The following is a 57,671-nucleotide window of genomic DNA, read 5'->3' on the forward strand; positions in this document are numbered from 1 at the left end:
CACGGCGGTGGAGCCGGTAAAGGCGATCTTGGCGATTCGGTTGCTGCTCGCCAGCGCCTGGCCGGCTTCTTCGCCGATGCCATTGACGATGTTCAATACTCCCGCGGGCAGCAGGTCGCCGATCAGTTCTATCAGCACCAGGATGGAGGCCGGGGTTTGTTCTGCGGGTTTCAGTACCACACAGTTGCCCGCGGCCAGTGCCGGTCCCAGTTTCCACGCGGCCATCAGCAGCGGGAAATTCCACGGGATGATCTGGCCCACCACGCCCAGCGGTTCGTGCAGGTGGTATGACACCGTGTGCTCATCCAGCTCCGCCATGCTGCCCTCCTGTGAGCGCAGGCAACCGGCGAAATAACGAAAATGATCCACGCACAGGGGGATGTCGGCGGCGATGGTCTCGCGCACGGCCTTGCCGTTGTCCCAGGTCTCTGCCACCGCGAGCAACTCGAGGTTCTGCTCCATGCGATCGGCAATCCGCAACAGAACATTGGCGCGCTCCGCGGCTGCGGTCTTGCCCCACGCGGTCTTGGCGGCGTGTGCGGCATCCAGCGCCAGCTCGATGTCTGCGGCGCCGGAGCGCGGCACCTCGCAGAAGGCCTCGCCGGTGACCGGGGAGATGTTTTCCATATAGTCGCCTTCCACCGGGGCCACCCATTCACCGCCGATAAAGTTTTCGTAGCGCGGCTTGAAGTTCACCAGCGCGCCGTCCTTTCCGGGTTGTGCATAGATCATCGCTTTTTTCCTCTTGGGAATAGTTATTTTGTTGTTCTGCTCCCTCGGGCGTTGTTATCTGCCAGTACCGGGAGTAGTCTTTCAAGTCGGGTCAACGCCCGGCTTTTTTGGTTTGAGCAATGAAAAAATAGGGCTTTCGGGCAGTGCAGGCTTTCCTCTGAGTACAGATCACTTGATCCTGAATCCAGAGACCCGCCACAGCACGAAAGAATCAGAGCAACAATAACTAAAAAGAAATCCATGACTGGAATGGCTATCCGCGGTCGAGAAAATCCGCGGGAGCTGGTGGAAAATCGCGTCTCGTTCGCAGGCCCCAGCTCCGAACTCAGTATCTACGATACCTACCTGCCCGCAGAGCGGGTCGGGCTGTCCTCCGGCGAGCTGCTGTATTGCGGCATGATTAGCGGTCGCAAGATCATGCACGCGGCGAAAAATTACCGCGCCGAATTTCTTCCCCAGGAATCTTTTGTGATGGCGCCCGGGGAACAGGTACATATCGATTTTCCCGACGCCCGTCTGGAAAACCCCACCTCCTGCCTCACCATCGAAATCGCCCGCGAACGGGTGGAAAGTATCTGCGAGAAACTGAACGGCACGCAGACGGTACAGACGGAATTCGAGGACTGGCGTTTTCGTCCGGATAACCTGATCCATACCCAGCACAGCCAGGCAACCCAGGCGCTATTGCAGCGGCTGGTGACCACCTTTACAGAGAACTCCAGTGACCGGGATTTCTTGGTGGATCTCGGGGTGAGTGAATTGGTGGTGCGTATGTTGCGCGAGCAGATGCGCACCTTCCTGTTGAAGGTCTGTGAAAATAATCCGGAAGTAAATGGCCTGGGCGCGGCGCTACACCAGGTTCAGTCGAGGCTGGATCAGCCGCTGGATATCGATCATTTAAGCCGTATCGCCTGCATGAGTCGCAGCCGTTTTTACAGCGAGTTTAAAAAACACTTGGGGTGTACCCCGGCGGAGTTCCAACAGCACCTGCGTATGCAGACGGCGAAGGAACGGCTGAAGCGAGGGGAGACCGTGACGCGAGTATGCTTTGACCTCGGTTACCGCCATCTGAGCCATTTCAGCCGTCGCTTTCATCAGCAGTTTGGTATCAGTCCGAAGCAATTTCGCGAGTCGGTAACCAGTGTCCGACCTGATGAGTCTTAATGTGCGAAAAAAACAGAGGCAAAACTTTATCCAATTCACGTCTTCTAAAATTCGAAAATCTTTACGGAAATATCTCGCCTTATTTCTGATGGTTCCGGTGATTGGATATGGAAGTACACTAGAAGAAACCTCGTGGCGCTTGTCTGAATTTCGCTCGATGAGTGACAAGATCGGTACGCTGAAGCCTGAGACGCCACGCAGTGTCCAGATTCGATTCGGCGCCGATGGCACTGTGAGCATGCTCCTCGATTGCAACCGTGGTAGCGCAACCTGGAAGGTCAAACCTTCGACGGACTCTTCCAGTGGCCAAATCCAGTTGGGCCCTGTGGCTGCAACACTTGCGCTTTGCCCCGGTAATAATCTGGGTGGCAAGTTTGCGAAAGAGGCTCCGATGTTACGGGGATATGTGATCCGCGATGGCCGACTCTCGTTGAGCCTGATGGCAGATGCGGGAATCTACATATTTGACCCGATTCCCCCCAAAGCGAGTGTCGAGAATGGCGGACCGCGAGTATGGGAGGTGACAGGTGCTCCCTCCGGGCTGAATCTGCGATCAGAGGCCTCTACCTCTGCCAGTATTTTGGGCCGCTTCGCCAATGGCGAGCGTCTCGATAATCTCGGCTGTGAAACGAATGATGGACAGCTCTGGTGTCAAACACAGCGGTTTGGCGGTGGTCCCGTTGGCTACGTAGCCGCAGATTACCTGACGCCCGCGATAGCCCCCAATGGATCCATGCCCGCAGGTACTGATAACTCTGCACTGCGTGCGGGTAAAGGGGAGTTCGATGCCACAGGCAAGGTCCCCTGCGGCGATCAGTGGTGTGATTTTGGTGTGGCGCGAGCGGGTGGTGGGTTTGCCACGGTGGTGATCACTCGTCCGGACGGCCAGAAGAGGGCGCTTTTTTTCAGGATGGGGGTCGCGATGGGCGCCGATACTGCGGAAGCGGAGGGGGATCGAAAATTCAATGTGGAACGGGTGGAAGATAATTATCTGATTCGCGTCGGGCCGGAGCGCTACAAGATTCCGGACGCGGTGATCTTTGGGGGATAAAAGGAGTCGTGTTTAGTGTCCGCAGCCACGGGCAGTGGCTGCGGCACTTGATAACCTGGCCGTAGGGTCAGCCGGCGGGAACCCAGCTGCCATCCGCGCGGCGGCAGGCAAAGCTCTGGGTGCTCTGGTTGTCGGCAGAACCGTACACCTCGGTGGTGAATGAACGGCAGTACTGATCGCCGCGACGCTCGAAGGCACCGGGGGTTACCGCGTAGTTCACGTTGTTCTGGGAATTCTGCCAGGTAACGCGTTCGCCCTCGGGGGCAAACTCCAGTACCTGTCCTACACACGCCTGGTTGCGCTGGTCCATCTGGCGACCGATCTTGCCACCCACCAGAACGCCGGCGATGGCGCCACCAATCGTGGCTGCGGTGTTGCCGCGGCCGTCGCCAATCTGGTGTCCGATCACACCGCCAATCAGGCCGCCCAGTACGCTACCGACCTTGTCGCTGTTACAGCGGGACACGGTGGTGTGCTGGGGCGGCGGTGCTGGACGCCACTCCGGGCGGTATTCCGGTTCCGGGGCCCGCTGGTCAAACCAGGGCGGCAGTACCACCACGCGGGTGCCGTGGTCGTGGTGACGGTGGCCGTAGTCGCGGGGCGCCCGGCATTTACGCTCTTCCTCATAGTCGCCATTGCGCTTCCACTTGCGCTCCACCTTGCAGTTGCCGTCCCAGTATTCTTCCTTGTGCTCATACCGGTGATGCTTCTTGTGCTTCTTCCAGCCGCGGCCTTCGGGCGGTTCGGCGAAGACGCTGGTGGAGAGAGCGCCGCACAAAAGGGCGGCGACGGCGGTTGTGAGGTATTTCATGGCTGGGTATCCCCGCTCATTCATTGTTCAGTGTTTGATGAATGGCATGAATCCTAACAAGTGTCGTCTGAACGGACAGTGAATGCGTCTACGTTTTCGTGGCGCGGGCCCTCGCCATCTAAGCTGCGTGTATCGGCCGAGGGTATGGGAAAGGAAGGGGTGGCGGGATGCCGGAATACAGACTCTACTACTGGGACCTGCCATTTCGCGGGGTCTTCATCGAGATGCTCCTGCACGAGGTGGGGGCCAGCTACCAGCGGCGCGATGCCGCTGAGCTCTACCCGGACAAGTGTCTGAAGATGCAGAACCCGGGCATGGCGCCGCCCTTCCTGTACGACTGCGCGACCAAGAAGACCATTGCGCAGATGCCCGCGATCCTGATGCATCTGGCGCGGAAGTATGACTATCTGCCCAAGCGCACTGAGACCCAAACCCTCGGGCTGAAAACCATCCTCGATTGCAACGACGTGCTGATGGAGATCACCAACTACAACGGCATGCAGATGTGGGAAAAAGAGGCCTGGGAGCAGTTCCGCTACGCCCGCCTGCCGGACTGGATGCAGGTATTCGAACAGACCGGCCGCGCGCACGGGCTCAAGGACGACAAGGGGTTTCTGCTCGGCTCGAGAATCTCCGTTGCCGATATCGCAATCACCGCGCTGTTCGGCACCATGATCCATGCATTCCCGTCACTGGAAACTGATCTCGGAGAACATGCACCGAAGATCGCTGCGCTTTGCCGCCGTATCGAGAAGCGGACAAGGATTGCCGGGTTCCTGGCACAGCAGCGGGAGCACTGGGGACGCGGTTACTGTGGCGGCCAGATCGAGCGCTCCCTGCGCAAGATGTTTGATTGATGGCGCTCTTCTATCAGCGCGAACTTGGCGATACCTGCTCGAGCGCTTGCAGTATTAAACCGAGGGCATCGTTAAAGCACCCGTCGCCATGAAGGTGATTGTTTTCCCGAGCAGATTTATGGCGATCAACAGAACCCCGCAACGTGAGACCGAACATGGCGGGTGATGGCGCTGCTGCGGATTGTTCGCCGCGCCGGTATACCAGTATGCCTTCCTTGTAGGTTTCCAGTATCTCCAGATCGTCCAGCTGTTCCTCCGGGACCGTTAACGGGTTTTCCGAGAGTACGATCAGGTCCGCCAGTTTCCCCACTTCTATCGAGCCTTTGCGGTCTTCTTCAAAGTGCTGCCAAGCTGGCCACAATGTCATGGCTTTGAGCGCGGTGGCGACGGGAACGCGATGCTTTGCCCCAAGAATCTTTCCGCTGCGGGTGCGGCGGGTAACGGTGGCCGAGAGAACGCGCATAGAGTCCGGTAGTGCCACCGGCGCATCGTGGTGGGTACCAAACATCATGTTCTGTTCAAGGACCCAGCCGGTGGGGGAGATGTTTTCTGCACGCTCCGGGCCCAGCACCGATTCCCGATGGTAGTCGCCCCAGTAAAAGGTGTGCATCGGAAACAGGGAGGGAAAGATTCCCAGCGCCTTGATTTTGTCCACTTGATCCCGGCGCAGGGTTTGTCCGTGAATCATCACGGGGCGATTTTTCACCTTGGGGTATTTGGCCTCGGCCGCTTTTACGGCCTTGATCAAGAGATCAATGGCTGCATCGCCATTTGTGTGAACGATAATTTGCCAGTCGTGGGCATAGGCTTTGGCCACGGCGTCCATCGCCTGCTGATCGGTAATCGCCGCATAACCTCGGTAATCCTTGTCTTGCCCCGGTGGCGGTTTGAAGTAGGGCCTGGTTAACCATGCGGTTTTACCCTGCGGTGATCCGTCAATCGTTAGCTTGGCGCCACCGACTCGCAGCCGGTGGCGGTATTCCCGTTCCGGGTGTATGTCCGCGACCTCGAGGATATCGGGGTATACGACCACATCAATTTTCAACGCTCCGTTTTCTGCGACCCGTTTTAACGCATTGAGGGATGCTTGGGTGGCACGCCCCTCCTGCGCGGTCGTGTATCCAAAGGAGGCGAGCAGCTTGGTACCTTCTATGGCAAACAGATCATTTACATCCTTGTTCAGCGATTTTCCAAAGGCGCCGATAAGTTGAAAGAATGCATATTCTTCGGCAACGCCACTGGGCGTCTTGCCGTCAGCTTCGCGCTGGAACACTCCACCGTCCGGATTTTCCGTGTCGGGCGAGATACCGGCGATTTCCAGCGCTTTTGAATTGGCCACTCCAAGGTGCCCCGACTGGTGCACGATCAGAATGGGGATATCCGTGGAGACCTTGTCGAGATCCCGGCGCGTCGGGTGACGCTGTTCCGCGAGTTGTGAGTTGTCATAGCCGAAGCCGACGATCCAGCCGAGCTGCTTGACTGCTTTCTGGTTGGCGGCCGCCCAGTCCTGCAACAGCTTGATGAGCGAGGCCATATTCTTGCCATTGCCATCTGGAGGTGGCAGCAGATTGGCGGTAAGCGACTGGAAGCCGATCATCCAGGCGTGGCCGTGAGAATCGAAAAAACCGGGCAACATGGTTTTACCGGCCAGATCGACTTTCTGAGTGTCGGAACTCGCGCTCTTGAAAACCTCCGCACGTTTACCCACCGCGATAATTTTGCCATCCCTGATAGCGATCGCCTCTGCTTCGGGCTGTGTGTCATTGATGGTGATGATGGTGCCATTGTGGAATATGGTGTCCGCGGTTTCCGCAGCGGATGCTAACAGTGAATGCACTAAAAACAGAAAGCTGAGCGCCAGTTTCAGAAGATTATTCATTGGATTTCCCGGCCCGGTGTACTTCAATTTCCTCCAGTCTAGACCTGCGCTGGCACCATCAGAGTTTTCCCATCGCAAATGGCGGCTGTACAGGACCGATCAGCGGGGTTTTCACGGGTGCGGCGAGACCAAAAAAGACCACGGCGCCGTTACCGCCGAAGCGGGTGGACAGGGCTTCATCCGGTGTCTGCTTGAAGCCCTCATCGGGCCTGTCCCAGTTGTTCGCAACCCATACATTGCCTGCCGGATCCACCGCCACATCGGTGACGATCTGCAGGCCGCCGATATACCCGGACTTGGGTGAAATTGCCTGCCCGGTTGTAAACCCGGGTGGGCAGGTATCCGTGCGCACGCCGCACAACTGGCTGATGGACCTGCCGGTTGAATTCGCCACCCACACGTTGTCGTTGCCGTCGATGGCAATCCCCCAGGCGCCGATGAGGCTCTTGTTGCCGTCGAAGGTTCCCAGGGTTTTGCCATCGGGACCCAGCCATGAAACCGTGCCGCCCGGAAAGCGGGTAATGATTTCGTAAAGATCGATCCACTCCCTGGCGGCCTTCTGTTCTTCAGAGATCCCTTTCTTGTGGCTTTCCGCTTTGGCTTTGAGTTTTGCCTCGATAAACGCCAGCTTCTCTCTGCTTGTCGGGTGGCCGACGGTGTTCGCAACCCAGGCATTGCCGCGGCTGTCGATGGCAATGGCGCGGGGGGCGAAGCCTACTTTGAACTGCTCGGCCTTGCCCGGATCGCCGGTGGGGAAGCGCGTCACGGTGTCGCTGCCGCTGTTGGTAACCCAGATGCGATCCTGCTGGTCGACCGCCAGGTGAAATGGCGCCTTGAGCTCGAGTGCGTTATCCGTCGACTTGCCGGCACCGCCGAGAATGCGCCCCTTGCTGGCGTCGCCACCGGGCAGGTGTACGATCTGGTCGCGGCCGTTATCCAGCGCCCATATATCGCCAGCGGGTGTGGCGATAATGCCCTGCATGGCCCCCAGTTTGCCGTCGAAGTCATAACCGCTTTCCGGGGACAGGGGCTTACCGGTCAAATCGAATACCGAAATATTTTTACCCGCGAGACTGGTGGCCCAGACCTTGTTGTCAGCGGAAAGCGCAATACCGAATCCCGGTCCGTCGATACCACCACCGCGATAGCCTGTGGTCATGGGTGAGAGTGGTTTTCCATTCGGTGCGAGCTTGGAGAGGCCGCCGCCAAAGCCGGCAAAAATCGTCGATTGTGCCCCCACCAGAAAATTGTCGTCTGCCCACATATTGCCTTCGCGATCGATGGCAATCCCGCCCAGGGAATTGAGCCCGCCACCGGAATACACCAGCGAAAGTGTCCATGCACTGGGGGCGAAATTGAGATAGGGGATGATCGGTGTGTCGCGCCAGCGCTTGCCGGCGGGTACCGGGTAAAAACTGTCGAGCAACGCGAACAGTGGCTTTGCGTTGTGCCACGGGTAGCGGGCGATATTCTGCGCCGCGCTCAGGGTGTTGTCGGGTGCCGCACCACCCGGCGGTGTCGCCGCCGCAAACAGCTTCTGGCAGTTGCTTCGCGACTGCGCGCAGCCCGACAGCAGAATACTCAGGGTATTGAGCCGGGCTAGGGTGGGAGTCTGGGAGCTGTTCAGTGGATCCTGGATCACCGGCCCCAGCCCGCCGGTTTCCAGATTTACCAGGTTGGGAACATTGCCCGCGGCGATTTTCAAGCCGAGCGCGTGGCCCGCGAGTTGCTGTTGCTTGAGGAATTGCGCAGCGGTCCACACTGAGGCGATGGTGGTGCGTTCGTTGATAGTCACCCGCGAGGGTGGTTCGGTACCGAGAATCGCCATTAGCTGGAGCGCATCCCCGGGTGATTGCTGCGCAGTGGTTTGGCCTTCGCCGCCCACGGAGGTCACGTAGAAAACTCCCTTGTCGCTGTTGGCTGTGTCAGCGCGGAGCGTAAACCGGCCGTCGTTATCGGTTTTTGTCTGGGCGAGTTGCTTCGCGGGGCCCGGGCCTGCCCACCACAAGGTGACTGCCGCCGCAGACACGGGCTTTGCGAGCGCCTCCACTTTGCCTTCGATAGCTACCGCCGCAGAAACTCCGTTCGCAGTCAGTGTCGATACCATGGCGCATACCACGGTGAATACCAGAAGGCTGCGTTTTAGCAGCGCGAAACCAATACGCGTCATTATCCGTTCACCACCCCAACAGTGTATTGCCAAGTTATAGCTGTGTTGGGGTGCGAACGGGGAGGGGAGCGGAAATAGGGCGACAGTTTGTCGTTTAACCGTCGCCGTCGATAGTCTTACGGATCTTGCCGAACACATCGCGAATCAGTTTTTTCGCGGCGGGCATTTTAGCGTCGATTTCCGTACGCAGTTCCAGCAGCTCGGTGTTGTCCGGCTGGATGCCGAGGCCGGTATTGGTGTCGCGGTGGGCGCGGTCGAGGTCACCTTCCAGCACGTGGGCGCGGGCGCGCCGGGCGTATTCTGTCGCCAGCTGCTCGATACCCGCCAGCGCTTGCGGGTTGTCTTCATCCAGGACCAGTGCGGTGCGGTAGTAGTGCAGGGCGTTTTTGTCCCGCGGCTTGGTGAGGTTGCCGCGCTCCAGAGCTTCCGCACCACGGGTTACATAGTCCTGTACCTGAATCTCCGTGACCCGCTCCAGGCCTTCGTGCGCCTCGCGGTTGTCCTGCTCCAGCAACAGCACCTGGCGGTAGTAGTAGCGCGCGTTGTCCTGCTCCGGGGCGATCAGGCGGCCCTCTTCGAGCCCGAGTTCCGCCTGTTGCAGTAAACGATTGATCTCGCGTTCGGTTTCACTCTGGTAGGTGAGCGCGAAGACCGTAGCGATCACCGCCACCAGGCCGAGCGCAGGCAGCAGCAGGCGCGGCAGTTTCCTCGGCAGTAGGGATTGAAGCGGGCGCGCGGCCGCGGGGCGGGTCACGGTGGCTTCGGGATCGAGCAGCGGGTCGATAGCTGCCACGAGTTCCTCGCAGGACTGGAAGCGATCCTGCGGGCGTTTGGCGAGCATGCGATCCAGCAGCGGTTTCAGGTAGGCGAACTCTGCGGGCAGCGCCGGCAGTGCCTGCTGGATATGGTTGATCGCGGTGCTGGTATGGGTGTTGCCCTTGAACGGGTTGTGACCCAGCAGCAGCTCCAGCAGGATGACGCCGAGGCCGTAGATATCCGTGGTGACGTCCAGCGACTGGCCCTGGGCCTGCTCCGGACTGCTGTAGGAGGGGCTGCCCAGGCTGTGCCCGGCCATGGTCAGGTCGGAATTGTTGTCCACATCCTTGGCGATACCAAAATCGGTCAGCACCGCCGTGCCGTCCTTGCGCATCAGGATATTTGCCGGCTTCACGTCCCGGTGGATGATCCCCTTTGCGTGTACTACCGCCAGCCCCTGGGCGATCTGCCGGATCAGCTTCAGGATTGCGGCGGGTTCGCTGAAGTGCTCGCGGTTTTCGCTCAGGTCGCCGCCGTCGAGAAATTCCATGGCGATGTAGTAGTCGCCGTTGGCCAGTGTCGAGATATCGTGGATGGTGATGATGTGCGGGTTGTTGAGGCTGGCAATGAAATGCGCTTCGTTGATGAAGCGTTCATTGAACTGAGCGTCGTTGCTGTTACGCAGTACCTTGATGGCTACCTTGCGATTCAGGGATTCCTGCGTCGCCAGGTAGACCGAAGCCATGCCACCCTGGCCGATGGGGCCGTGTACCTGGTAGCCGGGAATTTGGAGGTTGGAGTGCGTCATAACAGCCAGCTTTGCCAACGCCGGCGCCCGCCTCGGGGAGAGGGGCTGGCAACCGGAGGGTCAATAGAAAGGCGCAAGGATACCGCCGCCATCTGGCGAAATAAACCGAAGGCACCACAGAGTGGGCTGTGCCTGGGGGTGGCTAAAATGCGTCCGGGTTGCGAATAATCTGCCTGGCCCGCGCAGAAAGCGCCTCCAGCTCATCGCCATCCATTTTATCCAGCAAGCTCAACATCATCGCCATACGCGGGTTGCCGTCGAAGTGCGCGCGCTTTTCCGCCAGAAAGTGCCAGTAAAGGCTGTTGAACGGACAGGCCTCGTCTCCGGTTTTCTCCTTGACCTTGTAGTGGCAGTCGGCGCAGTAATTGCTCATTTTCTGGATGTAGCTGCCACTGGAAATATACGGCTTGGTCGCCACCAGGCCGCCGTCGGCGAACTGGCTCATGCCGCGGGTGTTGGTGATTTCCACCCACTCGATGGCGTCGATGTAGATCCCCAGGTACCAGGCATCCACCTGATCCGGGTGCACCTGGGTAAGCAGGGCAAAATTTCCGGTGATCATCAGGCGCTGGATGTGGTGGGCGTAGGCGTGCTCGAGACTGTTGCGGATGGCGTGGTGCAGGCAGTTCATCCGCGTGTCGGCGGTCCAGTAGAAGTCCGGCAGGTCGTTGCGGTTCTGCAGGCGGTTGCAGCGGGCGTAGCCGGGCATCTCGCGCCAGTAAACCCCGCGCATATACTCCCGCCAGCCAAGAATCTGCCGTACGAAACCTTCCACCTCGTTGATGGATATGCTGGAGCGGTTGGCCTGCCAGTGCGCGATCACTGCCTGGATCACTTCCATGGGGTGCAGCAGCTTGCTGTTCATGGCAAAGCTAAGCCGGCTGTGGAACAGGTAAGCCTGCTGCGGGTCCATCGCATCCTGGTAATCGCCGAAGTGCACCAGCAGGTGCTCGCAGAAATAGCGCAAGACCTTCAGGCTGTCTTCCCGGGTAGTGGGCCAGTTGAATTGTTGCGGGTCGATATTGCCGAAGGTTTTTACCCCGCCCTGTTCAATACGCGCCAGGGTTTCGCGCACATCCTTGCGGAATCCCTTTTCGTGGGGTATCACCGGTTGGCCCTTCCACTTCTTGCGGTTGCTCTCATCGAAGTTCCACTTGCCCCCGCTGGGCTTTTCGCCCTCCATCAGCACGTCGTGCTTGCGCCGCATGTGACGATAGAAGCTCTCCATCAACAGGGTGTTTTTATCTTTGAAGAATTCCGCAAGTTCGTTGCGGGTAGTGAGGAAGTGCTCACTGTCAAAGGCCTCGCTGTCGATACTCAGGTCGTCTGCCAGTTGTTGCAGTTGCTGGTCGAGGCGGTATTCATCGGGCAGCTGGTATTCGAATTTCTCAATTCCGTACTTTTTGATCAGCGCGGCAATATTGGTACCCAGTTTCTGGGTATTTTGTTTGTCGTCCAGACGGTAGTAGACCACCTGCTTGCCGCGCGCGCGCAGCCAGTCGGCAAAGGCTTCCATGGCCTCAAAGAATGCCACTATTTTCTGGATATGGTGTTTGACGTAGTCGGTCTCCTGCCGCATCTCGGCGATAAAGTACAGGGTGTCTTTATCATCGTTGTGGTACCAGGAGTGTTTGTGATTCAGCTGATCGCCAAGGATCAGTCTCAGGGTTTTCAACGGAATCTCTCGCTCTCTTTGAACATCCGGTTACTGTTTGGTGGCATCCGCCAGCCATAGTCGACGGTATGCGCCATCCGGATCGTATTTCTCTGCCTGCAGCGGGATGTTGAAGTGACGGTCGCGGGGATCGTTGCCGACGCCACTGTTGTAGATCCAGTTGCCGTAGTTGCTATGTACGTCGAAATCGATCAATTGGCTCTCAAACCAGGCCGCGCCGGCACGCCAGTCCTGCTGCAGCTCGCGCGCCCAGTAGCTCGCCACATTCTGACGGCCGCGATTGCTCATCCAGCCGGTGGCCGCGAATTCCCGCATATTGGCGTTAACGAAGTCATAGGGTGTGCGCCCCTCAATCCACTCCTTGAGTTTTTCCCTATCCAGATGCCACGGGTACGCCCGATTGCGGATGCCGCTCAGGGCGAATATGCGATCGCCGTGCTTGAGCGAGATATATTTGAAATAGTCGCGCCACAGCAGCTCGAACAGTAGCCAGTAGGTGTCTTCATTGGCTTTGACATCCCGCTCAAAGGCTTTCAGCTGCCTGAAGACTTCGCGCGCCGACAGGCTGCCGTTGGCGAGCCACGGAGACAGCTTGCTGCTGTACTCGGTGCCTAGCAGGCCGTTACGGGTGTGTTTGTAGCGGGTGATATTTTCGCTGTGCCAGAAATAGTCGCGAATTCGCTGGTGTCCGGAGGTGCTGCCCCCGGCAAACGGGAAAGCGCTGCGCGGGTCGGGCACCGGTGGCGCCAGCCCGAGTGCCTCGATACTAGGGAAGTCGGTGGTGTCTCTAATGGCGGTGAGATTCGCTGCGGGGCGCGGGGCGGGTGTTGGCAGGGGCTCGCGGACCGGTAGTGTCTCCTCCGTGGTTTTGCGGAATTCGGTGAACACCTCGGGAACATCGCTCAGCTCGGCAAAAGGGAGATCGTCGGGATGAATCAGAAACTGATCGTAGGATGCGTGTATGGCAACCGAATCCAGTGCTGGCGTAGCGCGCAGTGACTGCAACGCGTTGCGCTCATCGCGGGTCCACTCCTGTTGCAGGTAAATATCGGTAATACCGCGCTCGGCGACCAGCGGCGGTATGGTGTCCACCGGCGCGCCGTGCACAACCAGCAGAGGGATGTTGACGTTTGCCAGCTGTTGCCTCAGGTCTTCCAGGCTCTGCAGGAGAAAGTGTGCGCGGAATTTACCGGTGCGCGGAAATCCGTAGGGATCAGGGACGTAAAACTGGGGATCAAAGCAGTAGAGCGCGACCACGGGTGAGTCGCTGCTCTCTGCACAGGCGCGCGTTAATGCTTCATTGTCGTGGCTTCGAAGATTGTTGAGAAACCAGATCAGTTTCACTGCGCCTCCGCAGTTATCTTCCGGCGCTGCCGACGGCAGCGCTCACTGCAGTAGCGCACGTTGTGCCAGCAGTGTTTCCACTTGCGCCGCCAGGTAAAGGGGCGCCCGCAAACCGGGCATATTTTCGAGGGCAGTTCCTGCTTGTGTTTCATTGACTGCCCCCGGTTTGAAAGGATGAATTATTCCTTCAGCAGGTCTCGGGAAATAATCAGCTTCATGATCTCATTGGTGCCTGCGTAGATCCGTTGTACCCGCGCATCTGCCCAGGCGCGGGCGATGGGGTATTCCCACATATAGCCGAAGCCGCCGTGCAGTTGCATACATTCATCCAGCAGTTTGCACTGGAAGTCCGTGGCGAGGAGCTTGGCCTTGGCCGCGGTAGAGACATCCAGTTTCCTGTCGTAGTGAAGTTCCAGGCAGCGGTCGACGAACACCCGCAGGGCGGTGAGTTCGCTGTCCAGCTCGGCAAGCTTGAACTGGGTATTCTGGAAGGCGGCGATGGGCTTGCCGAAGGCTTTGCGATCCTTGACGTATTCAATGGTCCAGCCGATGGCGGCCTCGCAGTTGGCGATGGCATTCACTGCGACGCTCAAGCGTTCCTGGGGCAGTTCCTGCATCAGGTAAATAAAGCCCTGGCCCTCACCCCCCAGCAGGTTTTCGGCCGGAACTTTGACGTCGTCGAAAAACAGCTCGGAAGTATCCTGGGCTTTCATACCCACCTTTTCCAGGTTGGTACCTTTCTTGAATCCGGGCAGGTCTGCTTCCACCAGGAACAGGCTGACACCCGCGGCGCCGGCGCTGGGATCGGTTTTCGCAACCACCACCACCAGGTCAGCGTGCTGGCCGTTGGTGATAAAGGTTTTGGAGCCGTTCAGTAGGTAGTGATCGCCATTTTTGATCGCAGTGGTACGCACACCCTGCAGATCTGAGCCGGCGCCGGGTTCGGTCATGGCGATGGCGGTAACAATATCGCCGCTGATACAACCAGGTAGGTATTTCTGTTTCTGCTCTTCGGTGGCGTAATTGACGATGTAGGGTACGGCGATATCCGAGTGCAGGCCCCAGCCTATTCCGGTGAGTCCGAGGCGAGAAATCTCTTCATCCACAATGGCGTTGTAGCCAAAGTCCAGTTCCAGGCCGCCGTAAGCCTCCGGAACCTGCGGACAGAGAAAGCCCATGGCGCCGGCCTTGCGCCACAACTCGCGGTCTACCTGGCCATCCTTTTCCCACTGGTGGTGATAAGGGGCAGCCTCCTGCTCGAGGAATTTCTGCACGCTGTCGCGGAATTGCTCGTGTTCGGCAGAGTAAACGGTTCTCGGAATCATGGATTTCTCTCGCTGAATTTATTGTTGGTTGATTAATTAGCTGTCAGGCAATCGCTGCACCTGACATCTCCTTAAGTTAGCCCAACAGCGAGAAGATGGAATGCCGTTACGCGCCAGTCGCAATTGCCATTCCGTTAATCCAGCCGTATTTACAAATGCGTGTTGGCGGCATTAGCGGGCAGGTCGTCCCCTTTGCGTTCCGGCACCGCATAGGCAACGCCGCGGCACTCCATATAGCTGAGGCAGCCACTGAATTCGGTCGTCCCACAGGCCTCCACTACCAGCCCGTTGCCCCCCATTTTCTGGGTGCGCACCTTGAGGTCACGGACCAGTGTGGTTTTGCTGGCCTTGCGTTCGTTCAGCTTGTCCTGGCAATAGGATGCTTCCACAAAGCCCAGGGTTGTGGCGTCGTACTGGCTGATTTCCGAGATTGTGTATTCCCGCACCAGTGTGCTGCTGAGCCGGTCAGAGACGTAGGGGCCGGCGTTGGTATTGAACTGGATTCCATTGCAACCAGCCAGAAAAAGGGCGGTGATGGCGAGTGTGCAGGGGGTTAATTTGTGGTGCATCTGGTCTCCATTATTAGTGATTATTTGCGGTTTCAGATCAAGTTGGATGGTAACGCCTGTGACCGCGTTGTGATATGCAAGTTTCCAGCCCACGGTTCTGGACACCCGGAAACGGGGCCGCTTCGCAGGATTCCACATTCTGATGCATGCTGACACGGTTATTCTGAAATGACCTAACCGGTGGATTTTGCTGCCGTACACTGTTGAGAGTGGTTCCATCGAACACAATCGCGAGGTACGCAAATGGCTGACAATCTTTTGGAAATGGCTGTGCGCCATTTGGGCTCTTCGGGTCTGAGCGCACTGGGTAATGCGCTGGGACTTGGGGAAGACAAGGCTGAATCCGCATTCAGCACCGGTGCGGCATCCGTGCTTGCGGGCATGCTGAACAAGGCGGGCAGCGAGAGCGGTCTGGGCGCACTGCTGAACATGGCGACCAAGAGCACCGGTATGGACCTGTCGTCACCCGGAGATATTTTCGCCAGCCCCGACAAAATGACCAGCCTGCAGGATGTTGGTGGCAGCATGCTGGACTCGGTGTTCAGCAACAACAAAGACGGTGTGATCAACGTCATCTCCAGTGCCCTGGGGCTGGACAGCACCAAGAGCGGATCGCTGTTGCGCATCGCGGCGCCGGTGATCATGTCACTGGTAGGCAAACTGGTGAAAAGCAAAGGCCTGAATATGGAGGGCCTGGCAGCGTTGCTGCTGGGACAGAAAGCCCATATCAAGGATCAGTTGCCCGGCGGGTTGCTGAAGCAGCTGGGAGCCGACAACCTGGATGAGCTGGCCGAGCGCACCGTGGTGGAAACCACCCCCCGGCAGGCTGCGCAAGCTCCGCCGCCGGCAAGAAAGAGCGGTTTTGGCAAATGGCTATGGCCGCTGCTGATTGCGCTGGCAGTACTCTGGGCGCTGAATATGTGTGCCAAGAAAGAGAAAATGGACGATGGCTCGGGCGGTGCGGTGATGGAGCAGGATGAAGTGATCGTGGAGGAAACCCCCACGGACCCGACCCTCGATGGCGGCACCACCACGGTACCCGATACCGATATGTCCACCGACTCGGAAACCAGTACTGACACCGACAGTGCGGATTTCGGGCAATCCTTCCGCGAGTACCTGGACAATGCCAACCGCGATCCAAACCGCGAGTTTGCACTCAATATCGAATTCCCCACCGATGGCAGTATGCCCAATGCCGCATCACTACCAGATGTGCAGACATTGATCAGCATCATGCAGGAAAACCCCGGCCTGTCGATTGCGGTCGAAGGGCACACCGACAGCGACGGTGATGCCGGTGCAAACCAGAAGCTTTCCGAGTCTCGCGCTCAGGCGGTGATGAAGATGCTGGTGGATGCGGGTATCGATGAGGGGCGCATGAAGGCGGTTGGACTCGGCTCGGCCAATCCGGTTGCGGATAACGAGACCGAGGAGGGCAAGCAGAAGAATCGCCGTATTGTGGTGAAGGTGACCTCCTTCGATCAGCAATAAGTTTTCACTGCCCCGAACGGAAAAACCCGCGGTTCGCCGCGGGTTTTTCTTTTGCTTGTTCGCAATATGCTGCGGTCAGCTCCGGTATTTTTCTCGGTAGGCGCCGGGCGCGAGTCCGGTCCATTTTTTAAACGCGCGGTTGAACGCGCTGGGTTCGGAAAACCCGAGGCGCTCGGCAATTTCTGCGACCGCGGTTTCCTGCTGTTTCAGCTGGTACATGGCCATATCCCGGCGCACGGAATCCTTGATGTCCTGCCAGCTGTTGCCCTCGTCTTTCAGGCGGCGGCGCAGGGTTTGCGGCGAGGTGTACAGGCGTTCCGCCACGTCATCCAGGGACAGGTTCTCGATACTGTTGTCCCCCTGCAGCATGCGCCGGATACGGCCGGTAAAGCTGTTGTCGGACTTGTACTGGGTGAGCAGGCACTCGGGCGAGCGGGCGAGGAATTCACTCAGTTGCTGGGCGTCGCGGGTGAGCGGCAAGCTGAGGTAGCGTGTATTGAATACCAGGCAGGTTTCCGACTGCTCGAAGTAGTGCCGGCAGGGGAACATATCGTTGTAGTCTTCGTCGTAGTCCGGTGGCGGAAACGCGAGGTGTACCCGCTCCAGCAGGATGGTGCGGTCGATCATCCAGCTGAAAAAACGCAGCCAGATCACCGCCATGGATTCGACAAAATTCTGGTTGTGCAATTGCTTGGGATTTTCGTGGTGGAAGATGAGCCGTGCTTCCTCACCGTTTTCCACCAGCTTGATATGAATGTCGTCACTTACCATCGCCACAAAGCGGCTGGAGCGCAGCAGCGCTCGGCGCAGGGTCGGGCAGGTGATGGTGGCATGGCCCATCATGGCGAAGGTGCCGGGTAACCAGGGGCGTGCCAGATAGCCGCCGGATTCATCCCCCAGCTGATCCCACAACAGGCGCAGCAGCCGCGCAAGCTGCTCGCGGCCTACCCTGGCATTGGGGGCGGTGGTGGCGACCGGGTCAATACCTGCGTCGCACAGCAGTTGCTCGCAGTCGATACCTGCGGCGCGGGCGCCAGCGAGATGGGCAAATACCGCGCCTGCCAGGATCCCGGGCTCGGCGAAGGTTTTGGCGGGCTGCTCACCGTGCTGAGCGGGGGTTTCAGTTTCTGCAATCACGCTTCCGGTTCCACTATCAGTGAGGAGTATTCGCAGGCTCTGGTCTTACCTGTCTGTGCCCGTTTATTGCTCAAATGGGGCAGGTTTGTGGGGGATTATGCAAAATGGTGCATAAAAAGTCCCGCGCTGTGCGGATTGCGCAGATAACAGCCTGTTTGCAGACTTGGAAGTTCGGGGTGATTGTGTGCTACAAATGGAACAAGCAGTATCCCAAAATTGAGAGACAGGAAGCCTCCATGACCCAGCCTTCAATGACCGACTCCCCCGCCGTCGATCTCAACCCCACCATCTGTCGACGCCTGCTGATCGCCTACCTGATTGAGCGTTTGCCCCGCCCCAACAACCCGGCACTGGAAGAAGTCACCGGCTGGCCGCGGCGCACCATCCAGGATGTGATCGCCAAGGGATTGCCCGGACATGGCACCCGGGTGGAATTCATACAGCAGGGAGTGCGCAATAACGACGGCTATTACGCGCTGCAGGATTGGGGCTCTATCGATGGGGGCTGGGTACGCGCGCACCTGGCGGATATCGCCCGGGTGCTGGAGCTGGCGCCGGAACAGATTCCGGCACCGGAATAATAGGAAGAATCATGTCCGTGAAAATGCCCGGCGAGGTGACGAATTCCGGGCTCACAGCCAGCCGTTATTGATTGGCGGCGGCGCTCTTCAGCATATCATTTACGCGCTGCAGCAGTGCGGGATCGTTGCGGAGCTGGGTGGCAATGCCCTGGTATTCCTCTTTGCTCAGACCAGCACTCTGTACCGCGGCCACCATCTTGGACTGTGCCTCCACATTGATCGCTTCCGCGGCGGCGGCGTCGGCTGCAGATTTGATCTTGGGCGCGTATTCCTGGCTCAGGGTGACGATAGAGCGGTAGGCGTCGGCGAATTTCTGCAGCTGGGCGTCGCTCACGGCGGTTTCTGCAAAGGCACTGGAAACGGCGAGAGCCAGAGCGAGTGCGGCGGAGTAGATGGCGGTCGGCTTCATTGAGCACCTCTCGTTATTGAGAATACGCTTCTGTGCAGTGTGCACGCCCAGCGTTCATTGAGGGCTACAGGCTTTGGCCGGGGAAACTTTGATCAGGTTCGGGATCAAGTCCGCCGTCGCGGCAAAGCGCTGTCTGCAAAGGGTAGTTGTTATTCCGCTGTGTTTGCGCCATTTGCCGCCAGACTGGGCTGGCGGCAAAGAATTTGTGCGCTGGTAGCGGTGCGAATTTAGAACAGGCCGAGGAATTTTTTACGCTTCTTGAGTGACGCCTCGCAACTATTCAGCTGGCGCTGGTAACTCTGCGCCCGCGCAGATACCTTGTGAGCGACTTTCTGTAGCCATTTTTTGTTGCGGTAGGTGCGGCGGTTAAAGCCGCCCTGGCCCTCGTGGTAGGCGAGGTACAGATGGTAGGTATCGTTGGACTTGATGCGGCACTGGCGCTGGCTGGTGTTGTGGTACCAGCCGACAAAGTCGATGGCGTCCTCAAAATCGTCGCGGTCACCGCCGTAGTTGCCGGTGGCGCGCTGATAACTCTTCCAGGTGGTGCCCAGTGCCTGTGAATAGCCATAGGCATCCGACGGGCGCGGTCCGGGGAATATCCACAGGATCTTGGTGCGCGGTGGCTTGGCATCGTGCACAAAACGGGATTCCTGGTGCAGGGTGGCCATCATGGTGGCGATGGGGGTGTTCCACTTGCGCGCGGATTTCGCCGCGTCGTGATACCAGTCGTCCTTCTCGCGGAAGATTTCGCAAACGTTATCGGTGTTGCTGGGCGGTGTGGTGGCACAGCCCGCCGCCAGTAGTGGCAGGGCGAGCAGTGCCAGTTTCCATACGTTATTGTTGTTCGTCATTGGTCCACTAATTGAGGGTCTCAGACTTTCGACTTGATGGTCTTTACACCATCGGCGGTGCCCAGTAACAGGATATCTGCGGGGCGCGCAGCAAACAGGCCGTTGGTAACCACACCGGTAATATTGTTGATGTCGCTTTCCAGCTGCAGCGGTTTGGCGATCTGCATATTGTGCACGTCCAGAATGACATTGCCGTTGTCGGTAGTCACACCCTCGCGGTATACCGGATCGCCGCCGAGCTTCACCAGCTCGCGGGCCACATAGGAGCGCGCCATCGGGATCACTTCCACCGGCAGCGGGAAGTTGCCCAGCACTTCTACCCATTTGCTATCGTCGGCGATACAGACAAATTCCTCGGAGCAGGCAGCTACAATTTTTTCCCGGGTCAGCGCCGCGCCGCCGCCCTTGATCAGTTGCAGCAGCGGGTTGGTTTCATCGGCGCCGTCCACATACACGCGGATGCCGTCCACCGAGTTGAGGTCGTAGACCGGGATACCGTGGGACTTGAGGCGCTCGGCGGAGGCTTCGGAGCTGGCCACGGTGCCGTCGAACAGTCCCTTTTTCTCTGCCAGGAAGTCGATGAAGTAGTTGGCAGTGGAGCCAGTGCCAACGCCAACTATGGTGTCTGCGTCTAGCATGGGGGTGATGTATTCCACCGCGGCACGGGCGACATCCTGCTTGAGTTGATCCTGATTGATGGGCTCTTTCATGGAGGGGAAGGCTTCCTTGTGCAATGTTTGCGATAAAAATGCCCGCTTGCGAAGATTTTTTCGCGCAAAACCGGCTTATCTGTGGCTTTGGTGCTGTGTAGCGATTAGACTGGCGGGCTCCCTAACATCCATCGGCTGCCGATTTCTGTCATGCCCAAGTCCTATATCAAGCGCATTTTAGACGCGCGCATTTACGATGTCGCCATCGAAACCCCACTGGAGCCGATGCGCCAGATGTCCCATCGTCTCGGCAACCGTGTTTTGCTGAAGCGCGAAGACCTGCAACCGGTGTTCTCCTTCAAGATTCGCGGCGCCTACAACAAACTCCTGCAGTTGCCGCCGGAGCAACGTGCGCGCGGTGTGATTGCGGCGTCCGCGGGCAACCACGCCCAGGGCCTGGCGCTGGGTGCCCAGCAGATGGGAGTGCGAGCCACCATCGTGATGCCTTCCACCACACCGGCGATCAAGGTGAATGCGGTGCGCATGCGTGGCGCGGAAGTGGTACTGCACGGGGATACCTTCGATGAGGCGGCGGCGCGTGCCAAGCAATTGGTGGAAGAGCGCGGCCTGGTGTTTATCCATCCCTACGACGATCCCGACGTGATTGCCGGTCAGGGCACGGTGGCCATGGAGTTGCTGCGCCAGCACCCGGGTAACCTGGACGCGGTGTTCATCCCCGTGGGGGGCGGTGGCCTGGCTGCAGGTATGGCGGCGTATATCAAATACGTGCGCCCGGAGATCAAGGTCTACGCGGTGGAACCGGAAGACGCGGCCTGCCTGAAGGTGGCCATGGAGGCGGACAGCCGCGAGCGCCTGCCCCAGGTGGGCCTGTTTGCCGACGGCGTGGCGGTGGCGCAGATCGGAGAGGAGACCTTCCGCGTGCTGCGCGAAACCATCGACGGCGTCATTACCGTGACCACCGATGAAATCTGCGCGGCGATCAAGGACATCTTCGAGGACACCCGCTCCATCGCCGAGCCCGCCGGTGCGGTGGGTCTTGCCGGGCTGAAGAAATACGCAGAGCAGAGCGGTGAGCAGAACCAGTCGCTGGCGACCGTGTGCAGTGGTGCCAATACCAACTTCGACCGATTGCGCTATATCAGCGAGCGCACCGAGATCGGTGAGAAGCGCGAAGCGGTGCTGGCGGTGACCATCCCGGAAAAGCCGGGCAGTTATCTGCAGTTCTGTCGCGACCTGGGCGATCGCTCGATTACCGAATTCAACTACCGCTACGCCAACAGCGGCGAGGCGCATATCTTCGTGGGCATGCAGGTCAGCACCGATGCGGACCGCCAGCAGCTGGTGGCCCAGTTGCAGGAGGGCGGTTACCAGGTGACGGATCTCACCGATAACGAGATGGCCAAGCTGCATATCCGCCACCTGGTGGGTGGACGTGCGCCGGGTATCGATAACGAGGTGGTGTACCGGTTCGAGTTCCCCGAGCGCCCCGGTGCCCTGCGCAAGTTCCTCGATCAGCTGGCGGGACGCTGGAACATCACCCTGTTCCACTATCGCAACCACGGTGCTGCCTACGGACGGGTACTGGTAGGTCTGGAGGTTAGCGAGGACGAGCGGCCGGCGCTGAAAGCGCTGCTGGATCAGCTGCACTACCCGTTCTGGGATGAGACGGAAAACCCGGCCTACCGCTTCTTTCTGTCGCGGACGCGGAAGGACTGATCGCGCGCCAGTGACGGCTGATGTGCAAAATGTGCTGCGGTCGTCATTTTTCGCGATGAGTAGATCACCAGATTCGATCTGTCGAACTTGCAATTCTCAAAATGTGAGGGTTTTCTCAAAAAAAGACGCTTGACGGGTTACTATTTGGCCATCAATCGAGTATCTTTTGATCGCTGTTTGGTCACAATGAGGCTGACGGGAACGGACAAATCGATGGGTTTTTTCTCTCATCGACGGGAACTTTCCGGCAATCTCGGGTCCAAACCAGCACTGGCGGCGCAGATCGCCAGGATTAAAAAGAGATCGAAAAAAACAAGAATTCCAATCTTACAGGATGGTCCCCATGAAACCCGATGCATTGACACTCGCTGTAGTTGTCTTTGTTGCGGGCGTACTGCTGAGTAGTTCCGGTCTGACCGAAGTGTTCTCCTCCGATGAGGAAGAGGCGCCGGCAGCCCTGCAGCAGGGAGTGGTCACTCGCTGATCCCTTCGCCCGCCGCTGGCTGACGCCAAATCAAAAAAGCCGAACCCTGGAAACAGCGGTTCGGCTTTTTTGTGCCTGTCGAATACAGGAGGCTTCCTGTTTTCTTTCCGTTATCAACAGTTGACCGACCGGTTACCGACAGCGGTAGAGGCGTTCGTCAGTGGCCACCAGGGTCAATGGAATATCCCAGCTCTCTACCGGCAGGTGTGCCACGCACTGCAGCTGGTGGGCAATCCCCACCAGTTTGGGACCGCTGCCCGGGTGCAGATGCTTGAACGCGAAAGTGCGGTCATAGTAGCCGCCGCCCATACCCAGGCGTGCGCCACTGGGATCAAATGCCACTAGCGGCAGCAATACCAGATCCAGCTGTTGCGGGTTTCTGGGGTGGCTGCGCCCGATCACAGGTTCCGGTATGCCGTAGCGATTGCGGTAGCGCAGTGTGGCTCCGGGCCAGTGCAGGAAATTCATGGTCGTGCGGGTGGCGCGGGGCAGGGCGGGCAGGTAGAAGCGCTTGTGCGGGAATCGTCGCAATAACGGGCGCGGGTCTATCTCCCCATCCGAGGGCCAGTAGAGGCCGATATGACGGGCGCGCTTGAGCTCCGGGCAAAGAGCCAGGCGCACGCACAGTCGCCGGCTGGCAAGCCGCTGCTGATTGGGGGTGAGTGCCCGGCGTGCGGCGCGAATCTTTCGGCGCAGCTGCTGCTTGGATTGCATGGAGGAGTTGGGCATTCGGATACTGTTATCGGCGCGGGGCTTTTGGGGTCCGGCTTGGTCAGATTCGACCGGAACAGGGAGGGAAATCAGGTGCCCCGAAAATGCGGCTGATGACATAGCCTTGAACCGTAAGGCTCAAGGTGGGGGTTTCCGGAATGCATAAGGCTTTCCGCTACGTGGCGGACTTGCACACCAACATCCGCTGGGAACCTCCAGGGTAGAATTATCGGCTCAGGACATAGTCAACTGGCCAACACTTCAGGGCGAGGGGGAATTATACCTCTTACTGCCACACTTGGCTAAACGCACTTTCGCGCCAAAATGTGCTTTTTAACGATAGTCAAGTTGTGGATGTCGCCGCCGAGGCTTGCCTGGTCACGGGAAGAAGCGACGGCACTGATGTTTCAACGGGTGGGAGATTTGCGGGTACTTTAATTACGGGTACGTTAAATGCTGTACCCGCGAGTGTTTGTGCTTACAGGTTGTCGAATTTTTCCAGCGCGGCCTGCACTTTGTCGTGCAGGCGATCGAGCATATCGTCTTCTACCGGTTGGCGCGCGAGGTCGGCTTTGGCCTGTATCAATTCGTGGGCAATATTCAGTGCCGCCATTACTGCAATACGCTCGGCACCGATCACTGTGCCGCTGTTGCGGATTTTGGCCATGCGTTCATTGAGCAATTTTGCAGACGCCTGCAGGCCGGGCTGCTCTTCTTCCGAGCAGGCGACACGATACTCTTTGTCGAGAATCGTTACTGCGACCGTGGCTGAGTTGTGCGGTTTACTGCTCATCAGTTATCTTGGCCCAGGCCCTTGAGTCGGTTGATCATGGTTTCAACCCGGCTGCGGGCCACTTCGTTGTTTTTAATCAGCCGCTGGCGCTCGCGTTGCCACTGGCCTTCCTGCTCGCGCAGGGCGCGATTGTCTGCGGCCAGCTGCTGGCACTGCTGCAGCAGTGAGTCCAGCTTGAGTTCTAACGCCTGTATCTTATCCATATATCCTGCGTGTTCCGTGGTCCGCCCACTCCTGCCAACGTCCTGTGACCTGCGCAAGTCGGGGGATTCCGCTACTATATTGCCGGTGTATTTGGGGGTCAATTGTCCCCAGTGTCTATATGACGCTCAACTAAGCGGCCGCCAGCCATTATTTCACCAGTTTGGTGATTTATTCGCACATCCGGTGGGGAAAGCCTATTGGTACGCCTGATTGTCGGCGCTGACCGGCAGTTTTTCCCGGGCGCCGTTCAAATTTTCAGCACAAGGTGAATTATTTCGTGGCAAAACCGCCGTTCCGGCGGCCGCGACAGTTCGCCCATGTAACCAGGAGTTTTTATGTCCGCAGTGCAGGTTTCGTTCGATGATCTCGCCAACCAGATCGTGGCGGCGGGAGGCAAAATCGGACCGAGCGAGTTGCACGGTTTTATCTGCGGCCTGCTCGCGACGGGTACGCGTCCGGATAAAGCCCGCTGGCAAAAGGAGATCGCAGAGTTCCTGGATCTCGATGCGCTGCCCGCAGACCTGACCCGCGATGGACTCTTGTTGGCGGAACAGAGCCTGCGTGAACTTTCCGATAAAGATTTTTCTTTTCAGCCTTTGCTCAGCGCCAGCGATGAGCTGGCCGAGCGCGGGCAGACGCTGTGCCTTTGGTGCGAAGGCTTTTTACATGGATTTGGTATCGGCAAATATTCCGGTGAACTGCCGCCCACGAGTAGTGAGGCGCTTAAGGACTTTGCCGAAATCGCCCAGCTGGATGCGGGGTCCATGGAAAACGGTGCAGAGCAGGAAAGCCAGCTGTTTGAAGTGCAGGAATATGTACGTATGGCGGCCCTGAACATTTTTGTCGAGTGCAATGCACCTCCCCAGCAAACCGGCGGCGACAAGCCCGCGGGCCCGACTTTGCACTGAGCGTATTGCGGTCACCGTCATGAATATTTCCAAAGCCGAGTATGCGCGCCGTCGGCAGCGCTTGATCGAAGGGCTGGACGGCAACAGTCTCGCCATTGTGCCCGCTGCCCGCGAACAATTGCGCTCGCGCGATACCTATTTTCCATTTCGCCAGGACAGCGACTTCCTGTACCTGACCGGTTTTGATGAGCCGGAGTCCATGCTGGTGCTGGTGCCGGGGCGCGAGCAGGGAGAAACGCTGCTGTTCTGTCGCGAGCGGGATGCGGAAAAAGAAATGTGGGATGGACCACGCCTTGGGCCGGAGCGCGCGGCGGAACAGTGTGGTCTTTGCGATGCCTTTCCTATCGGCGATCTCGACGACATTCTTCCGGGACTGCTGGAAGGGCGCGATTTTATCTATTACACCATGGGCCGTTTTCCGCAGCTGGATCGGCGACTGCAGAGCTATCTGCAGGCCATTGACCAGGCACCCGGTAATACATCTGGCGCGGGGGGAAATCGTGCGCCGGAAATGGTCAGCCTGGACCCGCACCTGCATGACCTGCGACTGTTCAAAAGCGCGGCGGAAATCCGTCTGATGGCGCGCGCTGCGGAGATCAGTGCCGAGGGACACCGACGTGCCATGCAGCGCTGCCGCCCGGGTGTGTACGAGTATCAACTGGAAGCGGAACTGTTGCATTCCTTCGCCCTCGCCGGTGCCCGCGAGCCCGCCTATCCGAGTATCGTCGGTGGAGGCCGCAACGCACTGGTGATGCATTACATCGCGAATAACGCCGCGCTTAAAAATGGCGATCTGGTACTGATCGATGCCGGTTGCGAATATCGCGGCTATGCAGCCGATATCACGCGTACTTTTCCGGTCAACGGTCGCTTCAGCGGACCGCAGCGGGCAGTCTATGAAATTGTGCTCGCCAGCCAGCAGGCGGCGATTGATAAAATTGCTGTGGGCAACGATTGGGATCAGCCACACCTCGCCAGTGTGGAAGTCATCGTACGTGGCCTGAAAGATCTCGGGTTGCTGCAGGGAGACCTGCACGGACTGATCGAGTCCGGAGCCTATCGCCGTTTTTACATGCACAGGGTTGGGCACTGGCTGGGCATGGACGTACACGACGTGGGTGACTACAAGGTGTATGGCCAGTGGCGCCAGCTGGAGGCCGGAATGACCATGACGGTGGAACCGGGAATTTATATTGCTGCGGAGGATGCCGGGGTACCGGAAAAATTCCGCGGTATCGGAATCCGCATCGAAGATGATGTGGCGCTTTACAAAGATGGCCCGCAGGTCCTTTCCGCAGCGGCGCCAAAAACCATTGCCGACATCGAATACCTGATGCGCGAGGGCGATCTGGTCCAGGAGGCGCTGTTATGACCTCGATTGAACAAACAACTGTGAGCGGGCAAGCGGATATCGCGATTGTCGGCGGCGGCATGGCCGGCGCCTGCCTGGCGCTGCTGTTGTCACATCACTGCCCCGGATTGAAAGTTTCCCTGCTGGAGCGTCAGCCGCTGCCGAACAGCGATGCCGCGCTGAACCTGCCGAGCTTTGATACCCGCGCCACCGCCATTGCCGCTGGCAGCCTGCAGATTTTTGAGCAGCTGGGCCTGTGGCAGCAGTTGCGCGAGTATGCGGCACCGATCACCCGGGTACAGGTATCGGACCGCGGGCACACCTTAGGCGCGAGCCTGTATGCCGATCGCGAGGCTGCGGCAAGTTTTGAAGGGATGCTCGGGGCGGTGATTGAAAATGCTGCCCTCGGGCCGCTGCTCTATCGCGCCCTGAGTGATACTCAAGTGGAGGTGCTGGCGCCGGCGGATGTGGAGCGGGTGACCATGACCGCATCGGGGGCGAGTATCGCGTGGCGCGATGGGGCGGGCACAGAGTCCGTGCTCAATACACGCCTGCTGGTGGTTGCCGATGGCACCGGCTCACCACTGTGTCGCCAGTTGGGGATCGCCAGCGAAGAAGTGGATTATCACCAGCAGGCCCTGGTCACCACCGTCGGCCTGCAGCGCGACCACGGCGGGGTGGCCTTCGAGCGCTTTACCGATTCCGGCCCTATGGCGCTGCTGCCGCTGCCCCGACGTGACGGTATGCACCGCGCAGCGCTGGTGTGGACCGGTGAACCGGGGGAAATGGAGCGGCTGGCGTCGCTGCCAGAGGCGGAGTTTATTTGCCATCTGCAGCAGGTGTTTGGCTGGCGCGCCGGACGCCTGGTGCGTGCCGGCAAGGTACAGGGTTATCCGCTCAAGCTGTCCCTGGCGCGCGAGCAGGTGCGGCGCAGCGTGGTGCTGGTGGGCAACTGTGCGCACTTCCTGCATCCGGTGGCTGGACAGGGGTTTAACCTGACCTTGCGCGACTGCGATGGCATCGCCCGCGCCATTGGTCGGGCAATGGCAGAGAAAGGCACGGATTTCGGGCAAGCCGGCCCCGGCGAGCTAGACTTACTTCAGGCTTATTGGCGCGAACGTCAACATGACCAGCAGCTGACCATCGGTTTCAGTGACCGCATTCCACCGCTGTTTGCCTCCCGCAGCCTGCTGCTCAGTGGGCTCAGGCAGGCCGGAATGCTCGGTCTCGCCCTGGTTCCGGCCCTGCGTGCAGGGTTTGCCAGACAAGCAGCGGGACTTGCGCTGTAAGCACACTATAACGGTGCAGCTGTATCGGCCGTGGATATCCGGCCACTCAATCAAATTTTCCGGGGAGCAACTGCCTATGAACAGACAGCGGATGGACGTAACCATCGTCGGAGGTGGCATGGTGGGGATGGCGCAGGCGGCAGTGCTGGCCGTGCGACACCCGCAATTGCGTATATCGCTGCTGGAGGCATCCAATGTAGACCCGCAGGTACGCGAGGACAGTTACGACGCCCGGGTTGTTGCCCTTACCGAGGCATCCCGCGCACTGTTGGAAGAGGCTGGCGCCTGGCAGCGGATCGCGGGCAAGCGGGAATGTCCCTACACCCAGATGCGTGTCTGGGACGCGGAAGGCACCGGCTCGGTGTGGTTCGACTGTCGCGATGTGAAGCTGCCGAATCTCGGCCATATCGTGGAAAACAGCGTGATTCTTGCCGCCCTGCGCGAGCGTATCGAAGAACTGGACAATGTGGACCTGGTTACCGGGTTCAAGCTGGAAAGCTGGTGGCGGGACTGCGGTCTCTGGCATCTGCAATCGCGCAGCCCGGACCGGGACTCGGTGGAGGGTCTGGACAACCAGTCGCCCGTATTGACCACGCGCCTGTTGATCGGCGCCGACGGTGCCCGCTCGCGGGTGCGCGACCTGCTGCGCATTCGTACCCGGGATGTGGAGTATCAGCAGACCGCGCTGGTGTGCGTGGCTCGTTGTGAGCAGTCTCACCAGTCCACGGCCTGGCAGCGATTTCTGGATACCGGTCCGCTGGCATTCCTGCCGCTGGCGGGGCTCGGTGACGATCGCCACTGTGCGGTGGTGTGGTCCGCAGACGACAGTCTCGCCCGCGAACTGGTGATGCTGGATGACAAGGCGTTTGCCCTGAATCTGGAAAAGGCATTCGAGAGTCGCCTCGGCACCATTGAATCCGTCAGCGAACGGTTTTCCTTTGCCCTGCGTGCGCGTCATGCAGAATCCTATTTTGGTCCCGGCGCGGTGCTGATCGGCGATGCCGCACACAGCATTCATCCACTGGCCGGACAGGGGGTCAACCTGGGGTTGATGGATGTGGCGGTGCTGAGCGAGGAAATCGATCGTGCACTCAAACGGGATATTTCCCTTGCGCACGCATCGGTGCTGTCCCGCTACCAGCGCCGTCGCCGCAGTGAAAACGCGGCAACGTTGAAGGCCATGAGCACCTTCAAGTCCCTGTTTGGCGCCGGTGACCTGCACTGGCGCTGGTTGCGCAATACCGGCCTGAGCATGGTAGACGCCAGCCCTCTGCTGAAAAAACGGATTATCATGCGCGCCATGTCGGTGTAATGATTGCATTTCGTCGGCATCGCACTGTAACCCCGAAAACGCGGCAATCCTGCCGCGTTTTTTGTGTTCCCCGGGCTGCCGGAATCTCGCCGGGAAATTTGTTAGAGTCGCGCGTTCAAACTTTTTGCTTTTATCCGAGTAGGCCCGCGTTTGAGTAACTGGATTACCGTCTGTGAATTTCCGCTGAGTAAAGACCTGTCACCGGTGGCGGAATTTATTCGCCGCCATCAGTTGCCCCTGCGTATCAGTGAGGAAAACAACCTCCAACGAGTTGCGAGCCTGGCGCCGCAACTGGTGGAACCGATGAAGCAATTGCTCGAGCGCTGGCAGGCAGGCGAAGTGGATCTCTCCCGGATTCAGGTACACACCTACGACGAAAGTGCACCCGCAGACGCCGGGGATGCCGAACAGCCAGTGCAACCCGAGCCCGCCGGTGAAGGTGATCGTGAAGCTGGTGAGAGTCGGGAATCCGAAGCCCAGGCCATGGCGCCGCCTTCTGTGATTCCCCAGTGGCCACTGCGGCAGACGCCGTTGAGTATCCTGTTGATCGCTCTGTGTTTTATCGGTTGGCTGATGTTGCGCCAGGGCTGGGCGGAGCCGCTGGTGATTTTTCCGCAGAAACCGGGGGATTTTGATCTGTCCGGTTCGTCGCTGGCCTGGCATCTGTCGCGGGGAGAATTCTGGCGCCTGTGGACCCCGGCGATGGTGCACTTCTCTCTACCGCACGCGCTGTTCAACGCCCTTGGTATCTGGATTATTGGCCGTGCGCTTGAGGCGCGTGCGGGCACCCTGTGGTTTGCGGTGCTGGTATTGCTGAGTGCGCCGGCGGCCAACCTGGCGCAGTATGTGTGGGCGCCGCAAAACCTGTTTGGCGGTATGTCCGGTGTGGTGTACGCGTTGATTGGTGTGGCTTTTGTTATTCAGCGCTGGCAGCCCGACTGGCGGGATGTACCACCGCCGCTGGTGTGGATGGCTGTAATCTGGCTGCTGGTGTGCATGGTCGGCGTGGTGGATTATTTTATTCCCGGCGGTATCGCCAATGCCGCGCATATCGGCGGCTTTGCCGCGGGCCTGTTGCTCGGGCTGTTGTTCTGTAGTGCAGGGGGGGCGCGGCGCTATTTCTCAGATGCTCGCGCGCCTGCACAAACCAAAACCACCGTCTCTGGCAAAGAATTCTGATCGCCCATGGTTCTGCTGATTGTTTACGTCCTTATTGCACTGGGTTTTTCTTTCCTGTGTTCCATTGCCGAGTCGGTGATACTCAGTGTCACCCGTCCGTATGTGAGCCTGATGGAGCGGGAGGGACACAAGTCCGGGCGCCTGCTGCGCAAGCTGAAGGAAGATATCAACGCGCCGCTTGCCGCAATCCTCACCCTCAATACGGTTGCGCACACCGTGGGGGCCGCCGGTGCCGGTGCCCAGGCCGCAGCGGTTTTTGGCAACCATTATCTCGGCATCGCGTCGGCGGTGCTCACCCTGCTTATCCTGGTGTTTTCCGAGATCATTCCGAAAACTCTCGGTGCGGTGTACTGGCGGCAACTGGCGCCGGCCACCGCCTACGGCTTGCGTTATCTGGTTATTGTGCTGAAGCCGTTTGTCTGGCTGTCAAACTGGTTAACCCGGGGGCTGGCCCACGGGCCGACCCTGACCGGGTTCAGCCGCGAGGAGTTCGCGGTGATGGCGGAGATTGGCGAGGCGGAAGGGCAATTGGAGCGGCACGAGTCCAGTATTCTGCACAACCTGTTTTTCACCCTGCGCGACCATACCGTGCGCGAGGTGATGACACCGCGCACGGTGGTGTACTCCCTGTCTCAGGAGTTGACCATTGAGGAGGCCTACGAGCCGGTGGAAAAAAGTCGTTTTTCCCGTATCCCGGTTTACGAGAAGGACGATCCCGATCTGGTGGTGGGGTTTGTGCTCAAGCAGGACCTGTTGCAGGCCTACGCCCGCGGCGAGCGCGACGAGAGCCTGCGCAGCCTGCGCCGCGACCTGTTAATGCTGCCGGAAACCGCGGCGATTTATCAGGTGTTTCACAAGATGCTGTCGCGGCGGATTCAGATCAGTGCGGTGGTGGATGAATACGGCAGCCTGGAAGGCCTGGTTACCCTGGAAGATATTCTCGAAACCCTGTTGGGGGAGGAGATCGTCGACGAGGCAGACAAGACGCCGGATCGCCAGGAGCTGGCCAAGCGACTGTGGCGTTGGCGGTCCAAGCGCTATGGCCTGCGGGTGGATGAATCTGCGCAGCGGGAACAGGCGGGCGAAGAGCCCCAGGACCAGCTGCGGGAAACAATCCAGCGGCAGTTGGATGAGATAGATGGCACCACCTCGGAACGCGATGATAATGCCGAGCGGGATGCCGAATCTTCCGGCGAAAAAGACGATAACAATGACGTCAAATAGTTGAGCCAACCGGTTTTGTGCCAGCCGCTGGCGCGAATGCTGACCTCAATTCTCTAACGGTTCATCGCAACATACTTGAAAAAGTGGCGCGGTGCGCAGATAACAGTAACAACGGAGTCATAAATATCAGCCCGGCTGATGGCTGTAACGCTCCCGATAATATTGATTCTGCCTCAACCTAGTCAGTGAGACCGTAGTGCGCGTTGGAATCCTGCTGATACTGCTGCAATCTGTGTTGTTCTGTGCCGAAGGTCGCACGGAAGCGCAGACTGTAGATCTGCAGTCTGTGCAGCCTCTGGTCAGTACACTGATTCAAGAGGGAAGCGAGCCACCGGATCAGCCGGACTCGATTGCGGTAGCCACCGCCACACCATTGAATTTTATCGGCGCCAAGCCTGTTGCCCGGTTCCTTCAGCAACAGTTTTCACACTCTGCGGCGCTCGCCTCTTATCCCATCCGCGGGCCTCCCGCCCGGCAATAAATTCTCGTTATCGAAATTGGCACCGATGGCTTTCCGCTTTGCTATCGGTGCCAGCCAAATCATTTGGTCGCATGCGCTACCGAAAACAGCCGCCTGCGCCTGAAAAAATAAGAGAATTATTGCCATGAAAAAACTGGAACTGACCCCGTTACAGGATTCCGACAAGCTGGTTTTCCCGGAAGAATTTCACGAGTTGAGCCTGGACTCGCCGGCGCTCAAATTTGTCACCGACTTCAAGAAGCATCACCCGGCAGTACTGACGGCATCTGTATCAGCACTGGATGCGGCACAGGTACTGCGCACTGGCCATCTTTCCTGGGTGCTGGTGATGGATCATCGGGGTGACTTTATCGGGTTGTTGACCGCTGAAGATGTCTCCTACCAGCGGGTAATGCAGCTGGTGGCCGCCGGGCACAGCCGCGGGGAATTGACGGTGGGTGACCTGATGCGCCGTCGCAACCGCCTGCAGTTACTGAACCGCGAGCAGTTGCGGGGGGCATCTATCCGCGATGTGCTGGAGGCGATGCGCCGCAGCGGACAGCGTCACTGTCTGGTGGTGGATACGGATCAGCACCATGTACGGGGGGTGATCAGTGCAGAAGCGGTGGCAGCACGCCTGAATATGGAGTTCCCGATCGATACTCCGGAAAGCTTCGTTGAGTTACTGCGTGCGGTCACTGCCGTGCACTGACCGTGCGCTTTGCGGATTCCTTTCGTTGGCCCAGCCCTCAGCGGGCCGGGTCGACGGTTTCCCCGATACTGTTATTCACCCGAAACCAGCCGGTTACGCTGTAGCGCGGCCGGTGGCTGGTGAGTACTTCGTGTGGAAATTCTTCGGAGAGGAAGATCACCATCTGTCCGAAACGCGGCGCTACTTTTTCGATCACCGTATCGCTGTCCGGCGCGTAGATCTGCAGTTCACCTCCGTCCTTGGGCTGCCAGTTCGGGGTCAGGTACAGCACCGTACTCACCACCCGGTTGGTGCCGCCCTTGAACGCGTCCATATGTTTCTTGTAATAGCTGCCGCGATCGTAGCGGGCGTAATGGCATTCGTAGTCAAACAGTCCGAGAAATAACCGTCGGTTCAATCCCAGACGCAGGGTTTCCGCCCAGCTCAGGTAGGCGGACACTGCGGGGTTACTGCGGTCCAGCCAGAAAATCTCGTCGGTGCGCACAAACTGGTTCAGCTGGTGTTCCTGCTCGCGGCCGATACCGGCGGTCTGGAAGCGCGCGCGGTCGATGGAGCGGAAGTGGCGCAACAGCGAACCCAGCAAGGCTGGCGGCAGCGGTGCCGGCAGGACGATGTAGCCGGTTTCACGCAGTGCACTGGCGATCAGGTCGAGGGGATCATCGCCGTCGGGACCACGCACCCAGGTGTTGTCCACGGGGGATTCCGCGTGGGAAAAAGCAGCGTTCAATCAGGTGGATTCCAAAAGTGGCTGCGCGGGGGAGTCGGCCGGGGAGGCTATCGGGCACAGCGGGTTGGTACGGGCGGCATTTATACCGCCACCCGCGTGGCCGCGCCAGCAAATTTTGCGTGGATTATTGACCCAGTGTGAGGTCCCAGCCAGTAATCAGAATGGTCACGGTCACCGCCCCGATCAGCAGGTTCATCGGGATGCCCACCTTCAGGTAATCGGAGAAACGGTAGCCGCCGGGACCGTACACCATCAGGTTGGTCTGGTAACCCAGCGGCGTGGCAAAGCTGGCCGAAGCGGCCATCATCACCGCGAACATAAAGGGCTCGGGATTCAGTCCCGCGCTGGCGGTAATCTGCAGCACAATGGGCACCATGATGATGGCGGCTGCATTGTTGGTCACCATTTCGGTGAGCAGCGAGACACACAGATAGACCAGGATCAGCATCAGCCACGGGTGGCCGTAGGACAGCGAGATCACGCCCTCTGCCAACATGGCGGCGACACCGGTTTTCTGCAGCGCGACACCCAGGGCGAAGGAGGCTGCAATGGTGATCAGCACCGGCAGGTCGAGGCTTTTCTGTGCCTGATTGACCGAGCAGCAGCGGGTCAGCAGCATGGCACCGGCGCCGATGAGGGATGCATTGAGCATGCTGATCAGCCCGGTACCTGCCGCCAGCACGATCGCGATCAGGATCAGCCAGGAGGTGAGGCCTCTCTCGTGGCGGGGGCTCTCCGCCTCCAGATCGTTGATCAGCAAGAAGTCCTTGCTGTAGCGCTGGCGCAGCACGAAGCCGGGGCGCGCTTCCAGCAGCAGGGAGTCACCGGCTTTCAGCTTGATACTGCCGAGGTTGCCCGCGACACGCTGGCCTTCCCGTGCTACCGCAAGTACCGCGGCGCCGTAGCGTTTGCGGAACTGGGCATCGCGAATACTGCTGCCGATCACCTCGCAGTGCGGGGAGACCACCACCTCGACCAGGCGGCGCTCCTCAATACCGGTAGTGATTGCGGTATCTTCGTCATGGTGATCTGACGGCACTATGCCGCGCATGCGCAGCAGGTCGGAAATTGCCTCTGTGTCCCCGGCGAATACCAGCCGATCACTGCCGCGCAGCTTTTCCCCGGAGCGCACCGGAGTGATGATCCGGCCATCCCGCTCGATCTCGACCAGGTAAACCCGGCGCAGTCCCCGGAGTCCGGCGTCCTCCACCGTCTGCCCCACCAGCGGACCCTCGCTGTCGATGGCCACCTCCAGGGTAAATTCCCGCAGGTTGCCAAAGGGCTTTTTCTCGCGCCGGTCCGGCAGCCAGCGGGGGAAGAACAGCAACATGAAGGCCACACCCACCAGCGCGGCGGGCAGGCCCACCGCAGCGATGGAAAACAGGGAGAAACCTTCGTTGCCGGTAATGGCCTGGTACTGGCCATTGACCACCAGGTTGGTACTGGTGCCGATCAGGGTCAGGGTGCCACCGAGGATAGCGCCGTAGCTCAGCGGAATCATCAGTTTGGAGGGGGCGATATCGATCCGCTTGGCCCAGGCGTTCAGCGCCGGGATCATGGTCGCCACCACCGGTGTGTTGTTGAGATAGCCGGACAGGGCCACTACCGGGGCGAACACCCGCAACATGGCCGAGCGCACCGTGTTCGGACGCCCCAGCAGGTGTTTCACCATCATGTCGATACCACCGGACGCGTGGATACCGGCGGCCACCACAAACATGGCGGCTACGGTGATCAGGCCACTGTTGCTGAAGCCGGACAGGGCTTCGGCCGGGGTGAGAATACCGCTGACACTCAGCAGGGTGAGTGCCGCCATCATCACCATAAAGGCCGGGATACGGCTGAATATCAGTGTGGCCAGGACGGCGAAAACGAGAAAAAGGGAAAACCAGCCGGACCAATCCATATTAGAAAGCGTTCATTCGGGGGAGATGACGGCTAAAACTACTGCAAACGCTTTACTACCAAAAGTGATTTTTTCGCATATTTATATAGCGTTGCTACAAATATGAGGGTGCGGACCCTGCGGAAAGTACGCTAAGACTGCTTCAGAAGCGCTACCAGATAAAATTTTTCACTGCGGCTGCTAGTCTTTGCAGAGTATCGGCATCTGGTATCTGCCATTGCCGGGCCGTTAGAATACGCGGCTTTGCCGCCTGCCGCCGTTTACTCTGTATGCGGTATGCAGTCCGCGCCTCCACTCAGTATCAAGACACGGGATTCAGCACAGAATGGGAAACAAAACCGCGCTTTACGATGCCCACGTTGCCATGGGCGGCAAAATGGTGGACTTCGGTGGCTGGGACATGCCGCTGCACTACGGCTCACAGCTGGAAGAGCACCACAAGGTGCGTCAGGGCGCGGGCATGTTCGACGTTTCCCACATGACCGTGGTCGACGTGGATGGCGAAGGCGCCAGGGATTTCCTGCGCACCCTGCTGGCCAACGACGTGGCCAAGCTGGACGGCAATCCCGGCAAGGCGCTGTACACCGGCATGCTGAATGAAAAAGGCGGTGTGGTAGATGACTTGATCGTATACCTCCGCGACCCGGGTTACCGCGTTGTGGTCAACTGTGCCACCCGGGAAAAAGACCTGGCGTGGATGAACCAGCAGGCTGCAGCTTTCGACGTTACCCTGACCGAACGCCCGCACCTGGCAATGATTGCCATCCAGGGCCCCGAGGCCATCGACAAGGTGAAGGAGGTCATGGGGATCGACTGGACCGCGGCCATCGATGGCCTCAAGGTGTTCAACAGCTTTGCCCGCGATGACTGGTTTATCGCCCGTACCGGTTATACCGGTGAAGACGGCCTGGAAATCATGCTGAACAATGATGATGCCCCGGGCTTCTGGCATGCACTGGCCGATGCCGGCGTGGCTCCCTGTGGTCTCGGCGCGCGGGATACCCTGCGCCTGGAAGCGGGTATGAACCTGTACGGCCACGAGATGGACGACGATACCTCTCCACTGCAGGCCAACATGGCATGGACCATCGCGTGGGAGCCGCAGGATCGCAAGTTTATCGGTCGCGAAGCGCTGGAGCAGGAAAAGGCTGCGGGCGTCGAGAACAAACTGGTCGGCCTGGTGCTGGAAGAGCGCGGTGTTCTGCGCGCTGGGCAAGAGGTTGTGGTGGACGGCGAGGATCGCCGCGGTATCATCACCAGCGGAACTTTCTCCCCCACCCTGGGCTTCTCCATCGCCATGGCCCGGGTGCCGGTGAGCGTTGGCGACGCGGCACAGGTCGAGATCCGCAAGAAGCTGATCCCTGTGCGGGTGGTAAAACCGAGTTTTGTGCGCAACGGCAAGTCTCTGGTGTGAGGCTGTCTTCGGGCCACTGGACTATTTTCTGAATACACTGTCTACAGCTAATTTTGAGCTTTTTTGAGGGAAGAACCCATGAGCGAGATTCGCAGCGAACTGAAATACGCCTCCAGCCATGAATGGGCGCGGCTGGAAGAGGATGGCACCGTAACCGTGGGCATCAGTGATCACGCCCAGGAAGCGCTGGGTGATGTGGTTTACGTGGAAACCCCGGAAGTGGGCCAGACCCTGACCGCCGGTGAAGAAGCGGGTGTCGTTGAGTCGGTTAAAGCGGCCAGCGACATTTATGCACCGATTTCCGGTGAAGTGGTTGCGATCAACGAAGCACTGGAAGACGAGCCGGAAACCGTGAACTCCAGCCCCTATGACGATGGCTGGTTCTTCAAGGTCAAGCCGAGCGACGAAAGCGAGCTGGACAAGCTGCTGGACGCGGAAGCGTACAAGGCGGAAAGCGACGAGGGTTAATTTCGCCCTTAAGTTGCTGATACAAAAACGCCGGGCATGTTGCCCGGCGTTTTTGTTTGTACGTTAGAGCCCGAATTGAACGGGCTGCTGCAGGATGTTCCCTCGCGAGACTGTCGAAAAGAGGGAGTACCCGGTAGCAGCCCTGCCACTGCACTAGCTGGAGTTTTCTTCTGCCTGCTGTGGCTGCACCAGCCCGCCGATGCCCAGATCCTGCAGATACCTGTGCAGTTTTTCCTCGACCTGCTCCGGGAGTTCCATTGTCAGGACCTGCTGAAGCAAGCGGTCCAGATCCGATTTGTTCACTTCCCGCAGGGCGGCTTTCACCCGCGGTAGGTTGGTGGCGTTCATCGACAGCACGTCGTAGCCCATGGCCACCAGCAGCAGCGCACCACCGGGGTCACCGGCCAGCTCGCCGCAGATGCCCACCTTGGTGCTGGTCTCGTGCCCGGCCGTCACCACTTGCAGCAGTGCCTGCAGTACCGCGGGATGGAAACTGTGGTACACCCCGGCCACGCGGCTGTTGTTGCGATCCACTGCGAGCAGGTACTGGGTCAGGTCGTTGCTGCCCACCGACATGAATTCGACCCGCTTGGCGAGTTCGCGTGCCTGATACACCGCGGACGGCACCTCGATCATGATGCCCAGCGGCGGACGCTGGATCGCATAACCTTCGTCGACCAGTTCATCGTAAGCGCGGTCCACCAGCTTGCGTGCGGCCTCCAGTTCACCCACGCCGCTGATCATCGGCAGCATGATGCGCAGGTTGTCGAGTCCCAGGCTCGCCTTCATCATCGCGCGCACCTGCCCCAGGAAGATCTCCGGGTGGTCGAGGGTCACGCGGATGCCGCGCCAGCCGAGGAACGGGTTGGTTTCTTCGATGGGGAAATATGAAAGCGCCTTGTCGCCGCCGATATCCAGGGTGCGCATGGTCACCGGGCGCGGTGCAAAGGCCTGTAACTGTTCGCGGTAGATTTCCCGCTGCTCCTCTTCCGAGGGGAAGCGGTCGCGCAGCAGGAAGGGAACTTCGGTGCGGTACAGGCCAACGCCTTCGGCGCCGCGCTCGAGCGAGCGCACCACGTCCGCCATCAGACCGGTGTTTACCCACAACCGTACCCGGTGGCCGTCGGCGGTCTCGCCGGGCAGTTTGGCCAGGTGGTCGAGGTTGCGTGCGAGCTCGCGCTCTTCTTCCACAATCGCGTCGTAGCGGCGCTTGAGTTCCGGGCCGGGATGAATGTGCAATTCACCGCGGTAGCCGTCCACCACCAGTTCGACGCCGTCTACTTGCTCCCAGGGCAGCTCCTGGACGCCCATGACCGCGGGTACACCCATGGCCCGGGCAATGATCGCCACGTGGCTGTTGGAGGAGCCTTTGATGGAAACCAGTCCGGCGAGTTTTTCCCGCGGGACGTCCGCCAGCACCGAAGCGGTCAGCTCCTCGCCGACCAGTATCGTGTTGTCCGGGTATTCGCGCAGGCTCAGTTCCTGCTGGCGCAGGTGCATCAGCACCCGTGCGCCCAGGTCGCGCACATCCGCAGCGCGCTCACGGAAATAGGAGTCGGACATGGCTTCGAAGCGCCGCACATGCTCCAGCATCACCTCTGCCCAGGCGCGGCTGGCGGTCAGTTGCTGGCGGATACGCTCGCAAACCTCGACGGCAATAGAATTGTCGTCGAGCATGCTGATATAGGCATCGAAGAGCGCGCGCTCCTCTTTGTTCAGGTCGTTCTTGAGGCGTTCGCCGACATCGCGGATTTCATCCCGCGCCGTGGCCAGGGCCTGGTGGAACAACTTCAGTTCGCCCTCGACATCCATGGTACAGGCAAAGGGGACAGTGGCCAGGTTGGCGGGGGGCGCAACGATGTGCGCGCGGCCAATGGCCACACCGGGCGACGCGGCGAGGCCGGTAAACTTGGTCTCGTTGCGCTGCTGGCCCATGTTGGCCAGGGCCCCGGTAGCCTCGGCGTGGGCGATAACGCCGGCCAGCTGTGCGGAAAGGGTGACCAGGAAGGCTTCTTCACCCTCGTCAAAGCGCCGCCGTTCGGTCTGCTGCACGACGAGCACCCCGAGGACATTGCGATGGTGGATGATGGGAGTGCCGAGGAAGGCGGAGAAACGCTCCTCGCCGGTGGCGGGGAAGTACTGGAATGCGGGGTGGGCCTCGGCGTGTTCGAGGTTGATGGGCTCTTCGCGGGTGGCGACGTTACCGACCAGACCCTCACCCGGGGCCAGGTGCACCTGGCCAACGGCGTCCTGGTTCAGGCCTTCGGTGGCCATCAGCACATAGTTGCCGGTTTGCTTGTCCCGCAGGTAAACCGAACACACCTTGGTTTCCATTACCTCGCGTACCCGCCGCACGATAATGTTCAGCGCGGTGGTGAGGTCCCGGGCGGTGTTGACTTCCTGAACGATGCTGCGCAGTGATCCGAGCAAAGTGGCTTCCTCGCCGTATTCTTCCGCCCCCGCCCAATTGCGGGGGCCGTCGCTGGTCGTGTCGCGTTCTGTGGTTGCCGGATTTCCCCTCGGCAACTGCATCGGGGAACACCCCGCGCAGGCACAGATTTACTGGTCGCGTTTCAGCCAGCGTCTTTCCAATTGTAATTGCGTGGGCGCAAGCTCTGTGAGCGCGCGCCGGTAAACCTCTCGCTTGAAGGTCACCACCTTGGTCAGCGGGTGCCAGTAGCTCACCCACCGCCAGTGATCGAATTCTGGCTTGTAGCCATTTTCGAAACTGATGTTGCTTTCTTCGGCATTCAGCTGCAACAGGTACCATTTCTGCTTCTGGCCGATGCACAGTGGCTCGGAACGCCGCCTTACCAGCCGTTGTGGCAGCCGGTAGCGCAGCCAGCCGCGGGTGCTCGCGAGCAAGGTGACCTGACTACGGGTCAGGCCGACCTCTTCATACAGTTCACGATATAGCGCCTGCTCCGGGGCTTCACCGGGGTTGATGCCGCCCTGGGGGAATTGCCATGCGTCTTTGCCGCCCACCCGTCGCGCCCACAGGGCCTGACCGCGCTCGTTCAGGACAATGATACCGACGTTGGGCCGGAAGCCCTCGCTGTCGATATTGCTGTCGTTGTCCGTAGTCGTACCAGATTTTTCCGCACCCGACTTGCGGGGGCCCTTTCCGCCGCCGGATTTGTCGTTGCGCGCGGAAGATCTGGCGGGTCTGCGGCGGTTTTTACGCCCGGCGGGTGTCTGCTTGCCGTCGCCCAAAATGCCGTCCTCAAATTTGCCGGTGCGTTACCAGAGCGGTATTGGATACCTGACGCACCATAATGTTCTGCATTGTTCCACAGCGACTGAATTACGGCAATTCGGTGACACCGGTCGGTGCAAGCAGCCGCCGCAGCGGGGTAAAATCTCCCGCCTTGGAGATTGGTGGGGGCGATTTTTCCCCGCTAGCCTTACAGCGGCGGCGCCGGCTTGGCGTAAAAAGTGGCCGTTCGGGCAACCTGCGCGTCAGTGTTGCCTATAGTCAATAAAGGAGAATTTTGTGCAGCTGGCGATTTTTGACCTGGATAACACCCTGATTGGCGGCGACAGCGATCACGCCTGGGGTGAATTTCTGGTGACCCGCGAATGTGTGGACGGCGAGCGTTTCCGCAGTGAAAACGATCGCTTTCTGCGGGAGTACCAGACTGGCAGTCTGGATATTTTCGCCTACCTGTCGTTCGCTCTGGAGCCACTGGCGCAATTGTCCCGCGGGCAGCTCCAAAATTTGCAGCGGGAGTTCATGCATGAAGTGATCAGTGACATATGGCTACCTCACGCGGAAACGCTGATCCAGCACCACCGGGAGGCCGGGCACCACATCATGATCATCACCGCCACCAACCGCTTCGTGGTGGAACCCATTGCCACACGACTGGGTGTGGATACCCTGCTGGCTACCGAGCCGGAAGAGGTGGATGGCAAATTTACCGGCCGTGTGGCCGGCGAGCCGTGCTTTCAGGAGGGTAAGGTCATTCGCCTGCAGCAGTGGCTGGAGCAGAATCCGCGCTATGCCAGCGGGGAAAAATGGTTTTACAGCGACTCCATCAACGACCTGCCGCTGTTGCAGCAGGTTGAACATCCGGTGGCGGTCGACCCGGATACGCGCTTGCGGGACGAAGCGCTGTCCCGGGGCTGGCAGGTGATCAGCCTGCGCGGTGACAGCGAGGAATTTACCAGCGTGCTGCAGCGGTAATCGGCGGCGCGGAAATCGGTCTAACTACGCACAGTTCAGGAATATACGTGAAATACGCAGTCAACAAGTCTCTTCCGCCCCGGGTCCGGGCACTGCCGCTGGCACTGGCCCTGAGTGGGCTACTGGTACTGGCAAGCGGATGTGAGCGCAAGGCGCCGGAGTCCGAGGAGGAATCCAGTGCGCCGGTGGCGTCGGCACAGGTGATCGACAAAGCCGCCGCAGAAGCCTTCTCCACCGAGTACTGGCAGGCGGGACAGGCGCAGGTCATCGATGCCGAAGCCGCCGGGCAGGCGCTGGAGCGCGCGGTGGCGCAATTGCTGGAGTCACCCACCGAGGATCATCTCGAGGCGGCCAAGCTGGCGTGGCTGGACGCGCACCGGGAGCTGGCGGGTGCACTGCCGTTCATCAAGGTGGCATTTTCGCCGGCGGACCTGCAGCAGCAGGGCAAAGAGCTGATGCTGGCACTGGACAGCTGGCCCACACAGGCCGGTTACCTGGACACGGTGCCCGGCTACTCCACCAGCGGTATCGTCAACGACACCGCCATCGAGCTCACCCTGGCGAATCTGCGCAAGCAGCATCGTCTGACCGCTCACGAAGAGGCCAGCACCGGCTTTCACGCGCTGGAAGTCATGTTGTGGGGACCCACCAGTGAGCGCAGTGCGGACCAGTTCGCCAAGGTCAGCGGCGGTGAGCAGCCCGAGGCCCAGGCATCGAACCGCCGTCGCGAACTGACCCGCTTGATCACCCAGGGGATCCGCGAGGACCTGTCCGGGCTGGCGGCGCGTTGGCCATTGACCGCCAACGATCTGTCCCAGCGCTATCTGGCCAAGCCTCCCGCGGCGCGCCTGCAGTGGATTCGCTCCGCGCATATGGATCTGATTACCAATGAGGTCTTGCCGCGGCTGCCAGAGAGCTCTGAAAGTGATGTGGAAAGCGGTCGCGCGGCCGATTCCAAACAGGCGCTGCTAGCGATGTTGCGCAACCTGCAGGCCTGCTGGCTGCCGGAAGGCGGCGGTGGCCTGGCGGACCTGTTACTGGATCGGCACCAGACCGCTGCGCTGGAGCAGGCTTTTGGCCAGCTGGAGGCGCGCCTGTTGAAAATGGAAGATCCGATTGAACTGGCAGCGCCGGCGGAACTGCAGCGCAGCCGACATCAGATCGAGGCATTACTGGGGCTGATTTCCGGGGATACCCGGGTGCCTGCGCGCGAAGAGGAGATGACGCCAGTCAGCCTGAGCACTCCCGCAGGTAGCTAACTTCGCACGCATTTCCCCGAGCCCACATACAAAAAACCCAGGCAGTGCCTGGGTTTTTTGGTTTTGGCCAGCGCGGCTGGTGATTACCAGCGGCGTACCGGACCAGTGTCGACGTGTACGAAGTTACTCTTCGGATAGTAACCTACACCGCCCGCTTTCAGGTCCAGAGCTGCCTGGCGCAGTTTGGACAGTGCGACACCCGGCATGCGGATATCCAGTGCCATACCGCGGGTGTGGTAGCTTCGACGTGCCACACCTCGGCCCGCTGCACGCAGCTTGGCGTTGGTCTTCGGCGAACGGTATCCGGAGATGATCTCGACTTCGCCGTTGTAGTTCAGCTTCTCTTTCAGCTTGTACACGATATCGAACAGTTTCGGGTCCATACGTGTTACTTCGTTGGCGCGGTGGTCGCGCAGCAGTCGGTTGAATTGCTTCAGGCCGCTGCTTGCGTAGTCGCCGTCCGCCCAGTAGGCGGTATTCAGGCGCTCACCGGTGTGCAGGTTGCGCATTTTTAGGTTGCGCGACTTGCCTACTTTTGCCAGTGCGGGGCCGGCTGAAACCGCCGCCGCGGTAGCTGCAGAAACTGCCAAAAACCTGCGTCGTGAAAGTTCTTTCATACCCTGTTACCGCCTTTGCTTTAGTAGTGAGTGTTGCCGTCATGAGCTTCTAGTCTTCGAGTTGCTTCCCCTGCATCTCGGTATGGCTGCACTGTACGAAAAATAATCATTGGTTACAAACCGATCAGGTCTTATTGCGAATTGATCAAAAAATAACCTGGTGTTTTTTTTCTAGCAGCCTACGGCTTTCGGATTTTTTTTGCCGGGTGTGCAGGGAAAACTCGTCAAATGCTGGTGACAACGTTGTCATGATTAGGAAATTATTTTTCTGCGACCGTCTGGTTCTGATTTTGGCGGTTTTTCAGTGTGTGAGTGGGACCACCGGGTTTTAGACGTGGTTTTGTGGTGGATCAGTACGCGTTAGGGGCTATTGGCGCAAGGGGCTATGCGGCGGGAGCACCATTTGGGTGCTGATCAAGGGCTTACTGCTAGCGGATATTTTGCTCAAAGTATGGAGGAGGTAGGGCCTCCGTGGGCGTTCGGCTACCACGGAGGCGGTTCGGGTCATTTATCCCTGTGGTAGATGTCCGGGCGGAAGTTGACCTTGCCGAGGCCGTCTACCCAGGCGGTCAGATAGGTAATGAACAGCTTCGGTGGCTTATCCACCTTGATAGTGACCGATTCATCTCCTGTAGTCGCTTGGGCCACCCGGGTTCTGTCCCAACCCTGGCGGCCGAGCAGGGCGTAGGCCAGCTCCTCCGGTTGCTGCAAGCGGATACATCCGTGACTGTAGGCCCGGTGATGATGCTCGAACAGACTCTGGGCCTGGGTGTCGTGCAGGAAAATGGCCTGTTTGTTGGGGATGATGAACTTCACCCGTCCGAGGGTATTACCCGGGCCAGAGATCTGGCGCAGGGTGGCCTTGCCGCTGGCAGCACTCTGGATGCTTTTGTCGCTGATCGGGGTGGTGGTGTTGGTGCCGTATTTCACTACCCGGTAGCCGCGCTTGTGCATGGCTTCGGGATTATTGCGGGCTTTCGGCAGCAGGTCGGTGAGCAGGATGCTGCGCGGTACTGTCCAGGTGGGGTTGAACACCACACGGGCGACGCGAGTCGTAATCTCCGGCGTCATGTGGATCTTTTTACCCACCACCACATTCATCGACAGCTTGATGCGGTCTTGCTCGACATAGTTGAGGCTGTATCCGGGAATGTTGACCTGGATAAAGCGGTCGCCGAGGTTGGCGGGCAGCTTTTCGCGGCGGCGGATATTGGCCTCGATGATGTGCGCACGTGCGGTGGGGGAGATATTCAGGCGCTCCCGGGTCTGCTTGCCCACAATGCCGTCGGGCTTGAGTCCGTGGCGGATCTGGAAGCGCACCACTGCCTGGTGCAGGCTCTGGTCGAACTTCTTGCTGTTCATGTCGCCATAGCCGTAGTAATCCCCGTATACGGCGAGCATGTTGCGCAGGTAGACCACGTTGTTGTGCTTGGCTCCGATGGTCATTGCCGGGCCGGCGGGAAGCGGGCGCCAGCGACCGGAGGCGGCCATATTGCGGTAGCGTGCGAGCTGCTCGCGCAGGGCCTGAGCGTCGCCACCGTAAGGAGTGTTTTCCTCTATGAACAGACCTTCGCCGTGACTCGGAGCCAGGCCGGAGCCTTCATCCTGCAGATTGCGGAAGCGCGGCATTGTCCGGGGGTAGGTCTGCGGGTAGCTGCGGGTAGAGTAGCGAGCGGAATGGCTGGTGCCATAGCGGGAGCCCGAGCTGTAGGCATTGCCGCGCTGCTGGGTGGTGCCGCGGCGCTGGGTATAGTAGCGCGAGCGGTCTACAGCCTGTGTATTCTGGCTGCCGCGACTGTAGCCGCGGAAGTACTGGCGGCCGCTGTCATTGGCTGCGTACTGGCGTGCATCCGCGGTATAGGCGCGGGTGCTGGCCATCATGAACCCGCCCTCGGTGAGGTTGACCGGGGTGATGTCCTTGCGACGCATCCGCGGCTGTTGCTTGGGGGCACTGGGGTTGAGTTTGTCGAGCTGCGTGTCCTGGGCGTAGGAAATAAACGCGTCGGTGAGCAGTACATCGAGCACCGCGGCCATCTGCAGACGCTGTGGTGTGTCGCGCAGGGTGCGGTCGAAGTAACCCAGGTGATAGCGGTAATCCACCATGCTGCTCGGGTTGCCGGAGCTTGAGGCAGTGAGCTGCTTGAGCAGATCATTGGCGGTATCGCTCAGGCTGTAGTTATCAAACCACAGCAGGCGGTAGTCGGTGCGCCGGTAAATGCGGCGCACCGCCACCGGATTGAAAATCGGGTCCTGCGCGGGCCAGGCGTCGGGATTATCTTCCAGCCAGTTCACCAGATGCGGCCGCACGGCGTTTTCCGGCAATACCGGCACCGTTTTCTGATTGGCAGTGAATGCGTAGTAGAGGGCGAACACACACAGGCTGCCGAGAAAAATCAACGGCAGCGGCGACTTGCGTTTGCGACGCTCTGGAATGAAATATGACATGGTACCTCAGCGATACTGCAGGGCGCCGGTTTACAGTGCGGAAGCCGGGAGCCCGATCGTTCATACCTTCCCAACCATCGGCGCACCTGATTCCCGCTGAACGACGGGGAAAACCCATCGGCGGCGCACCTTAGTCGAGCATCCCGCGCGACCTTCCTTTTATAGAGACGGAGCCGGGGACCGCTTGCGCGTATCTCAACATCCGCCTGCCTGTGAAATTAAGTATGGCAACAAATGCGAAATTTGCTGGGCGCGAACTTCTTTTCACCTTACGTGATGTGTGGATAGAAAAATGAATTTGGTGCCTTGAGTGGTCAAGGCTCGGAATGTGTGGGAATCCGGCGCCAATCTGGCGTGAAAAGCGCGGTTGTTTACAGCGCGCGCTACTGGCGAGGGAGGGCGGTCGCTCAGATCGATGGATAGGAAAAATAACGCAGGTCGCCGCTGACCCGCCCGTCAATGTATGTCTGTTCCCACAGCTGCACACCGCCGGAGCTGTCTACGGCCACGAGAGTGCTGGCGCGGGTGCCGTAGCCTTGGTGCAACGGGCTGTCATTGCGGATGCCGTCTTCGCTGTCGATACGCACAAAGATGGGGGAGAGAGCCCGCTCTGTCGCCAGTCCCACCCCGGTATCTGGAAGGTGCGTATCGGGGGCGCGGGTGTCATCGGCGAGTAGCGCCAGCGCCCGGGTGACGAATGCTTCTGTATCCAGCTGCTGTGGCAATGCCGATACCAGGGCCGAAAGAGACCGACAACCATGGGTCACTTTGGGCCAGGGCGCATCTGGCGCCCCATTGGAGATGCCGTGCACACCGGGCACTATGGCGAAGGGGGCGTGGCGGTTCCCCGCGCACACAAGGGGGGCGCTTGCGCGGTGATCAAACAGCAGGGCGTTGAACCCGCGGTAGCGGGGCGCCGGCAGCCCGGCGGCGTAGTCCGCAGGCGGCTGCTCGCCGGCGAGAAAATTGACCGGGATCTCACCCCTGGACAGCACCCGTGCGGGTTCCGGCGCGCCGGGCTCCCGGATGTTGGTGACTGCCGCCACGCGTCCGGTGGGGGTGACTCCGAGCCAGGTGCCCCCGGCCTCCAGGTCGCGACCCGCGGTAATCGGGCTATCATCCCACGGCTGTGCCGGCACCGTGGGGCGCTGGTAAAACTCATCCCGATTTGCCAGTAGCAGCAGCGGATAGCGGGGATGCTGGTGGTAGGCGATCAAAAGCAGGCACATAGCGTCTCGCAATAGTCATTTCCTCAATGCCATAATAACGCCCACTTTGAATAACTGCGGTCTGAGCATGCTGACTTACCCCGAGATTGATCCCGTTGCTGTCGCCATCGGGCCCCTCAAAATCCACTGGTATGGCCTGATGTATCTGGCGGGGTTTGCCGCTGCCTGGTGGCTCGCGATGCGTCGTGCACAAAAGCCTTGGTCACCGGTGATCAAGTCCGAAGTCGAAGATCTGATCCTGTTCTGTGCTCTCGGCGTGGTAATTGGTGGCCGACTCGGTTACATGTTTTTCTACAACTTCCACGAACTGCTGGCCCACCCCCTCAGCCTGTTCAAGGTGTGGGAGGGGGGCATGAGCTTCCACGGTGGTCTGATCGGGGTCATGATTGCGGCGACCATCTACGCGCGCAAGATCGGCACGACCTTCCCCACGCTGATCGACTTCGTCGCTCCGCTGGTCCCAATTGGCCTCGGCCTGGGGCGTCTTGGTAACTTTATCGGCCAGGAACTGTGGGGACGCGAGACCGATGTACCCTGGGGGATGGTGTTTCCCCGCGATCCGGAACATCTGGTGCGCCACCCGTCCCAGCTCTACCAGGCCTTCCTGGAGGGGCTGGTGCTGTTCGTGGTGCTGTGGATTTTCTCCAGCAAGCCACGTCCGCGCCTGGCAGTCGGTGGCCTGTTTATCCTTCTATATGGCTGCTTCCGTTTCCTGGTGGAATTCGTGCGTCAGCCCGATATCGGGATCGACGTGATGTTCGGCTGGATGACCCGCGGCCAGCTGCTCAGCCTGCCGATGATCGCTGCCGGCATCATCCTGCTGGTGTGGAGTTACCGCACCCAGCCGATGCCACAGGGCCGCGGCCAACAGGAAGAAAGCGCCGCCGGTGCGGCCAAAAGCCAGGCCAGGCAGGCCAAATAATGCGAGGACGCAGCCGGTTGGCTGCCTTGCAGTCACCAATCAGTACAGTAGCCAAGAGATATAAATGAAGCAGTATCTGGATCTAATGCGTCACGTGCGCGACAACGGCACCGATAAAAGCGATCGCACCGGCACGGGTACCCGCAGTGTGTTCGGTTACCAGATGCGATTCGATCTGGCCGAGGGATTTCCACTGATCACCACCAAGAAGTGCCACCTGCGCTCCATCATTCACGAGCTGCTGTGGTTCCTCAAAGGCGACACCAATATCGGATACCTGAAAGAAAACGGTGTGCGAATCTGGGACGAATGGGCCTCGGAAGAAGGTGACCTGGGGCCGGTTTACGGATACCAGTGGCGTTCATGGCCCACCGCAGATGGACGCCACATCGACCAGATCAGTGATCTGGTCCAGCAGCTCAAGGCCCGTCCGGATTCCCGCCGCCTGATCGTCAGTGCGTGGAATCCCTCGGATCTGCCTGACGAGGGTGTCTCGCCGAGCGACAACGCAAGTGCCGGGAAAATGGCGCTGGCCCCCTGTCACGCCCTGTTCCAGTTCTATGTTGCCGACGGCAAGCTGAGCTGCCAGCTGTACCAGCGCAGCGCAGATATCTTCCTCGGTGTGCCGTTCAATATCGCCTCATATAGCCTGCTTACTTTGATGCTGGCGCAGGTATGTGGTCTCGAGCCAGGGGACTTCGTGCACACTTTTGGCGATGCCCACCTCTATTCCAACCATATGCAGCAGGTAGAAGAGCAGCTCTCCCGCGAACCGCTGCCGTTGCCGAAAATGGTGCTCAACCCCGAAGTCGATGACCTGTTCGCGTTCCGTTTCGAGGACTTTGAACTCCAGGGTTACGAGGCGCATCCGCATATCCCTGCACCGGTGGCGGTGTAATGGCTGTCACTTCGCCGGGTCTGGCGATGATTGTGGCAATGGCGCGCAACCGCGCCATTGGCCGGGAGAATACGCTGCCCTGGCGGATCTCCGGGGACCTGCAGTTTTTCAAGCGCACCACCCTCGGCAAGCCGATCGTGATGGGGCGCAAAACCTTCGAATCCATCGGTCGTCCGCTGCCCGGGCGGCAAAATATCGTTATTACCCGCAACCCTGACTGGAGCGTCGACGGAGTCACGGTGGTCTCTTCGCTGGAGCAGGCCCTGGATGTGGCGGCCGCCACGGCAGCCCGGGAAGGGGCCGATGAGGTAATGGTGATCGGCGGGGCGGAGATCTACCGGCAGGCGATGCCACTGGCACAGCGATTGTATGTGACTGAGGTAGATGCAGAAGTCGAGGGAGATGCCTTCTTTCCTGCTTTGAACGAAACCTGGCGTGAGGTCAGCCGGGACTGTTACCCGGCGTCGGAGAAGGACGAATACAACTACTGCTTAGTCCAGTACGACAGGTTTAAATAAAAAACGATTTGACTAAAAAATGCCCTTTCGGGTAGTTTTGGTTAAATGTTGTGCAATGTAAACCGCCGCATATGTGTGCATGGAACTCGAGGGTGTTACCTGAGTGTTACCCAGCTACACAGCTCAAGTGGCTCAGTCAATCGGCATTTGAATAATCAAAACGGCTGTTTACAATGTGCGGCTCTTAGCTGTCTTCAAACCAAAAAATACCGCGTTGTGGCAGCTAATCCATCGCGACCATGTTGTGAAATATTGAACCCACTGGGGGGTCTAATGAAAACCAAGCGATTCATGGCTGTGGCGCTGACCACTGCGCTGTCTGCCGGCGCACTGTACGGTAGCGTAGCCACTGCGGACACACTCGATAACGTCCTCAAGGTTGGCCAGCAGAAAACTGCTGCGGCAACTGCATCTCAAAAGCGCATCGACAAGATCGCTCAGGAAACCTCTGAACTGCTGACCGAGTTCAAGGTTGTGAACAAGCAAATCGACGGCCTGCGCGTGTACAACCGCCAGCTCGAAAAGCAGCTGGCCAACCAGCTGGCCGTGATCAAGGACCTCGACGAGTCCATTGATCAGGTAACCGTGATCGAGCGTCAGATCCAGCCTCTGATCCTGCGTATGCTGGACGGCCTGGAGCAGTTCATCGAACTGGATGCCCCCTTCAAGTTGGCCGAGCGTAAGTCCAACCTCGAAGGTGTTAAGAACAATATGGACCGTTCCGATATCACTGTAGCGGAGAAATTCCGTCAGGTACTGGAACTGTACAACTTCGAAGCGGAATACGCGCGTAAGATCGACAGCTACGGCGACACCCTGAACGTGAATGGTCAGGATCGTGAAGTCAACGTACTGCAGATCGGCCGTATCGCTCTGGTAGCTCAGACCACCGACTCCAAAATCTCTCTGGCTTACGACAAAGAGCAGAAAGCTTGGGTTGAAGTTGATTCCGGCGAATACCGCCGTGCAATCATGCAGGGTCTGAAAATCGCCAAGAAACAGGCCACTACCGACATCATGACTATGCCGATTCCGGCTCCGGAGGCTGCGCAATGAAAACCATCGCCAAAAGCGTACTCGCAGTAGCTGCCGCTGGCCTGATCAGCGTTTCCGCTGTAGCCCAGGACAAAGCTACTTCCCTGGACCAACTGCTGAAGATGGTTCAGAGCTCTAAAATTTCCGAGTCTGCCGAGCACAAAAAGCGCGAAGCCGACTTCCGTCGTCAGAAGGCCAATCAGGCCTCTCTGCTGAGCCAGGCTGAAAACACCCGCGCTTCTGAAGAAGCCCGCTCCGCGGCGCTGGAGAAGAAGTACGAAGAACAGGAACTGCTGGTTCAACAGAAGCGTCAGCAGCTGGACGAGCGCCTCGGCTCTCTGAAAGAACTGTTCGGTCACCTGACCTCCACCGCTGGCGACCTGCGCGCCAATCTGGACACCTCTCTGGTTTCTGCCCAGTACCCGGGCCGCGCCGAGTTCCTCGATCAGCTGATCGAAAAAATGAACTCTGCTACCAAGCTGCCGACCATCCAGGAAATCGAGCGTCTGTGGTACGAACTGCAGCGTGAAACCGTGGAATCCGGCAAGATTGTTAAGTTCAACGGCACCGTAATCCTGCCCGACGGCGAACAGGCCGAGCAGGAAGTGGTTCGTGTGGGTAACTTCAACCTGGTTTCCAACGGTAAATACCTGGAAATGAACGACAACCAGAAAATGGCCGAGCTGATCCGTCAGCCCGACGGTAAGTACCTGAGCATGGCGTCTGACCTGCAGGCAGCTACCAGCGGCTTCACCGCATTCGGTATTGACCCGACTGGTCCTACCGGTGGTTCCTACCTGAAAGCCATGATCGCGAGCCCGAGCATCGTTGAGCGCTGGCACCAGGGTGGCATCGTAGGCTACATCATCACCGGTGTTGGTGTGGTTGCGGTACTGCTGGCCATCTGGCGTCTGATCGTGCTGTCTGGTGTTAACGCCAAGGTTAACTCCCAGCTGCGCTCCTCTACCCCGAACACCAACAACCCGCTGGGTCGTGTTCTGTCCGTAGCGGAAGAGAACAAAGGTGTCGACGGCGAGACTCTGGAACTGAAGATGGAAGAAGCGGTGCTGAAAGAGCGTCCGGCCATCGAATCCGGTCTGAACCTGCTGAAGATCATCGCCATGGTTGCTCCGCTGCTGGGTCTGCTGGGTACCGTTACCGGTATGATCATCACCTTCCAGGCGATCACCATCTTCGGCGCAGGCGATCCTAAAGCCATGGCTGGTGGTATCTCCTCTGCACTGGTAACCACCGTTCTGGGTCTGTGTGTGGCCATCCCGACTGTGCTGCTGCACACCATCGTGAACGGCCGCGCCAAGCGCATCCTGCACATCCTGGACGAACAGAGTGCCGGTATCGTTGCAGAAAACGCTGAACGTAAATAAGAGGAGGCGGCAACATGCACGCATTGAATGACGCATGGGCCGCCGTCAACGCCTTTATGGCGTCGGGCGGGCCAGTACTACTCCTGATCGCCGGCCTGACCTTCTTCATGTGGACGCTGATTTTCGAGCGGTTCTTCTACTTCAAGGGTGCCCTGAAGCGTGATGTTCAGGGTGCTGTGGACACCTGGGAAGCGCGCCCCGAGCGCAAATCCTGGGGTGCCCACCAGATCCGCTACGCACTGGTTTCCCGGGTATCCGAGAAAATTCAGAGCAACATGGACATGATCCAGACCTGTGTAGCCCTCGCGCCGTTGTTCGGCCTGCTGGGTACCGTTTGGGGCATGATCAACGTGTTCGAAGTTCTCGCGATTACCGGCGGTGGTGATGCAAAGCAAATGGCCAGCGGTGTATCCATGGCCACCATCCCGACTATGGCGGGTATGGTGACCGCACTGTCTGGGGTGTTTGCTAACACTTACATCACCCGTACCGCAGAGCGCGAAACCCAGTTGCTGGAAGATCATCTGACGATGGATCACTGACGGCACCACAGTTCAGGTGACCGGTGAGCGCCACAGGCCCTTGCCGCGATCCGAGAAGGTTTAGCCAAATCGGGGAGCTTTCACTATCAATACGCTTGAGGTGAAAGCTCCACAGGGCCAAATCTCGCTAATAGCATTTCGCTAAAGAGAGTTGCAATGAGCAGAAAACAGAATACGGCTGAAGAAGAAGGGCAAGCGATTGACCTCACGCCCATGCTGGACGTGGTGTTCATCATGCTGATCTTCTTCATCGTCACCGCGACCTTTATCAAGGAGCCCGGGGTTGACGTAGTGAAGCCGGAAGCGACAACCGCTGATCTCAAAGCCGCCTCTATTCTGGTAGCGATTAACGACAACAACGAAATCTGGATTGCCAAAGAGCAAGTAGATGACCGCCTGGTGAAAAACACCCTGGAGCGCCTCTACGCAGAAAACCCGAAAGGGTGGTTGGTAATTCAGCCCGATAAAAAGGCGAGTATCGAGAAGGTTGCCCTGATCGCGGACGCGGCCAGGAAGATCGGAATCGAGAAAGTGTCGGTCGCTACAGAGAAGAGTTAACAGCTATGAACCCGGTAAGACTAGCAGGGGCAGGTGCGCTGGCGGTAGCCACGACTTTCGCCCTGATCTTCACCATGCATCAGCTGATTGAAGCCAACATGAAGGCTCCCGATGAGGAAGAGCCTATCAAGGTGGCAGACGTCGTGATGCCTGAGACGAAGATCGAAACCAAATACGATACCAGCAAACCGGATAAGCCCGACGAGCCCGAAACTCCGCCACCCGATATGCCGGAGCCGGAGTTTGACCAGCCGGATATAGACAATGCCCTGAACATGTCTGCTCCTGCTGCAAGCGCCGCGGTGAAGGTAGGTGGGATTGGTGGTTTCGCCACCGAAGGTGACTACCTGCCTATCGTAAAGGTTCAGCCTCAGTATCCCCGTCGCGCACTGCAGCGTGGTATCGAGGGCTGGGTAGTTGTGGAATATACGGTGACCAAGAACGGTTCTGTACGGGATCCGCGTGTGGTTGAAGCCTTCACCAAAGATGGCAACCCGACCACCATCTTCAACCGCGCAGCGGTGAAGTCGGCCCTGAAGTACAAGTACAAGCCGCGGGTTGTTGACGGCGAGCCAATTGAAGTGCCTGGTGTAAAAACCAAGATCAGCTTCAATATGGCGCAATAAATAGGGGACGCATATGAATATGACGACCGTGACGAAAGGTTTATCCAGATTCGTCCTGCGCACGTCCGTGGCGCTGCCCCTGGTACTTGCCCCGGCGGTAAGTGTCACTGTGCTGGAAGCCGCGGGTGTATCCGCGTCTTTTGCCCAGTCTGAAGCGGCCGAGCAAAAGACTCGTAAAACTCCGTCCATGCGCGAGAGCGCCTTCAAGTATCTTGGCAGAGCGCAGGAAGCTGCGGATGCTCAGAACTGGCAGGAAGCTCTTGCCGCGCTGAAGGAAATGGAAGCTGGTAAGAGCAAGCTGAACGGTTACGAAACCGCGCAGATGTATTACTTCTACGGCTTCGTTTACTACAGCATGGAGCGTTACCCGCAAGCGATCAATTACTACAAGCAGGTGCTGCAGCAGGGTCAAGAAAACCTGCCGGTGGCCCTGGAAGTAGGTACGCTGCTGACCATCGCCCAGCTGTACTTTGTAACCGAGGACTACAAGCAGGCGCTGAACTACCTCAACAAGTGGTTCGCAGTTGCTGACAACATCAACGCCGACTCCTACGCGCTGCGTGCACAGGCCTACCACCAGGTAGGGAACAGTGCCAAGGCAATGGCTGACATCAGCACTGCCATCGGTATGTACGAGAAGGAAGGCAAGGTTCCGAAGGAAAACTGGCTCCAGCTGCAGCGCTACTTCTACTACGACAAGAACGACTACAAGAATGTAGCCAAGGTTCTTGAGAAACTGGTGAAGCACTACCCGAAGGGTGAGTACTACAAGCAGCTGGCGGGCATGTACGGCGAACTGAAGCGTGAAGACGATATGCTTCACATGATGGAAGCCGCGTATGTCGCAGGTGCCTTGCAGAAAGAGAAAGAGCTGTTGAACATGGCCTATCTCTTCATGGGTGCTGAAATGCCGTACAAGGGCGCCAAAGTCATCGACAAGGGCATCAAAGAGAAGAAGATCAAGCGCACCTCGAAAAATCTGGAAACCCTGGCTCAGGCATACCAGATGGCTCAGGAGCTGCAGAAGTCTATTCCCGAGCTGGAAGACGCAGCACAGATGTCTGACAAGGGCGATCTCTATTCCCGTCTGGCCGGTATCTACCTGGACCAGGACAAGAATGAGAAAGCTCTGGAGATGGGCGCCAAGGCGCTGAAGAAGGGCGATATCAAGCGTCCGGACCAGCTCTACATTGTACTCGGGATGGCCAATGCCAACCTGAAGAAGTACGACGCTTCGCTGAAATACCTGAAGCAGGCCGCTGATGACAAACGTTCCGAGAAGTTTGCCAAGCAGTGGATTACTTTCGTTGAAGCTGAGCAGGAGCGGGAAAAACAGCTGGCTTTGTAAGCCATCTGATTGTTCCAATCCCGAAAGGCCGCACACTGTGCGGCCTTTTTTTTGCGTGAAATTTACGTGCTTTGGCGCTTGTTTGATCAATAAATGGGAATTATTTGCATGTTCGCCAAAATCGACTAAATACTGAAAGTAGCTGATCAGCTTTTTCCGCCGCGCCACGACCCGCTGTCGCCCGGCGCGACCAATCTACACCTGAAAATAAAAAGGAGAGGTGTTTATGGAACAGGCTTATCCGCTCAATTCCAGTCCTCTAATATCCGTACCGTCGAAAACCCTTACGCTCGCGCGCAATGGGGCATTTGCCCTGGGGATCACGGGGTTGCTACTGTTTGGCATGACGCAGCTGATTGCCACCGACTACCGGGCCCCACCGGAGGAGCTGCCGCCCAAGGTGGCATCTATCCATCTACCGAAGCTCGTGCCCTCCGTAGAGCAGTCGCAACCGATTCTGAAACCACAGGATCCGCCTCCGGTGATGGAGCCGACAAAAATCGAGCAGTCTGTGGAACCAGGGGATATCCCGCTCGGGTTTGAGCCTCCTGCACCCACTCAGCGCAAGTTTGATCCCTCCCTGGTCAGTGCCGACCCGCTGCCTATTTACAAGCCGGCACCACGCTATCCGCGCCGCGCGCTCGCGCGAGGTATTGAAGGGCATGTGGTGGTGGAATTTACGATCACTCCCAGCGGCAGCGTGAAAAACCCGCGGGTTGTGGGCGGCTACACCGCGGCCGGGGAGCCCACCGACGTGTTCAATCGTGAGGCGCTAAACGCGGTAGAGCGATTCAAATATCGCCCCACCATTTCCGATGGCCAGCCGGTGGAGCGGCACAATGTGAGAAACCGGATTACATTCCGACTGGCGGAATAAAGGAGGGATAACTGTTGGGCCGCAAGCGTGCACCGCGCTCGCGGCCCAATTTTGTAATCGGGCTATCAGTCGATTTCCCGCACTGCGCCCTTGTCGGCGCTGGTGGCGAGCAGCGCATAGGCCTTTAGCGCGCGACTGACTTTACGTGGGCGAACCTTGGCAGGTTTCCAGCCATCCGCGCCTTTGCTATGCATGACTTCGCGGCGGCGGTGCAGTTCCGCTTCCGGGATATCCACCTCAATCAGGCGGTTAGGGATGTCGATGCGAATGGGATCGCCGTCCTGCACCAGGCCGATATTGCCGCCGCCGGCAGCTTCCGGAGAGACGTGTCCGATTGACAGGCCGGAAGTGCCACCGGAGAAACGCCCATCGGTAATCAGAGCACAGGATTTCCCCAGACCCTTGGATTTCAAGTAGCTGGTGGGATAGAGCATCTCCTGCATGCCGGGGCCACCTTTGGGACCCTCGTAGCGGACGATGACGGCTTCGCCTTCCTTCACCTTGCCCTCTAGAATATTCGCCACGGCATCTTCCTGACTCTCGACGATATGCGCCGGGCCTTCAAACTTCCACAGCTCTTCTTCCACTCCGGAGGTCTTCACCACACAGCCGTCCGGTGCGAGGTTGCCGAACAGTACTGCAAGGCCGCCTTCTGAGGAGTAGGCGTGCTCTACGGAGCGGATGCAGCCCTGCTCGCGATCGCCGTCCAGATTATTCCAGCGGCAGTCCTGGCTGAATGCCTGCTGGGTGGGGATACCTGCGGGGCCGGCGCGGAAGAACTTGTGCACGTCCGGATTATCGGTACGGCGGATGTCCCACTCTTCCAGTGCTTCCTTGAATGAGCTGCTGTGGACCGTCGGCAGGCTTGCATCCAGCAGGCCGGCGGCTTCCAGTTCGCCCAAAATTGCCATCACACCACCGGCGCGGTGTACGTCTTCGATATGGTATTTTGGGGTGTTGGGCGCGACCTTGCACAGCTGCGGTATCTTGCGCGACAGGCGGTCGATATCTGCCAGGGTAAAGTCGATCTCACCTTCCTGAGCCGCGGCCAACAGATGCAGGATGGTGTTGGTGGAACCACCCATGGCGATATCCAGGGCCATCGCGTTGGAGAAAGCCGCGCGATTGGCGATGTTGCGTGGCAATGCAGAATCATCGTCCCCGTCGTAATAGCGTTTTGCCAGGGCCACGATTTCGCGCCCGGCGCGCAGGAACAGCGCCTCCCGGTCTGCGTGAGTGGCGAGCATGGTGCCGTTGCCCGGCAGCGAGAGCCCGAGGGCCTCTGTCAGGCAATTCATGGAGTTGGCAGTGAACATGCCGGAACAGGAGCCGCAGGTCGGACAGGCGGAGCGCTCGTATTCGGCGACCTGCTCGTCGGAGGCGTCGTCGGTAGCGGCGATCACCATCGCATCCACCAGGTCCAGCTTGTGCTCGGAAAGCTTGGTTTTACCGGCTTCCATGGGGCCGCCGGATACGAAGATCACCGGGATATTCAGGCGCAGGGCGGCCATCAACATTCCGGGGGTGATCTTGTCGCAGTTGGAGATACATACGAGGGCGTCTGCGCAGTGTGCGTTCACCATGTATTCCACCGAGTCGGCGATGATCTCGCGGCTGGGCAGGCTGTACAGCATGCCGTCGTGGCCCATGGCGATACCGTCGTCCACGGCGATGGTGTTGAATTCCTTGGCGACGCCGCCGGCCTTTTCGATTTCCCGCGCGACCAGCTGGCCCATGTCTTTCAGGTGCACATGGCCGGGGACAAACTGGGTGAAAGAGTTGGCCACGGCAATGATCGGCTTGTGGAAGTCGTCATCCTTCATGCCGGTGGCACGCCACAGGGCGCGGGCGCCGGCCATATTGCGGCCGGCAGTGGAAGTGCGAGAACGGTACTGAGGCATAGCGTTACTTAATGTGCTTGTTCAAAAATGAAACCGGGGTTTTGACTCTGGCAGAGAGCCAAACCGTATTCGGGGTTCAGCCGATGTGGCTGGCGGGGCGAGGTACGCCCGGGAGCCCGACAGGTTAGCAAAACAGAAGAAATATTGCGCGACTACCGAAAAGAACAGTAAGGGGCGCAAGTA

54 protein-coding genes and 1 other RNA gene are annotated in these 57,671 nt (G+C 59.1%); 29 read left to right on the forward strand and 26 right to left on the reverse strand.

The window, feature by feature from the left end; genetic code table 11:
• The coding region (locus tag B4U49_RS15310; RefSeq protein ID WP_143735692.1) for an aldehyde dehydrogenase family protein at positions 1-732 on the reverse strand (732 nt) is incomplete at its 3' end.
• 240 nt (positions 733-972) lie between these two features.
• Between B4U49_RS15310 and B4U49_RS15315 the strand changes: the two genes are divergently transcribed.
• Together B4U49_RS15315 and B4U49_RS15320 are read left to right on the forward strand one after the other, a co-directional pair.
• A complete protein-coding gene (locus B4U49_RS15315; protein ID WP_078085480.1) occupies positions 973-1,896 on the forward strand; it encodes a helix-turn-helix domain-containing protein in 924 nt (307 codons plus the stop codon).
• A complete protein-coding gene (locus B4U49_RS15320) occupies positions 1,874-2,947 on the forward strand; it encodes an SH3 domain-containing protein (protein WP_143735693.1) in 1,074 nt (357 codons plus the stop codon). Before B4U49_RS15315 ends, B4U49_RS15320 begins: the two co-directional genes overlap by 23 nt.
• A 67-nt stretch (positions 2,948-3,014) precedes the next feature.
• Here B4U49_RS15320 and B4U49_RS15325 read toward each other — a convergent pair whose 3' ends face one another.
• Positions 3,015-3,758, reverse strand: coding sequence for a glycine zipper 2TM domain-containing protein (locus B4U49_RS15325; protein ID WP_158078639.1), 744 nt, complete (start codon positions 3,756-3,758; stop codon positions 3,015-3,017).
• Positions 3,759-3,925: 167 nt separating this feature from the next.
• Here B4U49_RS15325 and B4U49_RS15330 point away from each other — a divergent pair, with 167 nt between their 5' ends.
• Positions 3,926-4,615: a glutathione S-transferase gene (locus B4U49_RS15330; RefSeq protein ID WP_078085483.1), complete on the forward strand. Its 690-nt coding sequence runs from the start codon at positions 3,926-3,928 to the stop codon at positions 4,613-4,615.
• Positions 4,616-4,628: 13 nt separating this feature from the next.
• On the opposite strand, the gene B4U49_RS15335 is transcribed toward B4U49_RS15330, so the two are convergent.
• From B4U49_RS15335 to B4U49_RS15370, 8 genes are all read right to left on the reverse strand, one after another.
• A complete protein-coding gene (locus B4U49_RS15335) occupies positions 4,629-6,494 on the reverse strand; it encodes an amidohydrolase (RefSeq protein ID WP_078085484.1) in 1,866 nt (621 codons plus the stop codon).
• A 58-nt stretch (positions 6,495-6,552) separates the two neighbouring features.
• A complete protein-coding gene (locus B4U49_RS15340; protein WP_078085485.1) occupies positions 6,553-8,664 on the reverse strand; it encodes a Vgb family protein in 2,112 nt (703 codons plus the stop codon).
• A 94-nt stretch (positions 8,665-8,758) separates the two neighbouring features.
• A complete protein-coding gene (locus B4U49_RS15345; protein ID WP_078085486.1) occupies positions 8,759-10,228 on the reverse strand; it encodes a serine/threonine-protein kinase in 1,470 nt (489 codons plus the stop codon).
• A gap of 142 nt (positions 10,229-10,370) precedes the next feature.
• On the reverse strand, positions 10,371-11,903 hold the full coding sequence (locus B4U49_RS15350) for a cryptochrome/photolyase family protein (RefSeq protein WP_078085487.1): 1,533 nt from the start codon (positions 11,901-11,903) through the stop codon (positions 10,371-10,373).
• A 30-nt stretch (positions 11,904-11,933) separates the two neighbouring features.
• Entirely contained in the window at positions 11,934-13,247 is a 1,314-nt protein-coding gene (locus tag B4U49_RS15355) for a DASH family cryptochrome (protein WP_078085488.1), read from the reverse strand.
• Positions 13,244-13,399: a DUF2256 domain-containing protein gene (locus tag B4U49_RS15360; RefSeq protein WP_078085489.1), complete on the reverse strand. Its 156-nt coding sequence runs from the start codon at positions 13,397-13,399 to the stop codon at positions 13,244-13,246. Before B4U49_RS15360 ends, B4U49_RS15355 begins: the two co-directional genes overlap by 4 nt.
• A gap of 27 nt (positions 13,400-13,426) precedes the next feature.
• On the reverse strand, positions 13,427-14,572 hold the full coding sequence (locus B4U49_RS15365) for an acyl-CoA dehydrogenase family protein (protein WP_078085490.1): 1,146 nt from the start codon (positions 14,570-14,572) through the stop codon (positions 13,427-13,429).
• Between the two features lie 149 nt (positions 14,573-14,721).
• Positions 14,722-15,141, reverse strand: coding sequence for a hypothetical protein (locus tag B4U49_RS15370; protein WP_078085491.1), 420 nt, complete (start codon positions 15,139-15,141; stop codon positions 14,722-14,724).
• Between the two features lie 243 nt (positions 15,142-15,384).
• Here B4U49_RS15370 and B4U49_RS15375 point away from each other — a divergent pair, with 243 nt between their 5' ends.
• A complete protein-coding gene (locus tag B4U49_RS15375) occupies positions 15,385-16,635 on the forward strand; it encodes an OmpA family protein (RefSeq protein WP_078085492.1) in 1,251 nt (416 codons plus the stop codon).
• A 75-nt stretch (positions 16,636-16,710) separates the two neighbouring features.
• Here the strand turns inward: B4U49_RS15375 and B4U49_RS15380 are convergent, their stop codons facing one another.
• Positions 16,711-17,772 carry an AraC family transcriptional regulator gene (locus B4U49_RS15380; protein ID WP_078085493.1) on the reverse strand — a complete coding sequence of 354 codons (1,062 nt, stop codon included), beginning with the start codon at positions 17,770-17,772 and terminating at the stop codon, positions 16,711-16,713.
• 236 nt (positions 17,773-18,008) lie between these two features.
• Between B4U49_RS15380 and B4U49_RS15385 the strand changes: the two genes are divergently transcribed.
• Entirely contained in the window at positions 18,009-18,353 is a 345-nt protein-coding gene (locus B4U49_RS15385; RefSeq protein ID WP_239692660.1) for a helix-turn-helix domain-containing protein, read from the forward strand.
• Positions 18,354-18,417: 64 nt separating this feature from the next.
• Here B4U49_RS15385 and B4U49_RS15390 read toward each other — a convergent pair whose 3' ends face one another.
• The 3 genes from B4U49_RS15390 to rpiA form a co-directional block, all read right to left on the reverse strand.
• Entirely contained in the window at positions 18,418-18,762 is a 345-nt protein-coding gene (locus B4U49_RS15390; RefSeq protein WP_078085494.1) for a DUF4168 domain-containing protein, read from the reverse strand.
• 227 nt (positions 18,763-18,989) lie between these two features.
• Positions 18,990-19,613 carry a transglycosylase SLT domain-containing protein gene (locus tag B4U49_RS15395; RefSeq protein WP_078085495.1) on the reverse strand — a complete coding sequence of 208 codons (624 nt, stop codon included), beginning with the start codon at positions 19,611-19,613 and terminating at the stop codon, positions 18,990-18,992.
• Positions 19,614-19,633: 20 nt separating this feature from the next.
• Positions 19,634-20,311, reverse strand: a complete 678-nt coding sequence (rpiA, locus tag B4U49_RS15400) for a ribose-5-phosphate isomerase RpiA (RefSeq protein ID WP_078085530.1) — start codon at positions 20,309-20,311, stop codon at positions 19,634-19,636.
• A 162-nt stretch (positions 20,312-20,473) separates the two neighbouring features.
• Between rpiA and ilvA the strand changes: the two genes are divergently transcribed.
• Both ilvA and B4U49_RS19145 read left to right on the forward strand, forming a co-directional pair.
• Positions 20,474-22,000, forward strand: a complete 1,527-nt coding sequence (ilvA, locus tag B4U49_RS15405) for a threonine ammonia-lyase, biosynthetic (protein WP_078085496.1) — start codon at positions 20,474-20,476, stop codon at positions 21,998-22,000.
• A gap of 343 nt (positions 22,001-22,343) precedes the next feature.
• On the forward strand, positions 22,344-22,484 hold the full coding sequence (locus tag B4U49_RS19145; RefSeq protein WP_162276141.1) for a hypothetical protein: 141 nt from the start codon (positions 22,344-22,346) through the stop codon (positions 22,482-22,484).
• A 132-nt stretch (positions 22,485-22,616) separates the two neighbouring features.
• Here B4U49_RS19145 and B4U49_RS15410 read toward each other — a convergent pair whose 3' ends face one another.
• The 4 genes from B4U49_RS15410 to B4U49_RS15425 all read right to left on the reverse strand — a co-directional run bounded on the left by B4U49_RS15410 (position 22,617) and on the right by B4U49_RS15425 (position 24,191).
• A complete protein-coding gene (locus B4U49_RS15410) occupies positions 22,617-23,213 on the reverse strand; it encodes a 5-formyltetrahydrofolate cyclo-ligase (protein WP_078085497.1) in 597 nt (198 codons plus the stop codon).
• A 73-nt stretch (positions 23,214-23,286) separates the two neighbouring features.
• Positions 23,287-23,466: non-coding RNA, 6S RNA (gene ssrS / locus B4U49_RS15415), on the reverse strand.
• Between the two features lie 207 nt (positions 23,467-23,673).
• Complete coding sequence (locus tag B4U49_RS15420) at positions 23,674-23,988, reverse strand: cell division protein ZapA (RefSeq protein ID WP_078085498.1); 315 nt, start codon at positions 23,986-23,988, stop codon at positions 23,674-23,676.
• Positions 23,988-24,191 carry a TIGR02449 family protein gene (locus B4U49_RS15425; protein WP_078085499.1) on the reverse strand — a complete coding sequence of 68 codons (204 nt, stop codon included), beginning with the start codon at positions 24,189-24,191 and terminating at the stop codon, positions 23,988-23,990. The genes B4U49_RS15420 and B4U49_RS15425 overlap by 1 nt, the downstream gene beginning before the upstream one ends.
• A 336-nt stretch (positions 24,192-24,527) precedes the next feature.
• On the opposite strand from B4U49_RS15425, the gene B4U49_RS15430 reads away from it, so the two are divergent.
• The 8 genes from B4U49_RS15430 (at position 24,528) to B4U49_RS15465 (ending at position 32,627) form a co-directional block, all read left to right on the forward strand.
• Positions 24,528-25,100 carry a UPF0149 family protein gene (locus B4U49_RS15430; RefSeq protein ID WP_078085500.1) on the forward strand — a complete coding sequence of 191 codons (573 nt, stop codon included), beginning with the start codon at positions 24,528-24,530 and terminating at the stop codon, positions 25,098-25,100.
• A 19-nt stretch (positions 25,101-25,119) separates the two neighbouring features.
• Positions 25,120-26,472, forward strand: coding sequence for a Xaa-Pro aminopeptidase (pepP, locus tag B4U49_RS15435; RefSeq protein WP_078085501.1), 1,353 nt, complete (start codon positions 25,120-25,122; stop codon positions 26,470-26,472).
• Positions 26,469-27,740: an FAD-dependent monooxygenase gene (locus B4U49_RS15440; RefSeq protein WP_078085502.1), complete on the forward strand. Its 1,272-nt coding sequence runs from the start codon at positions 26,469-26,471 to the stop codon at positions 27,738-27,740. Before pepP ends, B4U49_RS15440 begins: the two co-directional genes overlap by 4 nt.
• A gap of 76 nt (positions 27,741-27,816) precedes the next feature.
• Positions 27,817-29,052, forward strand: a complete 1,236-nt coding sequence (locus B4U49_RS15445; RefSeq protein WP_239692661.1) for a UbiH/UbiF/VisC/COQ6 family ubiquinone biosynthesis hydroxylase — start codon at positions 27,817-27,819, stop codon at positions 29,050-29,052.
• Between the two features lie 150 nt (positions 29,053-29,202).
• The gene (locus B4U49_RS15450) at positions 29,203-30,231 is read left to right on the forward strand and encodes a rhomboid family intramembrane serine protease (protein ID WP_078085504.1); all 1,029 of its coding nucleotides are present in this window, start codon (positions 29,203-29,205) and stop codon (positions 30,229-30,231) included.
• A 6-nt stretch (positions 30,232-30,237) separates the two neighbouring features.
• Complete coding sequence (locus B4U49_RS15455; RefSeq protein ID WP_078085505.1) at positions 30,238-31,455, forward strand: hemolysin family protein; 1,218 nt, start codon at positions 30,238-30,240, stop codon at positions 31,453-31,455.
• A gap of 196 nt (positions 31,456-31,651) precedes the next feature.
• Complete coding sequence (locus B4U49_RS15460) at positions 31,652-31,936, forward strand: hypothetical protein (RefSeq protein ID WP_078085506.1); 285 nt, start codon at positions 31,652-31,654, stop codon at positions 31,934-31,936.
• Between the two features lie 124 nt (positions 31,937-32,060).
• On the forward strand, positions 32,061-32,627 hold the full coding sequence (locus B4U49_RS15465; RefSeq protein WP_078085507.1) for a CBS domain-containing protein: 567 nt from the start codon (positions 32,061-32,063) through the stop codon (positions 32,625-32,627).
• 37 nt (positions 32,628-32,664) lie between these two features.
• Here B4U49_RS15465 and B4U49_RS15470 read toward each other — a convergent pair whose 3' ends face one another.
• On the reverse strand, positions 32,665-33,354 hold the full coding sequence (locus B4U49_RS15470) for a 2OG-Fe(II) oxygenase (RefSeq protein WP_078085508.1): 690 nt from the start codon (positions 33,352-33,354) through the stop codon (positions 32,665-32,667).
• A gap of 124 nt (positions 33,355-33,478) precedes the next feature.
• Positions 33,479-35,260: an SLC13 family permease gene (locus tag B4U49_RS15475; RefSeq protein WP_078085509.1), complete on the reverse strand. Its 1,782-nt coding sequence runs from the start codon at positions 35,258-35,260 to the stop codon at positions 33,479-33,481.
• A 325-nt stretch (positions 35,261-35,585) separates the two neighbouring features.
• On the opposite strand from B4U49_RS15475, the gene gcvT reads away from it, so the two are divergent.
• Together gcvT and gcvH are read left to right on the forward strand one after the other, a co-directional pair.
• Positions 35,586-36,674, forward strand: coding sequence for a glycine cleavage system aminomethyltransferase GcvT (gene gcvT / locus B4U49_RS15480; protein WP_078085510.1), 1,089 nt, complete (start codon positions 35,586-35,588; stop codon positions 36,672-36,674).
• A gap of 78 nt (positions 36,675-36,752) precedes the next feature.
• Positions 36,753-37,142, forward strand: a complete 390-nt coding sequence (gene gcvH / locus B4U49_RS15485; RefSeq protein ID WP_078085511.1) for a glycine cleavage system protein GcvH — start codon at positions 36,753-36,755, stop codon at positions 37,140-37,142.
• 153 nt (positions 37,143-37,295) lie between these two features.
• Here the strand turns inward: gcvH and ptsP are convergent, their stop codons facing one another.
• Entirely contained in the window at positions 37,296-39,572 is a 2,277-nt protein-coding gene (gene ptsP / locus B4U49_RS15490) for a phosphoenolpyruvate--protein phosphotransferase (RefSeq protein ID WP_078085531.1), read from the reverse strand.
• 129 nt (positions 39,573-39,701) lie between these two features.
• A complete protein-coding gene (gene rppH, locus B4U49_RS15495; protein WP_193432855.1) occupies positions 39,702-40,205 on the reverse strand; it encodes an RNA pyrophosphohydrolase in 504 nt (167 codons plus the stop codon).
• Positions 40,206-40,635: 430 nt separating this feature from the next.
• Between rppH and B4U49_RS15500 the strand changes: the two genes are divergently transcribed.
• Positions 40,636-41,328 (forward strand): histidinol-phosphatase, encoded by a 693-nt coding sequence (locus B4U49_RS15500; protein WP_078085513.1) that lies wholly within the window; start codon positions 40,636-40,638, stop codon positions 41,326-41,328.
• Between the two features lie 47 nt (positions 41,329-41,375).
• The gene (locus B4U49_RS15505; RefSeq protein ID WP_239692662.1) at positions 41,376-42,587 is read left to right on the forward strand and encodes an imelysin family protein; all 1,212 of its coding nucleotides are present in this window, start codon (positions 41,376-41,378) and stop codon (positions 42,585-42,587) included.
• A gap of 83 nt (positions 42,588-42,670) precedes the next feature.
• Here the strand turns inward: B4U49_RS15505 and mepK are convergent, their stop codons facing one another.
• From mepK to B4U49_RS15520, 3 genes are all read right to left on the reverse strand, one after another.
• Positions 42,671-43,204, reverse strand: coding sequence for a peptidoglycan L,D-endopeptidase MepK (gene mepK / locus B4U49_RS15510; RefSeq protein ID WP_078085514.1), 534 nt, complete (start codon positions 43,202-43,204; stop codon positions 42,671-42,673).
• Positions 43,205-43,708: 504 nt separating this feature from the next.
• Positions 43,709-45,649, reverse strand: a complete 1,941-nt coding sequence (locus B4U49_RS15515; RefSeq protein ID WP_078085515.1) for a L,D-transpeptidase family protein — start codon at positions 45,647-45,649, stop codon at positions 43,709-43,711.
• Positions 45,650-46,056: 407 nt separating this feature from the next.
• Complete coding sequence (locus B4U49_RS15520; RefSeq protein WP_239692663.1) at positions 46,057-46,890, reverse strand: NRDE family protein; 834 nt, start codon at positions 46,888-46,890, stop codon at positions 46,057-46,059.
• Positions 46,891-46,945: 55 nt separating this feature from the next.
• Here B4U49_RS15520 and lgt point away from each other — a divergent pair, with 55 nt between their 5' ends.
• The 10 genes from lgt to B4U49_RS15570 all read left to right on the forward strand — a co-directional run bounded on the left by lgt (position 46,946) and on the right by B4U49_RS15570 (position 55,587).
• Positions 46,946-47,800, forward strand: a complete 855-nt coding sequence (lgt, locus tag B4U49_RS15525) for a prolipoprotein diacylglyceryl transferase (protein ID WP_078085517.1) — start codon at positions 46,946-46,948, stop codon at positions 47,798-47,800.
• A 64-nt stretch (positions 47,801-47,864) separates the two neighbouring features.
• Entirely contained in the window at positions 47,865-48,698 is an 834-nt protein-coding gene (locus B4U49_RS15530) for a thymidylate synthase (RefSeq protein WP_078085518.1), read from the forward strand.
• On the forward strand, positions 48,698-49,216 hold the full coding sequence (locus B4U49_RS15535; RefSeq protein WP_078085519.1) for a dihydrofolate reductase: 519 nt from the start codon (positions 48,698-48,700) through the stop codon (positions 49,214-49,216). Before B4U49_RS15530 ends, B4U49_RS15535 begins: the two co-directional genes overlap by 1 nt.
• 273 nt (positions 49,217-49,489) lie before the next feature.
• Positions 49,490-50,272 carry a DUF3450 domain-containing protein gene (locus tag B4U49_RS15540; protein ID WP_078085520.1) on the forward strand — a complete coding sequence of 261 codons (783 nt, stop codon included), beginning with the start codon at positions 49,490-49,492 and terminating at the stop codon, positions 50,270-50,272.
• Positions 50,269-51,636 (forward strand): MotA/TolQ/ExbB proton channel family protein, encoded by a 1,368-nt coding sequence (locus tag B4U49_RS15545; protein WP_078085521.1) that lies wholly within the window; start codon positions 50,269-50,271, stop codon positions 51,634-51,636. The genes B4U49_RS15540 and B4U49_RS15545 overlap by 4 nt, the downstream gene beginning before the upstream one ends.
• A 14-nt stretch (positions 51,637-51,650) precedes the next feature.
• On the forward strand, positions 51,651-52,178 hold the full coding sequence (locus B4U49_RS15550) for a MotA/TolQ/ExbB proton channel family protein (protein ID WP_078085522.1): 528 nt from the start codon (positions 51,651-51,653) through the stop codon (positions 52,176-52,178).
• Between the two features lie 156 nt (positions 52,179-52,334).
• Positions 52,335-52,736: an ExbD/TolR family protein gene (locus tag B4U49_RS15555; protein WP_078085523.1), complete on the forward strand. Its 402-nt coding sequence runs from the start codon at positions 52,335-52,337 to the stop codon at positions 52,734-52,736.
• Positions 52,737-52,741: 5 nt separating this feature from the next.
• Positions 52,742-53,362 carry an energy transducer TonB gene (locus B4U49_RS15560; RefSeq protein ID WP_078085524.1) on the forward strand — a complete coding sequence of 207 codons (621 nt, stop codon included), beginning with the start codon at positions 52,742-52,744 and terminating at the stop codon, positions 53,360-53,362.
• Between the two features lie 13 nt (positions 53,363-53,375).
• Positions 53,376-54,710: a tetratricopeptide repeat protein gene (locus B4U49_RS15565; RefSeq protein WP_078085525.1), complete on the forward strand. Its 1,335-nt coding sequence runs from the start codon at positions 53,376-53,378 to the stop codon at positions 54,708-54,710.
• Between the two features lie 226 nt (positions 54,711-54,936).
• Positions 54,937-55,587 carry an energy transducer TonB gene (locus B4U49_RS15570; RefSeq protein ID WP_078085526.1) on the forward strand — a complete coding sequence of 217 codons (651 nt, stop codon included), beginning with the start codon at positions 54,937-54,939 and terminating at the stop codon, positions 55,585-55,587.
• A 65-nt stretch (positions 55,588-55,652) separates the two neighbouring features.
• Here the strand turns inward: B4U49_RS15570 and ilvD are convergent, their stop codons facing one another.
• Positions 55,653-57,488 carry a dihydroxy-acid dehydratase gene (gene ilvD, locus B4U49_RS15575; RefSeq protein WP_078085527.1) on the reverse strand — a complete coding sequence of 612 codons (1,836 nt, stop codon included), beginning with the start codon at positions 57,486-57,488 and terminating at the stop codon, positions 55,653-55,655.
• Between the last annotated feature and the right edge of the window lie 183 nt (positions 57,489-57,671).

The organism is Microbulbifer mangrovi (assembly GCF_002009015.1).
GTDB lineage: Bacteria > Pseudomonadota > Gammaproteobacteria > Pseudomonadales > Cellvibrionaceae > Microbulbifer > Microbulbifer mangrovi.

Coding starts and splice junctions, on each gene's coding strand:
- B4U49_RS15315 (WP_078085480.1), top strand. CDS start 973: ATGACTGGAATGGCTATCCGCGGTCGAGAAAATCCGCGGGAGCTGGTG.
- B4U49_RS15325 (WP_158078639.1), bottom strand. CDS start 3,758: ATGAAATACCTCACAACCGCCGTCGCCGCCCTTTTGTGCGGCGCTCTC.
- B4U49_RS15330 (WP_078085483.1), top strand. CDS start 3,926: ATGCCGGAATACAGACTCTACTACTGGGACCTGCCATTTCGCGGGGTC.
- B4U49_RS15335 (WP_078085484.1), bottom strand. CDS start 6,494: ATGAATAATCTTCTGAAACTGGCGCTCAGCTTTCTGTTTTTAGTGCAT.
- B4U49_RS15340 (WP_078085485.1), bottom strand. CDS start 8,664: ATGACGCGTATTGGTTTCGCGCTGCTAAAACGCAGCCTTCTGGTATTC.
- B4U49_RS15345 (WP_078085486.1), bottom strand. CDS start 10,228: ATGACGCACTCCAACCTCCAAATTCCCGGCTACCAGGTACACGGCCCC.
- B4U49_RS15360 (WP_078085489.1), bottom strand. CDS start 13,399: ATGAAACACAAGCAGGAACTGCCCTCGAAAATATGCCCGGTTTGCGGG.
- B4U49_RS15365 (WP_078085490.1), bottom strand. CDS start 14,572: ATGATTCCGAGAACCGTTTACTCTGCCGAACACGAGCAATTCCGCGAC.
- B4U49_RS15370 (WP_078085491.1), bottom strand. CDS start 15,141: ATGCACCACAAATTAACCCCCTGCACACTCGCCATCACCGCCCTTTTT.
- B4U49_RS15375 (WP_078085492.1), top strand. CDS start 15,385: ATGGCTGACAATCTTTTGGAAATGGCTGTGCGCCATTTGGGCTCTTCG.
- B4U49_RS15385 (WP_239692660.1), top strand. CDS start 18,009: ATGACCCAGCCTTCAATGACCGACTCCCCCGCCGTCGATCTCAACCCC.
- B4U49_RS15390 (WP_078085494.1), bottom strand. CDS start 18,762: ATGAAGCCGACCGCCATCTACTCCGCCGCACTCGCTCTGGCTCTCGCC.
- B4U49_RS15395 (WP_078085495.1), bottom strand. CDS start 19,613: ATGACGAACAACAATAACGTATGGAAACTGGCACTGCTCGCCCTGCCA.
- ilvA (WP_078085496.1), top strand. CDS start 20,474: ATGCCCAAGTCCTATATCAAGCGCATTTTAGACGCGCGCATTTACGAT.
- B4U49_RS19145 (WP_162276141.1), top strand. CDS start 22,344: ATGAAACCCGATGCATTGACACTCGCTGTAGTTGTCTTTGTTGCGGGC.
- B4U49_RS15410 (WP_078085497.1), bottom strand. CDS start 23,213: ATGCCCAACTCCTCCATGCAATCCAAGCAGCAGCTGCGCCGAAAGATT.
- B4U49_RS15420 (WP_078085498.1), bottom strand. CDS start 23,988: ATGAGCAGTAAACCGCACAACTCAGCCACGGTCGCAGTAACGATTCTC.
- B4U49_RS15425 (WP_078085499.1), bottom strand. CDS start 24,191: ATGGATAAGATACAGGCGTTAGAACTCAAGCTGGACTCACTGCTGCAG.
- B4U49_RS15430 (WP_078085500.1), top strand. CDS start 24,528: ATGTCCGCAGTGCAGGTTTCGTTCGATGATCTCGCCAACCAGATCGTG.
- pepP (WP_078085501.1), top strand. CDS start 25,120: ATGAATATTTCCAAAGCCGAGTATGCGCGCCGTCGGCAGCGCTTGATC.
- B4U49_RS15440 (WP_078085502.1), top strand. CDS start 26,469: ATGACCTCGATTGAACAAACAACTGTGAGCGGGCAAGCGGATATCGCG.
- B4U49_RS15445 (WP_239692661.1), top strand. CDS start 27,817: ATGAACAGACAGCGGATGGACGTAACCATCGTCGGAGGTGGCATGGTG.
- B4U49_RS15455 (WP_078085505.1), top strand. CDS start 30,238: ATGGTTCTGCTGATTGTTTACGTCCTTATTGCACTGGGTTTTTCTTTC.
- B4U49_RS15465 (WP_078085507.1), top strand. CDS start 32,061: ATGAAAAAACTGGAACTGACCCCGTTACAGGATTCCGACAAGCTGGTT.
- B4U49_RS15475 (WP_078085509.1), bottom strand. CDS start 35,260: ATGGATTGGTCCGGCTGGTTTTCCCTTTTTCTCGTTTTCGCCGTCCTG.
- gcvT (WP_078085510.1), top strand. CDS start 35,586: ATGGGAAACAAAACCGCGCTTTACGATGCCCACGTTGCCATGGGCGGC.
- gcvH (WP_078085511.1), top strand. CDS start 36,753: ATGAGCGAGATTCGCAGCGAACTGAAATACGCCTCCAGCCATGAATGG.
- mepK (WP_078085514.1), bottom strand. CDS start 43,204: ATGAAAGAACTTTCACGACGCAGGTTTTTGGCAGTTTCTGCAGCTACC.
- B4U49_RS15515 (WP_078085515.1), bottom strand. CDS start 45,649: ATGTCATATTTCATTCCAGAGCGTCGCAAACGCAAGTCGCCGCTGCCG.
- lgt (WP_078085517.1), top strand. CDS start 46,946: ATGCTGACTTACCCCGAGATTGATCCCGTTGCTGTCGCCATCGGGCCC.
- B4U49_RS15530 (WP_078085518.1), top strand. CDS start 47,865: ATGAAGCAGTATCTGGATCTAATGCGTCACGTGCGCGACAACGGCACC.
- B4U49_RS15535 (WP_078085519.1), top strand. CDS start 48,698: ATGGCTGTCACTTCGCCGGGTCTGGCGATGATTGTGGCAATGGCGCGC.
- B4U49_RS15540 (WP_078085520.1), top strand. CDS start 49,490: ATGAAAACCAAGCGATTCATGGCTGTGGCGCTGACCACTGCGCTGTCT.
- B4U49_RS15545 (WP_078085521.1), top strand. CDS start 50,269: ATGAAAACCATCGCCAAAAGCGTACTCGCAGTAGCTGCCGCTGGCCTG.
- B4U49_RS15550 (WP_078085522.1), top strand. CDS start 51,651: ATGCACGCATTGAATGACGCATGGGCCGCCGTCAACGCCTTTATGGCG.
- B4U49_RS15555 (WP_078085523.1), top strand. CDS start 52,335: ATGAGCAGAAAACAGAATACGGCTGAAGAAGAAGGGCAAGCGATTGAC.
- B4U49_RS15560 (WP_078085524.1), top strand. CDS start 52,742: ATGAACCCGGTAAGACTAGCAGGGGCAGGTGCGCTGGCGGTAGCCACG.
- B4U49_RS15565 (WP_078085525.1), top strand. CDS start 53,376: ATGAATATGACGACCGTGACGAAAGGTTTATCCAGATTCGTCCTGCGC.
- B4U49_RS15570 (WP_078085526.1), top strand. CDS start 54,937: ATGGAACAGGCTTATCCGCTCAATTCCAGTCCTCTAATATCCGTACCG.
- ilvD (WP_078085527.1), bottom strand. CDS start 57,488: ATGCCTCAGTACCGTTCTCGCACTTCCACTGCCGGCCGCAATATGGCC.